We start from the raw sequence: 48,761 nt of genomic DNA on the forward strand, positions 1-48,761 counted from the left end.
TACCGCTACGGGTTTAGCCGCGGGCACTTATACGGTTACGGTTACCGATGCGAATGCTTGTACTTTAACCAGATCATTTACTATCACCCAACCACCGGCATTGGTTGTTAACCCGCTTATGCAAACCAATATTGCTTGTAATGGCGGTGCTACTGGATCTGCTTCTGTTTCAGTATCGGGAGGTACGCCTGGATATACCTATTCATGGTCTCCATCGGGAGGTACAGCAGCCACAGCAACTGGACTAGTTGCAGGTACCTATACTTGCACCGTTACGGATGCAAATAATTGCACAAAAATACAAACATTTACCATTACCCAGCCAACGGCATTACAATTGGCTTATTCAGGGGCTGCTGTGGTGAATAAGAATACCGCATTTACATATACTTTCCTAGCAACAGGAGGAACTACAAGTTATTCATACAGTAGTTCTGGTACACTTCCAACTGGGCTAACATTGTCTGCAGGAGGTGTATTGTCAGGCACGCCAACTACCGCCGGAGATTATAGTTTTACGGTTGTAGTTACCGATGCCAATGCTTGTACTAAAACGGTGAACGTAAGTATAAAAGTAGAGAATGCATTACCGGTAGATTTGATTAATTTTGGAGCAAAAGCAATAGCTACTGGTGTTGAGGTTACTTGGACCACTACGTCTGAGGCCAACTCTTCGCACTTTGAACTGTTACATGCTACAGAAACAGGAGAGTTTAAATCTCTTTCCAAAGTAGATGCACTTGGTGATTCTAAAACTGGAAAACGTTATGTTTTCTTGCATAAAAATGCCGTAAATGGGCTAAACTACTATCAGTTATTGCAAGTTGATAAAAATGGTGACACTAAAGATTATGGGGTAAAGCAAGTTAACTTCAGTCCAGCTAGAGATGAGGTGTTGTTGTTCCCTAATCCTGCGTCACATGCAATTACTGTTAAATTCCCAATAAATGTTTACAGCCAGCTACAGGTGATTGATATGTTGGGAAAAGTGGTAATGAGTAGCAAAATCACCGCTAAAGACCAAGAGCATAAGCTAAATATCGCTTTGTTACCTGCTGGTGTTTATACGGTAGTATTAACATCTGGCAACACAAAAACTGTACATAAATTCATTAAACAATAAATTGCTATTGTTTACGCTCTTAAAGCCCTTGCTTATTTATTAAGTAAGGGCTTTTTCATGCTGCCAGTTTCTCTCAATGAAACATGCCAGCTAAACGCCTCTTCCAGTAAATGCGGTGTTTGTCCGCCGCGTTCGTTAGCAGCCCGATTGAAATAGCTCTGTAATTGCTGTCTGTATTCAGGATGTACGCATTTGTTAATGATTACCTGTGCTCGTTGTCGTGGTGCCAAGCCTCTTAAATCTGCAAGCCCTTGTTCTGTTACAATAATATCCACATCGTGCTCGCAATGGTCAACATGTGACACCATAGGTACAATGCAAGAAATGTTATTGCCTTTGGCTACTGAGGTGGTTACAAAAATACTGAGGTACGAATTACGGGCAAAATCTCCCGAACCCCCTATGCCATTCATCATGTGCGTACCACTTACATGAGTAGAATTTACATTGCCATAGATGTCACATTCTAGGGCGGTATTTATGGCAATAATGCCTAATCTTCTAATAACTTCCGCCGCATTGCTAATATCCTGCGGGCGAAGCATTACCTTATCTTTATAAGTGTCGAAATTAGAGAATATCTTGTCGTAATAGGCTTGAGAAACGGTAATGGAAGAACCCGAAGCAAATAATAATTTACCCGAGTCCAGTAAGTCGAAGGTGCTGTCTTGAAGTACTTCCGAATACATGGTTAAATCTTCAAAATCGCTATGCACAAAGCCAGTTAATACGGCGTTGGCCACTTTACCAATGCCCGCCTGTAATGGGAGCAACGATTTGGTTAAATTCCCCTTAGCTACTTCCTGGTTAAAGAAACGGATCAAATGGTTGGCAATGGCTTTGGTAGAAGCATCGGGGGCTTCAATTTCTGCGGGGCTATCTGTTTTTTGGGTAATCACGATACCCGCAATTTTATCGGGGTTAATGGCAATTACCGAAGCGCCTACCTTGGTATTGGCTTTAGTGATTGGAATTTCTCTGCGATTAGGGTATTCGCCCGTCGAAAAAATATCATGAATGCCTTTAATGGATAGTGGAACCGATAGATTAAGTTCGATGATCACTTTTTCGGCCAATGCCGCAAAAGAAGCCGAATTACCAACAGAAGTGGTAGGCACAATACTGCCATCTTCTTCAATTAAACAAGCCTCTAAAATGGCAATATCTATTTTGGGGAAGTTGTTGGCCCGCAGCAAATTGGCGGTTTCTCCCAGGTGCTGGTCAATAAAAAATACCTCGCCTTTGTTAATCGCTTTGCGCATTACAGGATCAACCTGGAAAGGTAAACGTAACGAGAGTGCCCCTGCTTCTACCAGCGCCCCATCGGTTCCCTGTCCTAACGAGGCACCAGTCATTAACGTCACTTTCAAGGGGTCAGTCTTTGCTCTTTCGGCCAAAGCCATTAATACCGCTTTACTGTCGCCAGCTTTGGTAAAGCCGCTAGAGGCCACCACCATGTTGTTTTTAAACATCATCGCCGCCTCTTGTGCGGTAATGATTAGTTGTTCTAAATCTGGGTTAAGTATTCTATTCTCGTACATACGATTTGGCATGATTAACAAATGTATGGGCTACACTTTTTACCATCTGCGTCAAAAATAAAGGTAGCTTAAAGGATTGATGAAACATCTCGTCAAGCTAAAAAATGACTTTTGTCACTTATCAGCCAAGGCTTGGTAAATTTCTGCGTAAAGCAATCCGCTGCCTCCACCATAATGTTTAACGACTGTACTGTTTGCCTTCAGCTTTTCGAGGTGTAGTTTCAGCACGTCTTCCTGCGGCTGTGTAATGCCCGAGCCGATTAATATTACCTCAAAAGCTTTGGCATAGCAATTTTCCATGGCCTCATTGAGAGATAAAGCAACGGTAGCATGCCAATCTTCCATTTTGTTGATTAAGCGTGCTATGGTTGCTGCAATGGGTTCGTTGGAACAAACAATTAAAATATTGGTCATACGCTTATGATTTAGCCACAGATGCGCAGGTTTTTTCTAATCGTTATGGATTGATTTATCTGTGTATCTGTGGCTAGTTTAAATGTGGTTAAAACTTCATGGGTACTTCCATGATCAAAAATTCGGCTTCAGTACTTGCCGAGATTTCAAATTTGGCGGTATCCCAAATGCCAAAGCCATCTCTGGTATTAACATCTTGGCCATCAATTTTGATACTTCCTTTCAATACAAAAATGTAGGCGCCATTCCCTTCTTTATGGAAGGTATAGGTTTTAGAAGTATTCGCATCAAATCTAGCCATGTTAAACCAAGCATCTTGGTAAATCCATACTCCAGCATCATCGGCATTTGGCGAAAGCACCTGTACAAATTCGTTTCTGGTATCTTTGTCGATGGTAATCTGGTCGTAACGAGGTTCTACATTTCTTTTGTTAGGAAATACCCAGATCTGTAAAAACTTGGCGGGATTTTCACTATCAGGATTATATTCAGCGTGATATACGCCTGTACCTGCACTCATTACCTGTATTTCGCCAGCTTTAATGGTGGCGGTGTTGCCCAAGCTGTCTTGATGTTGTAGCTCTCCTTCTAACGGAATAGAAATAATTTCCATGTTGTCATGTGGATGTTCTCCAAATCCCATTCCACCAGTTACAAAGTCATCATTCAATACCCTTAATGCTCCAAAGTGGATGCGGTCTGGGTTGTAATATCCAGCAAAGCTGAAAGAGTGAAAGCTTTTTAGCCAGCCATGATCTGCGGCTCCGCGAGTGTTGGCTGTGTGTAATACGGTTTGTGCCATTGTTTTTTTCTCCTTTGTTGATACAAATTTACAGCACAAATTTTGGCTGGCTCTTAACATAGGGTAAGAATTGGCATGCTATTAATGAAGTATTTCATATTTTAGAGCATTAATGCACCTGTTGATGTTCAAGAAACTGCCTTTTCTCCTTCATTTACATTTGTGGCTAACTTTCGGTATAGGCTTACCCTGCGCTGCCCAATATCAGCAGCTGCTTCATCAGCCTTATAAAAATAAGGTATACATTATCGACACCCTTTACGGAAAATTGGTAGGCAATAAAGATACCAGTGATACCTTTGCTTTCTTACGTAAAATGGAAGCTTATGGACTTAAGCATCACGATAGGGAAATGGTGTTGGAGGTTGAATTGTTTAAAGCTTATTACTATTCTTATTGGACTTTTGACCATCCACATAATTTAGTGCTGAAGAAGCTAAAGGCAATAGCTGAAAAGGGAAGAAAAGAAAACTATCTGCACATAGAAGCGAGGGCACTGCGGGTAATAGGTGAGTTTTATTGGCGGCGTGTGGGCAATTACGAGCTGGCTACAGAATATTACCTGCGTTTAGATCGATTGTTGGATAAAACCAATGCTATTGATTTCCCAAATATGGCCGAATACTATTATCTCATTGGCGAGCTGTATTATTTTTTTAAGGATTACGCTACGGCAAAAGCCTATATGTACAAAACACTGTCCATTGCCGTCACGGATTTTAACTGGAAAGCGATATGGTCGGCCAACAATACCATGGGATTATGCTATCGGCAACTAGGCAAATTGGATAGTGCCGATGTATTTTTTAATAAGGCCATACAATCGAAATATTTTGGGAGTGATGATATCAGATACACGATAGCGCAAGGAAACATTGGCTACAATCATTATTTAAGAGGCAATTACGATTTGGCGGTTCCGCTGATGGAGCATGACGCCGAGAAAGCTGCAACTGAACTTGACTGGCGTTTGGCTGCGGGAGCTGCCGTTCCATTGGCGGATATCTTTATCAAACAGAGAAAATATGACATTGCCTGGCATTGGATTGAAAAGGCAGAATACTATCTGAAGAAATCTTTTGATCGTTCCTTGGAGCTAATGGACCGCTTTTACTCAGTTAAAAGCACCTGGTATTTGGCCAAAGGTAATGCTGCGTTAGCTACAAAATATCTTGATTCGGCAAGGTTGGCAAAAGCCGAGGAAGATAAAAGAGTAGATGCTTTACAGCTTTTACGTGTTCAGCAAAGAGCGCATAGCCAAAAGTTGGCGGCCGAGCGTAGTGCATTTACGGCAAAGGAGAAAGCTAAAAACAATCTGTTGGTTGCCCTTACGTTTATTGCATTTTGTTTGGTAGCTGTAAGTTTTCTGATTTACTTTTTGCAGCGCAGAAAGCGGCTCAGGATAGAAGCAGCCAAAGATGCTAAATTGAAAATGGCTAACCATGAACTGAACCAGGCCAAGCAACAATTGGAAAAGTTTGCTCAAGCCATTGCTCATAACAGCCGTATGATTGAGGATATGCAAACGGCGCAAGAAAACCAGCAGAGCCAAGCAGTAGAGCTGGTAAAGAAAAAAGCCATCATTACGGATGAGAGCTGGGATATTTTTCAGCAGGCATTTGAAAAGGTTCATCCAGGGTACATTAGAAGGTTGAAGGAAAGGGTTGCTGGAGTTACCCTTGCCGAAACCAAAATGGTAGTGTTGAGCAAACTTAGGTTGTCCAAACAAGAAATGGCCCATGCCCTGGGGGTTTCGCCTCAATCGTTAAGGGTAACTTGGCATCGTTTACGCAAAAAAACAGGTGATGATGAAATCCAGTTGGAGGATTTTGTGGATCAAATTTAGATGATGGTATTATTCCTTTGATTGGTGATAATACCAACCAAAGGACGACGAGCATTAATTCTTAATCATTTTCAGAATGGTGTTTTTCCCTTTTCCTGTAAGCTTTAGGAAATAAATCCCTTTTGGGAGATGATTGGCGATGATGGTTTTTTCCGCCTCAGTTTTATTTACAGACAAGTGCTGTAAAATTTTACCAGAAATTTCTGTTAAAATGACGCTTTGATAAGTGTTGGCCGCAAACTGTACCTTAGCTTGTGTGGTTACTGGATTTGGATAAAGCAGTACCTGATCTTCATCTAAACTAAAGTTTAATTCTTTAATGCCCAGCTCTTCGGTTTTGCCGTCATGATCTTTTTGGACCAGTTTGTAATAATTGATGCCGTTTAAAGGTGTTCGGTCATGCCACGTATAGCTGTTTTTTAGGTTGGTGGTACCTTTCCCTTTTACCGATGCAATGCTTATAAAGTTTCGGTCGTTTGTTGCCCTAAAAATTTCAAAGCCTGCATTATCTTTTTCGGAAGCCGTTCCCCAGCTCAGCACCGCTGTATGGTTTTCCTTTTTGATTTGGAATGACAAAAGTGCCACAGGTAAGGTTCCCATATTTTCAAAAGGACCCAAATCTATACTAGAACCTATTAACCGCTGATTTCCTGCCAGGTCTTTATCTGTCCCTAGACTATTATTGGTACTATTGCCGTCCGCATCTTCGTACAAGGTATTGTTTCCAGTGTTAATGGCTAATCCATTAGCTTTTAATGTGTAATCGCCGTTTACTGCGTCTGTAAAAAGATTATTGTCGGTGAACTGCCAAGGCACGCCATTAATGTTGCCGTTGGCGGTGCTGAACTCGTGCTGGATCAAGCTATATTTAATATCCTTGATGACACTGCCATTAGCGCCTTCCAAGTAGGTGTTGATTGTGAGATTGTTGTAGGTGTTATGGTAAACAATGCTATTGTAAGCCGTAAATGAGTAAACAGCGCCATTGGCAAAATAAATAAAATTAGGGCTTTCGTTGCTGGCTACGGTGCTATTTTGCAGCTTAATGCTACTTGGAGCGATTGGATTAGCGTAAGCAAAAATGGCCCCGCCAAAAGCTCCTGCACTATTTCCACTGAGGATACTATTGGTAGTTGTTATTGTACTGGAGGCATTAGTTGAGCGTGAGTGGATACCGCCACCGTGAGTGCCGCTATTTTTACTGATTGTGCTTCTGTAAATATTGAGGTTGGCAGTAGAGCCTGCTAGCAAATAAATGCCGCCTCCCCAATCGCTGGTACTATTGTAGCTGATATAGCATTGGGTTAATGTCATCTCATTGTTTGCGGTTCCGCTTTCTGAGTAAATTCCGCCGCCATTATTTCTACGTACGATAAGATTGGCCACGCCAATGGCTCCGCTACCATCTGCCAATCCACCTGTTATGGTAAAGCCGTTCAATTCGGTGTTTAAAGCCGTGTTGCCTGAAGCCGCTATGATCACGTGATAAGCATTATTGCCCTGTGGGATTGTTGTGTCATTGTTATCCAGGTCTCCGCTTAGTATCGTGCCATTAGTTTGCGTAGGTAAAATACGATCATGTTCTGTTAAGGTAATTCCATTGTCGGGATCGAAACCGCCAAATAACTTTACTCCGCTTACCATCAGAAAGGCATTGTTACGTCCTTGATCTGTGCCAAATAGTGAAGGCGCATCATGCGGACCGTACATTGGTTTGTATGTGCCCTTGCTTACCCATATTTGTTTTACAGCATTTGGTGTATTGGCATTTAAAAGTTTAGCAGCCATAAGGGCATCGGCCAGTTCTGGTGTAGCATTGGCCCAACTATTGCCCCTAAAACTGCCAGCGCCATGCTTCTTTACGTAAATAATACCATTTTCGTCGGGAACCGTTGCCGGGCTATGGGAGCTTTCAAAGGCTCCCATATCTATAAAGTCCATTCTTAAGCGGTTGTTGCCGGCTAAATCTTTATCTAGCGTTAAACTATTGTTCCCATTATCGCCATCAGCGTTTTCGTATAAAATGTTATTGCCTGCGTTTATGGCTGCACTCTTGTCCTTTAGGCTGTAATCGCCATTTGCAGCATTTGTAAAGAGGTTGTTGTGGGTATAATTTGTAGAAGTTCCATCAAGGTTGCCATTTCCCGTGTCGCTTTCTTCCTGCACTAAGCTATACTTAATGTCTTTGCTAATACTACCGCTATTGGTAGCGATATTGCTAATTGCCCCGTTTTCTAACTTATTGTTAAAAACAATACTGTTATAAGAGGTGAAAGTTTTAGCATTGCCCTTTAAAAAAATAAAATTTTGACCTTTATTATCAGCTATGGTGCTGTTCTGAAGTTTTAGATTACTGGTATTGGAGGCATCTGAATAAATTACTACCCCGTCAGCCAGGGCTGTGTTGCCATGTATTTTACTGTTGGTAACTGAAATTTGCGAGGAAGGACCTTTTGAATAAATACTCCCGTTGGAATTGGAACTGTTTTCACTGATACTGCTATTGCTGATATTAATGGTTGAAGAATTGCTTGCTGGTGGTAGAGGCATTACTGGTGGCCAAGCTTCTGAATAAATGATTCCGCCAGAGCCAGCACTATTTTTACTAATGTTACAGTTGATTACCGTAACTGTTGAGCTCAGGGCAGCTCCCGCCTGAGAAATTATCGCTCCACCAACACCAGAGGCTTGGTTTCCGTTAATGCTGCAGTTAACAAGCATAACGGTTGAACCGCCGCTCATGCTATTGGCGTAAATTCCTGCGCCATCGCTGGTGTTGTACCCAATGCTACTGGGCGACTCTCCTGATGCCAGACCACCTGTAACGGTAAAGCCATTTAATTCAATGTGACTTAAAGCGTAATTGGGAGACGAAGGTGAGCTCACTACATGGTATGCGTTATTGCCAGTTGGTCCGTTGGTATCATTATCGTCTAAATCGCCACTGAGTATGGTTCCATTTGGGGCTTCTGTAGTGGCATTGGGTATGATGCGTTGGTGGCTTAGGTTGGTAATGCCATTGTCGGGATCAAAACCTCCGTATAGTTTTACGTCATACGCTATTGTAAAGCTACGCTCTTTCGGAACTGTTACCACACCTTGATTGTATAATGGTTTATACACGCCTTTGGAAACCCAGATTTGGCTTACGATCGCTCTGTTTGCATTGGCAAATTTTAATGCATCGGCGAGTTCGCCAATGGCATTGCTCCATGAACTCCCATCTCCAATGCTTCCTTTCTTTACATAGAGGATGTTGTTATTGTCGGGAAGCGGCTCCTGATATTCATAGGCTCCCACATCAATGGCTGCACCAGACAGTCTCTTATTTCCCAATAAATCCTTATCCGTAGTTAAGCTACCTCCATTACTGGTGTAAAGTTGGTTGTTGCCTGCGCTAATGGCAGGGCTTTCTTTAAGCAGGATATAGTTCCCTGTATTCATCGGAGCTGAAGCAAAAGCGGTTGGATTAGCAAACTTGGGATTTACATTCAGGTTGTTAGTCCCGGGAAAGCCTCCCTGTATTATGCTATAACTTACCTCGGTAACCATATCTACCTGATAAGAAATTTTTATCCTTACCTGATCAATGTAAGAGATAATGGTAGGCAACAACAATCCCGAAGCTTTCGAGGTAACGGCAATGGCTACTCCAAAATCATCTGCATTTACATCGGCTGGCGTTAAGGTAAGTCCCCAAAGGTCTGTATGGGTACCATAGGTGAATGCCGTTTCCGAAGTTGGCCAGTTTACGCCGACACTGGCATGGTTGGTGCCTTCCACTTGGTTGTTTTTAAGTAGCCTGATATCTAAATCCTGTGTGTAATTAGAACTTGAATTATCGCTACAAAATTTTCTGATTTCCACCTCAACGCCCAGTATATTTGCGTTAGCGGGCAAATTAAGGCCAAATCCCTTTACCATTAAAAAATGGCTATCTCTAATGGTACCGGCAATTGATAGCGCTTCATTAGACATGGTTGCGTAACTATTATTATCGGTAAGCACATTACCGGAATTATTCCAAGCATCCGTACCCGTACTGTTATTGTTAGTGGCCGATGTAGGATTTTGAAAGCTAGGTGCTTCTACGGTGGTATTTTCCAGAATACCGCTACTGTTCCCATAAACCACTGTATTTGTTATGGTAGGCGAAGAAAGATTATGATAGACCGCTGCACTGGCGGTGCCCGCACCGTTGTTGCCCGCAACGGTGGTGTTCAGCAGTTTAGGTGCAGAGTAGGCACTGTATATGCCTGCCCCACTGGCATTGCCAGAGGTTTTGTTTCCAGTAATTAAAGTATTGATAATTGATGGTGCAGCAAAGTAATTGTAAATACCTGCGCCTGTTTGATTGGCCGTAGCCACATGTCCTGAAATGACACAATTGGTGATTTTTGGAGAAGCTCCCAGGTTATAGATACCGGCGCCCCTATCCTGGTAAATGGTTTGCCCGTTTACCAATAGGGTACTTGCTGTATTGGCATGGCCGCCTACAATGGTAAATCCATCCAACATGGCAGTGCCTACATCGCCCACTCCAAGTACCACATGATTGGTATTATCGGCGTTTGCCATAATGGTAGATGTGGTTTCGTCGTTACCACTTAAGTCACCGCTTAAGATTGTTTTATGGGCTGCTAGCTTGAGATTACGCTCGTTTAAGCTGCCTTCTGTTCCTGAAAAACTACCATATAGTTTTACATCTTTTACCAAAAGAAAAGCATTGAATCGGCCGGCGGAATTGCCGAAATTATTATCTGCGGGACTATATAACGGTTTGTATATGCCACCAGCCACCCAAATTTGCTGTATGGTCGCATTAGTTTTTGCAGCAATCAGTGCGTCGGCCAGTTCACCAATGGCATTGCTCCATGCGGTGCCATTCCCAATACTTCCTTTTTTAACATAGAGAATGCCATTGGCATCGGGTGTTTGGGCAAAGCTGAAGTAGCTTAAGAAAATAAAGAAGATGGAAAGTGTAGTTATTTTAATTTTCATGATGTTGGATTGGTTTTTCATTGATGATTTAAAAATGGCACTTTAATGCACTTCAAATCAAATTTTAGGCGTTACAGAAACGTTACAGTTTTGATAGTGATTAGCTATAACGTAGTTTGGTGAAAATATTTCTACCTGTTTGTTGATTTCTGAGGGCTGGCTACGTGAAAAAAAACCTGACTTTAGTTTTACAACATGGAGTTGTTAACTTTGATAACTTTGCCAAACCAAATGGATAACTTAGTAACATGATTAACAGGGCGACTTACCAAGCGGCGCAAATTGTTGCGACGACCATAGAAACGCATTTTGCCGAACACTTGGCAGAAGCTAGTGCTAAGGGAGAAATTGATTTGGCGCCTCAGCCTCCAGCCCGAGTAATTGAAGCGATTTTGGACGCTGCTTTTTGGAGTAGCTTGCGTAAGGAGGAGGGACATTCCCCTAAAATTTCCATTGCATTTTTACCGCCAGAGCAAGCGACAAAACCTTTATTGTTTAAACAGAACTTACCTTTAAATCCAACGGTGTTAACCAAATTGGCACCTGGTGTAGAGCGTGGGGGAATCCATATTGGTGTATGGCACGATGGTTACGATCTTTATATTTGGGGAACCACTTTAAATATCCCCAACTACTGCTTTGTGGTTGATGTTTCGGAACCAGCGCTGTTGGTGGTTAAACATCGTAGAATGGCGGGTTACGGAAAATTTACCAATGTTGCGGTACTAAAGGGAGATCAGATAAAAATTGTAAATGAAAGCGCTCCTAAAATGGGCGAATGCCCTAGTATTTTATTGTCGTTACTTGATCTCACCGCCGATAGTTATTGGAACGATTCGGCCAATATTTTAATTCAGCTCTCTGTTTCTATGCGGGCACACGGTAGGGGTGGTGCCGTGCTCATTGTACCTCAGGGCAGTGATGATTGGAAGCAATCTGTGATCCATCCCATCAGTTACTCATTGACACCTTCATTTAAGGGGCTGTCTGATTTGGTAAAGAAAGATCGAAGTGATGCCAGTGAAATATTTTGGCAAACCGCTTTAAAAAGGGAAATTGACCATCTGGCAGGGCTAACTGCCGTAGATGGCGCTACCATTGTTACAGATGAATATGAACTGTTGGCGTTTGGCGCTAAAACGGGAAGAGCAAATAGTAGCGAACATATCCATCAGATTTCATATACGGAGCCCATTAATAACGCAGAGGCGGTGGTGGTGCATCCAGCTAAAATAGGGGGCACAAGGCACTTGTCTGCAGCGCAATTTGTCTTCGACCAACGGAATGCTTTGGCTTTGGTGGCCTCACAAGATGGTCATTTCACGGTCTTTAGCTGGTCAAAATCTTTGAATATGGTGCAGGCCCAGCGGATAGATGCATTGTTGCTTTAGTTAATGCCGAATATGGCAAAAGCAATGGTGCCCAACAACATCAGAACCATTACAATGCGGTCGGCTTTTACTCTTTCGTTATAGGTAGAGGATTTAACCCTGCTTTTCTCTTTAGCTTTATAAAATGCGGCATTGGCCGAATGTACGTTTGCTATCATAACTACTCCTCCTTGTTGTAGTATGACAAACAAAGACTAGGCCATTTTGTGTGGAAAAGTGGATAACTATCGTTTTTTATTTGTCAGATTTTTTGTTTGGTGAGGTGGTGTAAGCTTCAGGCAGAAAGCGAGTTCTGCCTGAAGTTTGTTTTAGTGCTGAAGCAAATAGCTTTTAAAGCCAGCAAAGTCTGTTTTTAATTCGTCGGCTTGTTTTTGCCTGCCACTTAATTCTTCTACTGAACTTGGAATTTCGATTTTAGCTGCTAACAATGGTGGAAAAATATCTGGGAATTTACAAGCGTGTGCGGTGGATAAAAATACTGCTGGGGCTTCATCCTCAGTTTGTTGTCTGAATTTCTCTACAGCTAAGTAGGCAATTGCTGTGTGTGGACAAGCGATATAGTCGTATTTTTCGGCAATGGCTTTAATGCCTGCTAAAGTTTCTTCGTCCGTAAAACGATAAGCGCTTACTACTTCTTTTAATGCCGCAGTATCTTGCTTAAATAAATCCATAATACGTACCCAGTTGCTAGGTGCCCCTACGTCCATGGCATTGGCATAAGTTTGTACGGATGGTTTGGTTTCATAAACACCTGTTTCCAAAAAGCGGGGAACCGTGTCATTTACATTGGTAGCCGCAATAAATTGTTTTACAGGCAAGCCCATTTTGTAGGCCAATAAGCCAGCACCAATGTTACCAAAGTTTCCGCTAGGCACAGAAAATATCACCTCCTTAAACCCTTTTCTTTTCAGTTGGGCATAAGCGTTGAAATAATAGAAAGTTTGGGGGATCAACCGGGAGATGTTAATGGAATTGGCCGAAGTTAAACGGAATTTTTGGTTCAGTTCTTCATCGGCAAAGGCCTGTTTAACCAAAGCTTGGCAGTCGTCAAAAGTGCCATCAACCTCAATGGCCCTAATGTTTTGTCCAAGTGTAGTTAATTGTTGCTCTTGTATGGGGCTTACTTTCCCTTTTGGGTAAAGAATGGTTACTCGAGTATTTGGCACGCCTAAAAAGCCAAGTGCTACGGCCCCGCCCGTATCGCCCGATGTAGCCACCAAAACGTCTAGTAATTGTTCGCCATCTTTCAGGTAGTAGCCCATCACTCGGCTCATGAATCGGGCACCAAAATCTTTAAATGCTAAGGAAGGGCCATGAAAAAGCTCTAGCACAAAAGTATTGTCATCCAAAGGAACTGCTGGTGCTTCAAAGTTAGCCGCTTCTTCTACCAATGCTTTTAAATCATCGGCTGGAATTTCGTCTTTCAGCAAAGCAGAGGCTACTTCGTAAGCAATTTCGGTAAGGGCGTATTTTTCGATATTGTCGATGAAAGAGGCAGGTAGTTGAGGGATTGTCTCGGGCATGTACAGTCCTTTGTCTAAAGGCATGCTGTTAAAAACAGCCTCTTTAAAAGAAACGCGTAAGTCTTTATTGTTGGTTGAATAGAATTTCATTTTAGGGTATAAGGTTTAGGGTTATTAGGTGTAAGATTTAGGGTGCAAAGTTTAACCTTAAGCCTTGCACCTTTTACCTTACAGCTTTCTCGGTCCTTCGGTATTTACTTCAGACACGTAAGCCTGACTTTGAATATTGATTTGGTGTAAGTGCATTTGTTGTGCTTTGGTAATCAGTTTAGCGCTTTCCTCATCTTTGGTTAAGGCAAAAACCGATGGGCCAGAGCCAGAAATGCCGAAACCTACCGCACCATTTTCCATGGCTAACTTGCGCAGCACTTCAAAATCGGGGATGAGGATAGAACGTGTAGGCTCAACCAAAACATCTTTCATGCTGCGGCCAACCAAATCTAAATCGTTTAAAAATAGGCCGCTCACCAAGCCTGCAACATTTCCCCATTGGGTAACGGCATCTTTTAGCTGTACTTTTGCACGAATCATTTGTCGGGCATCCTTGGTTGGTACATCCACTTCTGGATAAACAATGGCTGCGTACATGCCTTGCGGTACGGGCAGCGAAATCACATCCAAAGGTTCGTAGCTGCGCACCAATACAAAACCGCCCATAATGGCAGGAGCTACATTGTCGGCATGGCCGTAACCACAGGCAATTTCTTCGCCTTTCATGGCAAAGGGTACCAGGTCTTTTGCAGTTAGCAAATTGCCCATGAGTTGGTTAATGGCATAAAGTCCTGCAACTGTACTGGCCGAGCTAGAGCCCAGGCCACTGCCAATTGGCATTTTTTTGTGGAGTTCTATTTCTACCCCAACATCTTCTCTACCGATATGGGCCAAATAATGCTTTACAGAAGCACTTACGGTATTTTTATCGCTATTTAGTGGAAGCTTCCCATCGTCGCCAGTAATTTTTAGTAAACGAACGCCAGGTTCTTCCACCAAGCGCATCACCACCTCATCGCCGGGAGCATTTACGGCAAAGCCCAGCACGTCAAAGCCGCATACCACATTGGCTACCGTTGCTGGGGCAAAAACTTTGATTTCTGTTCCAGGCGCTGAAGCTGGTGGGTTTGACTTTTTATCACTTTTATATTGTAAAGTGTCCATTTTTGATTTTCTATATTTTAATTGAACGTTTCGTCATTGCGAGCCTGCGAAGCAATCCTAAAGCATCTTGTACAATTGGTAAGATTGCTTCGTGCCTCGCAATGACGGTTACTTGGTGATTACGGCGTGGCTACGTTAATAATATCTGCAAATACACCAGCAGCAGTAACTTCGGCGCCGGCACCTGGGCCTTTTACCACCATTGGACGGAACTTATACCTGTCGGTCACAAAAGAAATGATATTGTCGGCACCAGAAAGGGCATAAAACGGATGGTCTTCGCCCACCATTTGCAGACTAATCTCTACTTTGCCATCTTCCAATTTACCGATATAACGAAGTACTTTTTTCTCGCTTTCAGCAGTGTTTTTCAAGTTCTCGAAATAGGCCGCATTGTTCTTTAGTTCCTCATAAAATGACTCTACCGAATCAGCTTTCAAACAGGCCTCAGGTAAGATATTGTCGATTTTAACATCTGATGCCTCTAAAGGATAACCGGCGTCTCTCGCTAAAATCAGCATTTTGCGCATAAAATCCTTACCATTCAAATCGTCGCGTGGGTCAGGTTCGGTATAGCCTAAGTCCTGTGCTTCTTTCACGATGTCGTAAAAAGCTTTATCACCTTTAAAGCTGTTGAAGATGAAAGAGATGGTTCCTGATAAAATGGCTTCAATTCTATCGATTCGATCACCACTCATCATTAGGTTTTTCAAAGTTCCTATGATAGGCAGGCCTGCACCTACGTTCGTTTCGTAGTAGAAATCTACACCGTGTTTTTTAGCGGTATCCTTAAAAAGCTTGTACTGTGCAAATTCGGCGGAATTGCCTTTTTTGTTGCAAGCCACAATGGATACGCTGCTTTCGAATACCTGTTTGTAAAAAGGAATTGGCGCCTCACTTGCCGTGTTGTCTACAAAAACGCTGTTTGCTAAATTTAGCGACTGCATTTTAGCGACAAATTCTGATAGATTGGCTTGCTCGCCTTTTTCTTCTAGAACAGCCTCCCAGTGGTCAAGATCAATGCCGTTAGCATCAAACACCATTTTTCGGGTGTTGGCAATGCCTACCACTTTTACTTGCAGGTCATTTTTTTCGGCCAAAAATTGGCTTTGGGCTTTGATTTGATGGAACAAGGTTTTTCCAATATTTCCTGTGCCTAAGCAATAAACATTTAAGGTGCGCTTTAAATCGGTATAAAAGGCATCATGTACGGCATTTAATGATTTCGCCAAGTCATCCTTACTGATGATGACCGAGATGTTATATTCCGACGAGCCCTGTGCTATGGCCCTCACATTAATACCATTACGGCCCAGTGCGTGGAATAGCCTGCCGCTCATGCCGGGCGTACGTTTCATGTTCTCGCCAACAATGGCCAATACCGCTAAATCACCTTCCACTTCAGGGTAAGCCAATTTGCCAGCCGCTAACTCTAGCTCAAATTCTTTGTTGATGATAGTTACCGCTTTGGCGGCATCAGGAGGGTTAACTGCAAAAGTAATGCTGTGTTCCGAAGAAGACTGGGTAATTAGGATCACGTTGATTTGCTCCCTTGAAAGTAGCGAGAATAAACGGCCACTAAAGCCTGCTTTGCCTACCATGCCACTACCACTTAAATTGATGATGCTGATATGGTTGATAGAGGAAATACCTTTGATCGGTAAATCTGAAGGTTTGATATTGCTACGGATGAAAGTACCGGGAAACTCGGGTTCGAAAGTGTTTTTGATCACCAACGGAATTTTCTTCGCGAAAGCGGGTACCATGGTTGGCGGATAAATCACCTTGGCGCCAAAATAACTCAATTCCATGGCTTCGATATAGCTCAATTCATCTAATGAAAAAGCTTTTTTAACGATGCGGGGATCGGCCGTCATCATGCCGTTCACATCAGTCCAAATTTCAATTTCGGCTACATTTAAAGCTGCTCCCCAAATGGCTGCGGTGTAATCAGAGCCACCACGACCTAAAGTAGTGATTTTGCCATCTTTGGTGCTGGCAATAAAGCCGGTTACGAATAGTACTTTGTCTTGATGTTGTTCGTGGAATTCTTTGATCAATGCGTCCGTTAATGCAAAATCTACTCGGGCATTGCCAAAGTTATGGTCGGTTTTAATCAGCTGAGAACCATCCACAAACCACGAATTGTCGAAATACTGGGTAGCGATGTGGCTCACCATCATGTTCGAGCACCTTTCGCCAAAGCTTACAATAAAATCCTTGGTGCGTAAGCTCAGTTCTTTTAAGCTGGCAACTGCTTGTAGGGCATCTTCCAACTCATTGAAAAGAATTTTTAACTTGGTTAGAATTGGGTTTTGCGCCGCTGCGGGCAGCAAAGCTTTAACAACTTCAAAATGTTTTTTCTCGATACCGCTAAGCTGTTCCTGATAGTTTTCGCCTTTTTCGGCCAAATCTGCCATTTCTAGAAGAAGATTGGTTACCCCGCTCATGGCCGATAATACAACTATCGGATTGGCATGCTTTCTTTCTTCTTGTACCAGCTTTAGCAGCGTTTTAATGTTCTCGGTGGTACCTACGGATGTACCGCCAAATTTGAGGACTTTCATTCGTTTATTTTATTAGTTTTCAGTGGTTAAAAAAAAAGCGCTCCCGAGTATCGGGAGCGCTTTTTGTGTTTTTTATGTTTTTTCAATTTTACACAAGATTATTGCTCCCGATAGCTTTGCTTCCGGTAATAATAATGGTGGTAATAATTGATGCGTTGAAATTCATTTTTATTTGTTGGTGTATTTTGTACACTGCAAATAAGGCCATTATTTTTTATAAATGCAAATATTTTTGATGAATTTTTTAATTTTTTTAGCCGTGTATTGTTAAGTTGGCTGTATAGCGGTGCTATTTTTGATAAATCCTTAAAATATCTACTGCTTGGCTAGTATTTTTTCAAAACATACACTATTGTGGATTCCCTCATATTGGCCATAATTGGGAATAAGGTGGTAGCCGTTTTTTTGATACAGTGCAATGGCGTCTGGCTGGCGTTTGCCTGTTTCGAGCACACATTTTAAGAATTGCATTTCATGTGCCCATTCTTCAAGCTGTTGTAAGAGCAAACTTGCGGCGCCTTTGCCGCGGTAATTTGGCCGGGTAAACATTCGCTTAACCTCCATGGTATCGGCAGTATAGGCTTTTATGGCGCCACAGGCTATGGGAGTGTCATTGTGGTAAACCACTACAACGTGGTTAATGTTGTCTATTTTATTGTACTGGGCATAAAACCCGTGCTCTTCGCCATCTATTTTGGCTAATTCGGCATCCAATAATTTAACCAGGGCAACAAAATCGGGGTTTGAAGAGGTGGTTCTTTTAACGGAAAAGGTCATGGTTGAAATCTAAAAATCAAATATAATTAAATGGTGTTTTTAGCGATAGATACTGAGATTTTTTTTCGAAAAGCACTGTCCATGCCATGATTAAACGCAGGCCCCGCCATGCGCTCATACGCCTGCAGGCCTTAGCCACAGGCCGGTATCCGCTGCTGTCGGGTTTAACAAGGGCGTGCAGTGCACAGGTTAAGGTTAGCTAAACCCGATAGGAGCGGAAATACTTTTATGCGGTGGGAAAAACCTCGTAGGTTTGATGGGAATGGAGCAAAGGAAAACCTACGAGGTTTACGGCAGGGGGATAAAAGATTGTAGTGCATAGCGGGGCTAATGCTGCGATGAAAAGCTAACGAACATTCCTTCTCAAAAATAGAATTTGATGTTTTTATAATGACGATCAGTAGAATGGTTCGTGGTATAGGCATTTCGTCATCTCGACCTTGTGGAGAGATCTTTGGATATGTTTATACAATGGTTAGTGCGGTGGTTGGTGATAACACCAACCACAGGTCTAAATACTTTTTGTTTGGCCTGCTATCCTGATCCCGAAACTTCGGGATCAGGATCTGTAAGGTGGCGCAATGCAGAAGTAGATTCCTCGTTCCTCGGCATGACAGGCAACAAACAAAAAGATCGTAGTGCATAGCGGGGCTAATGCTGCGATGAAAAGCTAACGAACATTCCTTCTCAAAAATAGAATTTGATGTTTTTATAATGACGATCAGTAGAATGGTTCGTGGTATAGGCATTTCGTCATCTCGACCTTGTGGAGAGATCTTTGGATATGTTTATACAATGGTTAGTGCGGTGGTTGGTGATAACACCAACCACAGGTCTAATAACGATCAGTAGATGATCTTATGGCTTGTACTGTCATCATCCATTACAAAATTAAACTAGCACCCTGTATTATCACCCACCATTAGAGAAGCGAAAATCCGAAGGATTTCCATCCTTATAGAGAAATATGTATGCGAAATCATGCGACTCCGTAGGAGTCGTACCCAAAGGACATAGGTCTATTTTTATAAATATTTGACCTCTTCGAGGTCTTAAACCTGAATTTATGGACAAGGTTTATACTTTTTGCTCATGGAACCCAGGTTTATTAAACCCGATTGTAATGGAAAGCCCACAGCCGAGTGAAACGAGGCGAGGACTTGTAATGAGCGGGGCAGTGGCAGCCAATTGGCGGTAATGTTGATTTTCTAATGATTGGCCTGCCATAAAAAATATTTAGGATAAAACTTCGCCAGTTTCTTAGTACTTTTGGCCGTTAAAAATAGCAACCAGATATATGGATGGGCCTTGTTTGATAGATAAAATAATGGAGGTTCATCGAAATTCAAAATAGATAAAAAAATAAATGAAAAACACCGCTTTAACCGAGAAACACGTTTCGTTGGGCGCCAAAATGGTTCCTTTTGCAGGCTACAATATGCCTGTGCAATATGAAGGTATAAACGCAGAGCATGCTACTGTACGCAATGCGGTAGGCGTTTTTGATGTAAGCCACATGGGCGAATTTATCCTTAAGGGAGAAAATGCCTTGGATTTAATTCAGCGTGTAACCAGCAACGATGCGTCGAAACTTTATGATGGCAAAATCCAATATTCATGTTTGCCTAATGAAAATGGCGGTATTGTAGATGACCTTTTGGTTTACCGAATCGATGGAAAAACCTATATGTTGGTGGTAAATGCCTCGAACATTGAAAAGGATTGGGATTGGATCCAAAAGTTTAACGATAAGGATGTGGAGATGCACAATATTTCTGACAAGACTTCTTTGTTGGCGGTGCAAGGTCCAAAAGCGGCGGATGCTTTGCAGTCGTTAACAGATATGGATTTGGCTTCGATGGAATATTATACTTTCAAAAAAGGCAAATTTGCGGGCATTGATAATGTACTGGTTTCGGCAACGGGTTATACCGGTGCTGGCGGCTTTGAGATTTATTTCGAAAACCAATATGCAGACCAAATTTGGGATGCTATTTTTAAGGCAGGTGCCGAGTTTGGCATTAAGCCAATTGGTTTGGGCGCTCGTGATACGTTACGTTTGGAAATGGGTTTCTGCTTATATGGCAATGATATTGACGATACCACTTCGCCAATTGAAGCTGGTTTAGGTTGGGTAACCAAGTTCACCAAAGAGTTTACCAATTCGGCTGCTTTGCTTGCACAAAAGGAAGCGGGCGTAAGCCGTAAGTTGGTTGGGTTTGAAATGATTGACAGGGGTATCCCCCGTCATGATTACCTGATTGTTGATGCCAATGGAAACCAGATTGGCAAAGTAACTTCAGGTACGCAATCGCCGTCTTTGCAGAAAGCCATTGGTATGGCCTATGTAGCGAAGGATTTCGCCAAAGAAGGTACTGAAATCTTTATCGACATTAGAAATAATCGGGTAAAAGCTCAGGTAGTTAAGTTCCCTTTTCTTAAGAAATAGGTTGTAGGTTTTAAGTTGTAAGTTCTGGGCTTACAACTTAAAACGTATAACTTAAAACGTATAACTTAAAAGATGCCCAAAATTGAAGTTTGTTTAACGCCTGCCCTGCTCGATTTATATCCAATCGAAAACAGTATTGTTGTAGTGATTGATGTTTTGAGAGCTACTTCTTCTATTACTTACGGGATCGAAAATGGTGCTGAAGCCATTATCCCGGTAATGAATGTGGAGGATTGCTTGGCCTACGCTGATCAGGGCTATTTGCTGGCTGCTGAGCGCAATGGAGAAGTGGTGGCAGGTTACGATTTTGGCAATTCGCCTTTTTCGTACACCGCCGAAAAAGTAGCGGGAAAAACCATTGTGCTTACCACCACCAACGGCACAAAGGCCATGCATTTGGCGCAAGAAAGAGCATATCAGGTTATTGTAGGCTCTTTTTTAAATCTTTCGGCCGTTTGCGAATATCTGAAAAAACAGCATAAAGATGTGTTGTTGCTGTGTGCGGGTTGGAAAGATAATTTCAATTTAGAGGATACCCTGTTTGCCGGAGCTGTTGTAGAACAACTTCAGAAGGATTTTGTAGTTGGCGACGATTCTAGCGTGGCTGCCTTGGATATGTACCAATTGGCCAAAGGCGATTTGCGTGGGTATCTTCAAAAATCTTCTCATAATCATCGTTTAATCAAGCTGAATATCGAAGAAGATGTTCGCTTTTGCCTAAAGATTGACGTTTGTAAGGCCATTCCTTTGCTGCAGGGCGAAATGCTGGTTGCCCTGGCTTAGTTTCTTTTTGTTTACGGTTGATTTTCTTGTTTCCCCCCGGAAACAGCAGTTTTACCGATCCTTAATGGGCCGGGTTTAATGAATTAAAATCCTATTTGGGGATTTCTGGTTTGTGCAAGGAGCTGTTGAAAGCTTTCACTGTCTCTAATGGTTTTCAACGTTTCTTCGTGTGCCAGCCAGTAAATTGTTTCTGCTTTTCTGGTATCAAAAGTATTGATCTCGCCCATTCCCTTGGGTTCAATCATCAAGTTGCAAAATCTCGATTTCCTTTCCATGTCGTGGTTGATAGACATGATGGCCGCTCTTTGCATTAATCGGGTGATGCCCACAATTTTATCAACCGGCCTTAAGTGGTTGCAGGTTGATCCAATGATATAGTCACTATGGTTTAAAAGTGGTTCTACGGGGAAATTGTTCAGCACGCCACCGTCTACATGCATTTGGTCGTGGATCATGATGGGTTTAAATACACCAGGGATACAGCACGAAGCGTGGATGGCCCTTACCAGAGGCCCTTTGGAGAAATAGGCAACATTGCCTTCGCTAAAATTGGTGGTACAAATGGTAAGGGGAGTTTTTAAATCTTCGATATGTGCGGGAAGATGCTCTTTGAAAATATCGGCTGTTCTTTCAATGTTGATTAAGCCCAAGGAACCCAATGCTGGTCTTACAAACTTAATTAAGCGGGTTTTCATGAAGATGTTGAATGCTTCTTCGGGGTCTATGCCGGCCGCATAAAAGGCACCGGCAATGGAACCTGCGCTGGTGCCCACAATATGGTCAAATTTAATTCCTGTTTTTTTCAGGGCACTGAGCACGCCCAAATGGGCAATGCCTCTTATTCCGCCTCCACTTAATACAATCCCGATTTTCATATGTGGTGTTAATGTGATAATTTGTTGATGTGATAATTGAATAAGGTGTTCATCTGCTAATTAGGTCATCATCGCATTAGCTAATCATGATTTGCTTGGTTTTGGTTTATATTTTGATTTGGCCAAGATGGTTTGTGCATCTGTGTCGGCCATCAATTGCTGTAAGGTTACCTTTGGATTTTCTTTCATGTATTTCCTTACAATTTGCCAGCCGGTCCATATGCCCAACTTGGGAGCCGATTGGCTGTTTTCCCCTAAGCCGGGGGTAAATGGTCCTTCACTTAGGTACACCTGTATTTTAGGATAATCTGTTTCGTAAAGCAGGTTGCTTTCCAGGTAAAAAGCCCAAAGTTCTGTTTCAAAGCTTTTACACCAATCCAACTGTTTTTGGGTGTAGCCAATTTTAATGCTGTCGGGCATGTTATTGGGCATAACTTGGTCCATAAAATATAATATTTTGCCATTGTAAATCATTTTTGCCAACAAGCTGCGATCTTCATCTCTCTCCTTAAATAGATTTTCTCGCACATAATATTCACTTACCCGGGGAACGATATATTCAGGGGTAAATCGTTTGGAGATATACAATGGGATGCTTTTTACCAATGCGCCATAAAACTTGCTGTCCTTACCTAAAAACATATCGAGGCCTATGCCAACATAATCATCGCCGATGGGTGTTTGATAGGCAAATCCAGATAGGAAACCTATGAAACGAGGGATAGGCGCTTTGGGGTAATAATATTTAATGTATTTAAAGGCCTGGGTTAAATCGGCTTCGGCTTTGTTGAGGTTGGGGAACACACTGTCTACTTCCTTGTTCAGGTGGGTATAGGCTTTGTCCTCGTAAATGCCTTTAAGCACTTCCAAACTGGTAAAGCTATCGTTGCCTACCATTTTAAAGATAAAATCCTCGTAAAAAGGGCCGTATTTTTTGTGCAAAAGGCTATCGGTTAATTTAATGTCCTTTCCTTTGTGTTGGTAAAGATCCTTGTCGAATCTTTCTATTTTGATAGACAGGTCAATTTTACTTACATCGGGTTTATTGCTTTGCGTGCACGAAAAAAATAGGGCAGTGCATAAAAAAAATAGATAACTTTGGCGAGGTTTCAATGCTGGTGTCATTGCTAACAAATATAAAAACTACAAACAGGAAACCATCATCATTTACAAAATCATGATGGACCGCGAACAATTTAAACATAAATCGTTACTCATGAAAAGAATAATTTTAGCCATGTTCCTTATGGTTGCCACTACGCAGGTTTTTGCACAGGTGAGATTGGGATTAACCGCACATCCAAACTTCGGTTTCCTTAAAATAGAAAACGGAAAAGGTAGCGGGGTAAGTACAGGTTTTAGCTACGGTTTAATGAGCGATTTTGAATTTGCCGAAAACTACAGTTTTGCCACCGGCTTAACGGTAACTACCATTAACGGTAAGGGAACTGCGTTAAACTATCAACCTTACCATGGAATTGCCGCTACTAATGCCGAATATGATGTAAAGTTTAAGATGCAATACCTCGAGGTTCCGCTATCTGTAAAGCTGAAAACTGACGAGCAGAATGACATTAGATGGTACGGCCAATTCGGTTTAACTGCCGATATCAGGATTGGTGCGAGACAGGACGTGAAAAGCAATAACAACACGGCATTGGCCGATGATGTGAAAGCGGCTGACTTTACCAAGTTTTTAAGAGCGGGCATGATTATTGGAGGTGGTATGGAGTACCGCATGAGTGGGAAAACCAGTTTAATGGGCGGTTTAACCTATAACAATGGCTTAACCAATATTGCCAAAGATGGTGCAAGTATCCGCAACCATTACGTTGGACTAAATATTGGTGTGTTCTTTTAAGGGCTACTAAAAAACATTCAAACAGGCCTAAACGGCTTGTTTTTTATCTTTATAGAACACGCAGACGATGAAAATAGCACTGGCTCAACTCAACTACCATATTGGGAATTTCGAAAAAAACACGGAAAAAATCATTGCGAATATCGCAGCAGCAAAGGCCAGGGGTGCCGATGTGGTGGTGTTTGCCGAACTGGCCATTAGCGGTTATCCGCCCCGCGATTTTCTGGAATATGAGGATTTTATCTCGCTTTGCGAAAAAGCGGCGCAAGAAATAGCCCTGCACTGCAAAGACATTGCCTGTATTGTTGGCATACCCATTAAAAACCCTGTAATTGAAGGTAAGGATTTGTTTAATGCGGCTTATTTTATTGCTGATGGAACCGTAAAACAGGTGGTTAAAAAATCGCTGTTGCCTACTTACGATGTGTTTGATGAATATCGTTATTTTGAGCCCAATACCGTATTTGAGTGTGTACAGTTTAAGGGCAAAAAAATTGCCCTCACCATTTGCGAAGACCTTTGGAACATTAACGACAATCCTTTGTATGTGTCATGTCCGATGGATGAATTGATCAAACAGCAGCCCGATCTGATGATCAACATCGCGGCCTCTCCTTTTGATTATGGTCACGATGAAGATCGTATCAAAATTTTGGCCGACAATGCCAAAAAATACCAATTGCCCTTGTTTTACGTGAACCAAGTAGGGGCGCAAACGGAAATTATTTTTGACGGCGGCTCGCTGGTTTTTGATCAGGAAGGTGTACTAAAGGCCGAAATGAAATATTTTGAGGAAGATTTGCAGCTATTTGATTTGGACGAGGTAAAGCATGTTAAGCGCAAATATCCAGCTGCGGAGCGTGCTTTGGACATTGAACAAATACATGATGCACTGATTTTGGGCATTAGGGATTATTTTGCCAAATCTGGGTTTAAGCGGGCTGTTTTGGGACTTTCAGGTGGCATTGATTCGGCGGTGGTTTGCGCTTTGGCCTGCAGGGCACTGGGAGCCGAAAACGTGATGGCGGTATTGATGCCTTCCAAATACTCTACCGATCACTCCGTTAAGGATGCCTTGGATTTGGTAAACAACATTGGCTGTAAGCACGAAATTATCCCTATTAAAGAGGCCGCCGATGCTTTCGATAGCATGTTGGCCAAACCTTTTGAAGGTTTGCCCTTTAACTTGGCCGAAGAAAATATCCAGGCCCGGTGCCGGGGTATTGTGGTAATGGCCATGTCTAACAAGTTTGGTTATATTTTGCTCAATACTTCTAATAAAAGTGAATGTGCGGTAGGCTACGGAACTTTGTACGGTGATATGTGCGGGGCCATTAGCGTCATTGGCGATGTGTACAAAACACAGGTGTTTAACCTGGCCAGACATATCAACAAGGACCAGGAAGTTATTCCGGTGAATACGATTGTTAAACCACCTTCGGCGGAGTTGCGCCCAGACCAAAAGGATTCGGATTCGTTGCCAGAATATGATGTTTTGGATCAAATTCTTTACCAGCATATTGAACTTAAAAAAGGTTCGAGAGAAATTATTGCACAGGGTTTTGAGGAAGCTTTGGTGAAACGTATTTTGCGCATGGTGAACCTTGCCGAGTTTAAGCGCTACCAAACACCGCCAATTTTAAGGGTGTCACCAAAAGCTTTTGGCATGGGCCGCCGTATGCCAATTGTAGGTAAGTATATGGATTAACTTGTTTTTTACGGTAACTATTATGGTTATGGCTGGCCCTGAAATGATTCAGGGCGATGCGTTAAGCAATGCTCCGTCATGCTGACCACGAAGTAGCTGCGAAGCAAATTTATTTCAGTAATAGTTTTGGACTTAATTATGAGGTAATTAGGTTTCGGCTTCTAAAAATAAATTGGATGTCTGATGCTAGCCTTTAAGGAGACTTACGAAGTTTCTAAACGGCGAAGCCTCAATATTGGCTTGAAAAAAACATACTAAAGTTAAGCTTCGTAGGCCTGTCTTTGCACTTGGGCTTTTCTAACTAATCTATTGATTGTTCAGGGCTGGTGATTTGCTTTTCTTCTTTTTTGGCCAATAAGGTTTGTAATAGAAGCAGCCCAATGCCGGTCATGATGGAAACATCGGCCATGTTAAAAATACCGGTTTTAAAGAGTACAAAATCCATGTGTAGGAAATCGGTAACGGAGCCATATACAATTCTGTCGTAGATATTGCCAATGCCCCCGCCAATTAAAAAACATACACCTATTTGCATTAATTGAGGTAGGTTGCGGTTACTATAAAGAAACCACAGGCCGTAGGCCAACACTAAAATAGGTAGTATTGTTAGCAAGGTTATGCGTACAAAATTGGGGAGGTTGCTGCCCGCACTTAGGAAAGCGCCCGTGTTTTCTACTTTGGTTAACGTAAAACGATCTTTAATAATGCTAATTTGCTCGTAAGGTTGGATGTTTTTTCGGGCAATTACTTTCGAAACCTGATCGCAACCTAGGTTAAGTGCTACAATTACTAAAAGCAAAGCAAATTTTATAGATTTCTTTTGGTTGATCATTTCTTAATTGGATAGGGACGGCCACGGGTACACAAAATGATTTTAATTTTTATCGGTGCATTTTGTGGCCATCATTTATTTCAAAAACCATTTTTTCAATAGGATAAATCCTGCCGCTAATAACGCCAAAAAAGTGCTAACTATTGCCACCACATCGCCATGTTTTACATAGAAAGTGATGTGGTCGTTCAGGTTGATATCTGCTTTTAATGCGGTACGGGTCCACCATTTGGATTGCTTTATGACATCGCCACGTTGGTTGATGAAGCCAGATATACCTGTATTGGCAGATCGTACCACGTATCTTCTGGTTTCGATGGAGCGTAGTTTGGCGTATAGGAGGTGTTGATCTTTGCCAGAGGTGTTGCCCCACCAGCCGTCGTTGGTAATGATGGCAATGAACTGGGCACCTTGCTTAACTGAGCCCGAAATCCAATCACCCCAAATGGACTCGTAGCAAATCACCGGCGCTACCCCAATACCACTATAGGCATAAAAAACGCCTGGTTCTTCTTGCCAGCCCCAGCCTGAAACACTGCCGCCCAGCTTGCTGAAAACTGGGCCCAAAAATGAAAATATTTTGGGGAAAGGCATTTTTTCAACGCCAGGAACTAATTTAGATTTGTGATAGAAGGCAACGTTGGCAGAGTTTTCTACCTGCATGGCCGCATTATAGTTGTCGTAATAGCCGCCATTGGGGTTCACTTTTGCAGAAAGCGTTTTTTTATCGTTGTAAAACCTCACACTTTCGATACCTGTAATGAGGGTCCCGTTTTTGTATTTCGACAGAAATTGTTGTGCGATTAAAAAATCGGAATTGGACCTGATGCGGTCTTCATCAGCATAATTTGGGATGGCGGTTTCGGGCCATATAAAGTACTCGGTATTGGTTTGTCCAACCGAATCGGACAGGTGTGTTAATATGTCAAGCTGTTCAACGGCTGATATGGCACCAAATTTCTGGTAGGGATCTATATTGGGCTGTACGGTAACCACATTTACAGGAACACTTTTCTCTTCGTAATTTTTGTATCGGTAAAGGGAATATCCGATAGGAAAAATGAGGAGCATGGCCCAAATTCCTGCCAAATGATAGTGCTTTTGGTTTTTGATTTTCTGGTAGGCTTCAAAGGCTAAAATGTTGCTCAGTAAAATCCATAGCGAACCCCCATAAACGCCTGTAAATTCATACCATTGTACAATTTGGTGCATGCCTGCAAAGCCATTTCCTAAAGTCATCCATGGAAAAGCCAGGTCCCAGGTTTGGTGCAGGTATTCCATGCTGATGTAGAAAGTGATTAGGCCGGCATAGGCGAGGGTTTTGTTGGTGTAGGTACTCAATCGATAATACATCCAAAGGGCAAAAGTCATAAGCAATGCGCCCAATCCGTAGGGAATTAATGATACCAAAAGTGAAATAATGGTGCCTATAAATCCGGTGTTTACGGCATTAATGGAGTTAAATACCCAGTAAATGGAAGCGGTGTTCCAAATTACAAAGCATAGTCCTGCGGTGAGGAATATTTTTTTGCCTTTTTTATTTTCGGAGTTTGCTTTGATGTGGTTGATAGCCATCAACAAAGGGACTAGTCCAACAAAAAGTAATGGTGCCAACCAGTTGTGTGGCGGCCAGGCCAACCACATCATGAAAGCGCTCAGTAACGCGAGCAGTGTTGTTTTTTTTGTCATTTTTGGTTTTCGTCATTGCGAGGCACGAAGCAATCTTAAAGCGGCTTGCCTTACATTAGTTGTAGGATTGCTTCGTGCCTCGCAATGACGTTAAAGTTGCCTACATACTATCTAAAATAGCCGCTTTTTTGTGTTCGTACTCCTCACGGGTAATCAGCTGCTTGTCGTATAAAGTTTTTAGCTTGATCAGCTTTTGCTCAATTTCGTCTTCTTTGCTGGTTTCAATCACTGGGGTTTCTGGAATTACAATCGCTTCTTCAATAGGCAACTCAATGACTGGCGTAGCGGCTGGAGTAGGGATGTTGAATGAAGATGCCGAAGCTCTGTTTTCTTCCAGTTTTTGCTGCCTTAACATTTCTTTATACTCTTCCAGTTGTTGGTTTGCCGCTTGGTGTAGCTTGCGTACCTGTGTTTTAGGAATGAAATCAGTCACAATGTTTTCACCTGATTGTGGTACACAAATGAACTTAGAACCTAACAAGCCTTCCTTGAAAGAAACTTCTTTAACGTTTTTCCAAGAAATATCCTTAAAGTTCATGGTTAGGCCCAGGTTGCTTGGCGAACAATAAAAAATTCTTTTGTTGCTAATGGCAATACAATCAGGTAGAAGGTTTACGGCAGGTTTTTTCTGTACAGCTAGGTACAAAATTTCTTCGCCATTGGTTAATAAATCGTTTAGCTTACCTGCTACTTTTTCAACGGCCTTTGGGTCTTGCTCGTCGGCCAAAAATCTATCTATGTTAATCATTATCTTCTTTTGTCGAATATTTGTTTTTATGTTTTTCCGTCATGCTGAATTCGTTTTACTTCGTAGCTTTCCGTTTTGCTTCAGGCCAGCGCCGTTTATGCAAGTTAATTTAGCCGATGCTGAACTAAATTCAGCATGACGACCGTGTTTGGCATGACGGCCGTGTTAGCTAATCGTTTAACTCTCTGTATTTGCCTTTACTCTCTGTTCCGTCATGCTGAATTTATTTCAGCATCAGTTTTGCAAAATTTAACTTGGCGGAGGCTAATTCATTTTACTTCGTAGCTTTCCGCTTTGCTTCAGGCCAGCGCCGTTTATGCAAGTTAATTTAGCCGATGCTGAACTAAATTCAGCATGACGGCCGTGTTAGCTAGTCGTTTAGCTCTCTGTATTTGCCTTTACTCTTTGTTCCGTCATGCTGAATTTATTTCAGCATCAGTTTTGCAAAATTTAACTTGACCGAGGCTAATTCATTTTACTTCGTAGCTTTCCGCTTTGCTTCAGGTCAGCGCCGTTTTTGCAAGTTAATTTAGCCGATGCTGAACTAAATTCAGCATGACGACCGTGTTTGGCATGACGGCCGTGTTAGCTAGTCGTTTAGCTCTCTGTATTTGCCTTTACTCTTTGTTCCGTCATGCTGAATTTATTTCAGCATCAGTTTTGCAAAATTTAACTTGACCGAGGCTAATTCATTTTACTTCGTAGCTTTCCGCTTTGCTTCAGGTCAGCGCCGTTTATGCAAGTTAATTTAGCCGATGCTGAACTAAATTCAGCATGACGACCGTGTTTGGCATGACGGCCGTGTTAGCTAGTCGTTTAGCTCTCTGTATTTGCCTTTACTCTTTGTTCCGTCATGCTGAATTTATTTCAGCATCAGTTTTGTAATAACTTTATTTAGGTTTCTTCTTCTAATTTGTAGAATAAATCTTCCCAATCGGGATTAAAATTATTAATTAGATTTATTTTCCATTGTCTTTTCCAGTTTTTAAGTTGCTTTTCTTTAGCTATAGCTTCTTCGATAAGCATGAAATTTTCATAGTAAACTAATTTATAGCAGTTATATTTTGCTGTAAATGAACTAGGGTAATACTTCTCTTTATGTTCTACTATCCTCGAAAATAAATCGGAAGTTACGCCAATGTAAAGTACGTCATTATCATAATTAGTTAAAATATAAACACTTCCTCCACGTACCATGTTTTTTTTCTGTCTTCATACTAAATTCATTTTACTTCGTAGCTTTCCGCTTTGCTTCAGGTCAGCGCCGTTTTTGCAAGTTAATTTAGCCGATGCTGAACTAAATTCAGCATGACGACCGTGTTTGGCATGACGGCCGTGTTAGCTAATCGTTTAACTCTCTGTATTTGCCTTTACTCTCTGTTCCGTCATGCTGAATTTATTTCAGCATCAGTTTTGTAAAATTTAATCTAGCCGATGCTGAACTAAATTCAGCATGACGACCGTGTTTAGCATGACGACCGTGCTAGCTAACTGTCTAACTTTGCGTATTTGTCTTTATTCTTTGTTCTTTTATCCTTGCTCTCATTCCCACCCACACAAATTACAAATTCTCCTTTTAAAATATTGTTTTCAAAATGTGATTTTACTTCTAATACCGTACCACGCACATTTTCTTCATATACTTTGCTAAGCTCCCTGCTTACCGAAACAGGTCTATCTCCTCCAAAAAACTCTGCAAATTCAGTTAATGTTTTCAGTAATCGGTGCGGACTTTCGTAAAAAATCATGGTTCTTTCTTCCAGAGCCAATTGCTTTAACCTGGTTTGTCTTCCCTTTTTAACAGGTAAAAATCCTTCGAAAACAAATTGGTCATTAGGTAGGCCCGAGTTTACCAGGGCAGGCACGAAAGCGGTGGCACCTGGCAAACAAGTTACTTCTATTTCGCTCTTTAAAGCTTCGCGAACCAAAAAAAATCCCGGATCAGAAATGGCGGGTGTTCCGGCGTCAGAAATTAAAGCAATGTTTTGCCCTTCCTTTAAAAACTTGATGATTTCGGCAGTGGCTTTATGCTCGTTATGTTGGTGATGGGCAAATACCCGTTTATCAACGCCAAAATGTTTTAACAAAGGGGCACTGGTACGCGTATCTTCGGCCAAAATCAAATCTACTTCTTTTAAAATACGTATGGCCCTAAAAGTCATATCCTCTAGGTTGCCAATGGGTGTAGGTACGATGTAAAGCTTTCCTTCCATGTTGCCAGTTTCGGGTTACGGGTTGCGATACTGAGTTAGCATTATAAAAACATACAACTCATAACAGATAACACGTAACTCTTATTATCTTTGTGAAAAATTAAAATAATGCTGCAAGTTAACTATATCCGCGAAAATAGAGAGAAAGTTTTAGAGCGATTAGGCGTTCGTCATTTTAAACAGGTTGAGCTGGTTGATCAAATCATCTCCGTTGACGAGGAGCGTCGTTCCACTCAAGTTTCGTTAGATAACCTGTTGGCCGAGGCAAATACCGCTGCAAAACAAATTGGCGAATTGATGCGCAGTGGCAAAAAAGAAGAAGCAGAAGCGATTAAAGCAAATACGGCATCTCATAAGGAGAACATTAAAGTTTTGACTGAAAAGCTCAACGAAGTAGAGGAAAAACAACAATCTCTAATCGTACAACTTCCTAATTTGCCATACCATTTGGTAAAAGCAGGAAGCAGTGCCGATGATAACGAAGTGGTTTTAACGCATGGTGAGCCATCGGCTTTGCCAGAAGGTGCATTGCCACACTGGGAGCTGGCCGCTAAATACGATATCATTGATTTTGAATTGGGAACTAAGATTACTGGTGCTGGTTTCCCTGTTTATAAAGGAAAAGGGGCAAGGTTACAACGTGCGTTGATCAATTTCTTTTTGGACCATGCCACCGCCGCTGGCTACAAAGAAATGCAGGTGCCTCATTTGGTGAACGCAGCTTCGGGTTTTGGTACTGGGCAGCTGCCGGATAAGGAGGGACAGATGTACCATGTGGGTGTGGACGATTTGTACTTGATTCCTACGGCAGAGGTACCCGTGACCAATTTGTACCGTGATGTGATTTTGAAGGAAGAAGATCTACCCATTAAAAATACGGGTTATACTCCTTGTTTCCGTAGGGAAGCGGGTTCTTACGGTGCCCACGTACGTGGCTTAAACCGTTTGCACCAATTTGATAAGGTTGAGGTGGTGCAAATTACGCACCCGGATAAATCTTATGAAACGTTGGAAGATATGAGCCAATATGTACAATCATTATTGCAGCAACTGGGCTTGCACTATCGTGTATTGCGTTTGTGTGGTGGCGATATGGGCTTTACTTCGGCCATGACCTACGACATGGAGGTTTGGAGTGCGGCGCAGCAACGCTGGCTAGAGGTATCGTCGGTTTCGAACTTTGAAACCTACCAAAGTAACCGCCTAAAATTGAGGTTTAAAGGAAAAGAAGGGAAAACCCAGTTGGCACACACCTTAAATGGAAGTGCTTTGGCTCTGCCTCGTATTGTGGCCTCAATTCTGGAGAACTACCAAACCCCTGAGGGAATTGTTATGCCGGAGGTTTTGAGAAAATACACCGGTTTCGATATCATCGATTAATCTATTTTAAGGTAGAGGATCATTTCTACCTTTAACAAATCTTTTAATGAAATTAGCCCCATCATTTTTTTGAGGGGCTTAATTTTGTAGTCCCTTAGCGAAAGCTCATGTGCGCTGCTGCAACGGTAAATTTCCTTCGTTTTAGAATAGTTGAACTGTAGTGTGTCCAATCGTTTTTCGCCAGCAATACAGATACTAGCAATGGCTTCCGAAGTGCCACTATTTTCATTGTAGCTTTTCAGGAAGTTGATCTGATGGATCACAATGCTGATGTAGGGAAATGCCCGGTAGTTCATCATTTTCCTGTAGTCGCGGTCCATTAAGTTACTGCCCGAACTAAATGCGACTACTTCTGCATCTATCCTTGCGTTTTTTAAGGTGATCGTGCTTTTGTTTTTCTCTACATTGATGCTGCTGTTAGGTTTGAGAGTCTTCTCGTAGGTAAAGGTGAATTTATTCACGTTAGAGCTGCCTTTAATCAAAATACTGCTCTCTGGTAAAAGTTGGAGCTGGTATTCTTGCGCATCTGTCAATTTTATGATAAGCAGCAAAAGAATGCTGAGTAAGTGATGGGGAAATGTGCTCATGATTTTAGAATATTGTAACCATTAAATTGTCCTCCCCCTTACCCCCTCAAAGAGGGGGACACATGGGCTTAACTAGGCGATTTGCATATCCCCCTTTGGAGGGGGTAGGGGGAGGAAATAAATATCAGTCTAACATCTTACGAAAAAAGCCGCCCCTAAACCTAAAGAGCGGCTCAAACCATAACTATTCAACTATTAACTAAAATCCTACACTAGCTTCAAACATCATCCCTTTAAACTTACCCCCTGATAATAGGTTGGAAGTAGGGAAGTCGTTGTATTTTTGGTTAACGTATTCAGCTTTAACCACCATGTTTTTGGTTACGAACCAGCCTGCACTGGCTTGTACCCGGTTAATTTTTACTTCTTGCGTTGCGGTGCCAAATAGCATGTCGGCGGTAACGGTATTGTAGCGCATACCTACAAAGAAGTTCTCGTTTTTCGCAAAGCGATAAATGCCTTCTACAGCCAATTGGTTAACATCCCTTTTATTGGTTTCGTTGATGGCTTTTCCTTTGGCAAATTCAAGGGTTCCAAACAGCTCCAAACCTTGGTATTTAATAAAAGGATTGATCATAAAGGCAGTTACCTGGCGGCTAAAGCCTGGGCGTAAATTGCCAGACCAAGCGGCATCTTTTGCGTTGGACCCTGCAGCTTCCATCACTAAATAATACCTAGAGCCACCTCTGTCGCCAGTGTATAGGGTATTGGCCGCCGCACCATTATTGTGGTAAACAGAACCTGTTAAGCGTATCCTTAAATCGTTGTTCAATTGTTTGTCGTAGCCCAGTTTCCCAATGAAAGATGGGTTACGGGTGGGTGCGTCAGAAATTTCGCCTTTAATTTCCCCATTGTGAATAGCTGCTACAGCCAAAAAGCCATCTTTTTGAAAGTCAATTTCGGCACCGATCTCGGTAGTAAAGCCATCCAAAATGTAGTTGCCGATAAACGGATTGTATAAAGAGTGTCCGTTGTCTGTCCTGCGGAAGTGGGCATCGCCATAGTTATCTTCATAGTGGCCAATTTTCACGGTAACATATTTAAAAACATGGTCCAGCAATTCTGAATTCACAGGCGAAGCATCAATTTGTACGAAGCCGCCCTTTACCCAGGTTTCTTGATGGTGCCTGGCTGATAGGTAAGAGATCAAATTCAATCTAATCCCTTTGGCCAGTTGTGCATCAATATTGAGGTTGGCGGTGGCCAGGTTAAAGCCGCTGCGCAGGTTGTACAATTTAGTGGTTGATGTAGAACTGTTGCTATGTTTTAAGGCCTGAAACTGCTGTGTAAAGCCCGCACCAATCCTCACTTTTACATCATCAAAGGGAACGGTATCGGTTTTTGGGGTTTCAAACATATTGATGCCTGATTTATCGTAAGGCCTCATGTTGGCAATTTTGCTCTGCTGCGCAAATGCAGTTCCGGCTACTGTAACAAAAACTGCAGCAAGTAAAAGTCTTTTCATCTTGATTTTATTTAGAGATTGTAATGATTAGTTGTTTCTGAAAGCGGCATTAAACTCGATGGTGATCTCGTCGCCTGTTTTAATGGTGCCCAACAAAGCCCGGGGCGGCGTTACACCAAAAGTGGTCATCTTAAAAGTTGTGGTTCCCTTAAATACAATGCCGTTGGCCGTAAGCGTAGCACTTACCGGGAAACTGATGGTTTTTTGGGTGCCCGCAATGGTTAAATTGCCTTTGGCCATAAAATCGGCTTTGCCTGCGCTGGTTTTTAAGTTGCTGATGTCAATTAACGTAAACGTGATTTTTGGGAATTTTTCGGCATTTAGTGCCTTGTACATGTTCTTATCCATGCCGCTTTCGTAATAATTCCCGTTTTCCTTGATACTCCGCATTGATTTAACCACCAATTGTAGCTCTAATGCGGCAATATCCTTTAGGGCAAGGGCATTGGTCGAATACGTAATGTCGCCAGTAATTTGCTCGGTCTTGCAGCGCCAGTCGTGCAATGATGAGGTGCCCTTAACGAGGATGGAACTTTCTTTTAAATTCAGTTTTGCGGTTTGCGCTTTACCCACCAAGGCAAAAAGCGGAAGGATGGCCAGAACAATCCAGAAGGTTTTAGAAGTCTTCATAGCATTCAAGTTTTAATACTATAAAGGTCTGGCTAAATGGGAGCCCGGTACGTGATTTGGCTCATTTCGTAAAGTGATGTGCCTTAGATATCGGGATGATTAAACGCACAAAAAAAGCCAGAACGTAAATTCTGGCTTTTAATGAATGTTATGCGCTATCTTACAAGATAAGAATCAGTAATAAAATAATGATGATGATTGCACCAACAGATAAGTAAACACCGCCACCCATGGCTTTGGCTTTTTTCTTCATCTCTCTAAGCTCTTTGCGCAGCTCCTTACGTTCCTCTCTGCTAAGCTTCGATTTGTCCATGGCTTTAATTTCATCCACTCTGGACATGATCCGGTTCAGTTCTAGCCGCTGCTCCGCAGTTAGCTCGGTTTTAGGCTTATCTTTTGCAGCAAGGGCTACGTTCAGGTTAAATGTTAATGCCATCAATAACATTAATGGATAGATAATTTTTTTCATGCGATTTAGTTTCTAGTTACAATGCTATAAACAACTCATGTTTAAAAATGTTCTATCACAAATCCTAAACTAAAATTAAAGGATAATAATCAGCAATAGCAAGATAATGATGATAGCACCTAAAGACAGCGTGATGTTCTGGCTTAGGAAATCTGAACGTTTTTTCAACTCTTTTACTTCTTTTCTCAATGCCTTTCTTTCCGCTTTGGTTAAGGTTGATTTATCGATAGCCTTAATTTCCGCTACACGTTTGGTAATGTACTCCAGCTCGGCTTTCTGTTCAATGGTTAATTCCGTTTTAGGTTTATCATCGTTTGTAGGAGCGGCATTAACGGTAGTGGTTAGCGTAACAAGAACTAGGAACAAGTAAATCAGTTTTTTCATGTATGTGTTAGTTATGGATAAAAAAAGAACCTATCAACCATTACGATGATAGGTTCACAAAATTATTAAAAATAAATTATTTAATCTCGAAAACGGTGTTTACGGTAAAGCTCAATTTGATTTTTTTAAAGTCAATTTCTGGAGCAGCACCTGCATCCATGGCCATTTCGGCTTTCATGGCGTAGTTTCTGTACTGAGGAACCATCATACCTCCATTGTCGCCTACATCCTGAATGTCTAGCACATTGCCCAATTTATCCCCCAAAGCCTCTACCATGTAGGCAGCTTTTTCTTTGGCAGCCAACAAAGCTTTCACTTTTAGCTCTTTTTTCAAGCTTTCTATTTTGCTGTAATCGTAGCTTTCTACATAGGTGTTAGTGATTCCTTTGGCGTCAACACCTTCTAAAATCAGGTTGAATTTATTCAAATCGCCAACTTTTAAACGGTATTGTTTGCTGGCCAAAAAGTCGGGGTTTTTTCTTTTTTCAGTTTGATAGTTCCAGCTGCTCAAGTTGTTGATGGTTAAATTCTCTTTAGCAATTCCCGCTTTTTGTACGGCATTAAAAAGTTGTGTTTCCAAAGTGGTAATGTCTACTTTTTTCTTGCTGTTGCCATCTTTCAAATATTCTTTTAAAGAGATATTGATGTAGATAATATCAGGCGTAACTTCCGTTTCGGCAGTTCCGGTAACCGTAATTTTTCGTCTTAAATCAGCTTGTTGGGCTAAGGCGTTAAAAGTAGACAGTGTAGTGAAAGCTAATAAAGCTATTGCAAATAATCGTTTCATAATTTCAAATTTTTGTGTGTTTATAAGTCAGATGTAAATGTTGTATCAAATCCATAAACAATTTTCGTGCTTTGAGCCAAAATTGAGCCAAAGTTCAAAAAATGAGGGAATTATTTTTTATTTTTTTTGAAAAGCAGTTTCATGGCTAATAGGAAAAGCCAGTCCCGCTTTCCGCTTTATTCGCTACGCTCATGCTCGCTTCAATCGGGTTTAGATGGCACTGTGCGGTTAAAAAATGGTCAAATCTTCAAAAAAAGCAGTACTGTTGGCTATGTGTATATGGTATAGCTTTCCTTAAATAACTAGCTGTGCTTCTGAAAGTTAACCACATCGTAAACAATCATTATTTACTCAGTTTTTTAATTGGCGTTAGTTCCAATTTCTTAAACTCTACTTCGCTGCCTTCAGCCTGTATGGCAATTTGTCCTTGGGTTGCGGTACAGTTATAGCCATCGTTCACCAAAACGCCATTTACCCAAACCCTAACCTTGTCGTTTAGGCACTCAATTCGCATGGTGTTCCATTGGCCCAAAGGTTTTTCTGAGCCATCCGTTAAATTTTTAATTCTTCTTTCTTTCCCTGCGCTAATGCCCCAGTTTTCTTTTGGCCCACGCCGCTCTTCCATGTTGGGCACGGTAATATCTTCCTCGATGCACCAAAAATCACCCGCATCCTGGTGTTGCATTTGCACTTCCAATGATTTTGGGAACATCTTGTATAATGCTCTTGGGGCAGAAGCATGCACTAAAACACCGCAATTTCCAGGTTTTCCAGCAAATCGATATTCTACATCTAATCGGTAATTGGAGAAAATAGCATCGGTAATCAAATGCCCTTTTGGATTGCCCATACTTACTAACTTCCTGTCGCGAACAATGAATGACGCGGGGGTGTCTGGGTTTTTGTCCTTTGCGGGAACATCGGCATGCCAGCCTTTTAAATCTTTGCCGTTGAATAAGTTCATGCTTTTTTGAGCAAAGGCAATGGAGTTGAAACCAATTAACAATAGGAGGATGGGGAGGAGGTTTTTGCTGAACATATGATTTGGGAATTTGACTATTTCTTATTGATAACATCTTGCTGAGCCTGTTGCCATAATTTATATTTCTTCTGTTGCTCTGCCGTTAAAATTCTATTTATCTCTAAGTTAATATTTGTCTGAATTTTTTGTCTTGCTTTGATATAATCTTCTTTAGTTTTAATGGTTTCATCTTCCAACAAAGCAATAGCTATTTTTTGAATTTTTGAATGAATTTTAACGAATTCTTTCTTTTGAGAATCCGAAAGGTTTAGATTGGTGTCGAATAATTTAATAAAATTATTGACATTAGATACCATTGTAAAATCAATTGAGTTTTTAGAAGGGGTATCTTGAGACTTCATCTTAAAAGAAATCAATAGGAATAATGCTGATATTAAAATTCTCATACTTAATTTGGTCTTTTATCAAATGTAAGCAAATGCTTTAATTATTTTTATCATTCATTTTTTGTAAAGGCTTGAGTTGACGCCGTCATCTCCACGACTGTAAGAGAAGGGATTTAGCGACATATTTAAAGCTATGTTATATCACCGCTCGTGGTTGATTAACCAATCTTATTATTCTAGATAATGTCAGACTTGTTTAATTACTGTTCATAATTACGTCGTTTCGACTTGGGAAAATTGTAAATCAGCAGAGCTAAATCTTTGGATGATTTCGTTATTGCGAGGCACGAAGCAATCCTACAAAAATCGCATTAAGATGCTTCGTGCCTCGCCATGACGAAAGGACTAAAAGCGGATTTTGAAAAACAAAAAAAGTCCCGCATGTGCGGGACTTTTAAGTATTATTTCGGTAAGCTTGATATGACAAGTTCAATCCTTAGTCCTCTACGGTTTCGTTGTTAATCCCAATTTCGTCTTTTACTTCTTCTTTAAAATAGGTTTTTTGAAAGATCAAAATGGTGATGACACCCACAGAAATGGCTGCATCGGCAAGGTTAAATACTGGTCTAAAAAACTCGAAAGGTTCGCCACCCCAAACTGGAAACCAAGTAGGGAAAGTGCCTTTCAAAATCGGGAAGTACAGCATATCAACCACACGACCATGGAACAAAGTTTCGTAGCCGTAAATCAGGCCATAAAAAACGGAGTCGATGATGTTTCCCAAAGCCCCTGCAAAAATCAAGGCCACATTCAGGATCAAACCACGATGGTATTTGCGTTGGATGAGGTAATGAAGTCCGTAGCCAATACCACCCACTGCAATAATCCTGAATAGTGAAAGCGCCAGTTTTCCAAACTCACCACCAAATTCCAAGCCAAAGGCCATGCCATTGTTTTCGGTAAAATGGATAATGAACCAATCGCCCAACACTTTGTACTCTTGTCCTAGGTACATATTGGTTTTTATCCAGGTTTTAGAAACCTGATCAACCAAAAGCACGATAAATATTAAAAGTAAGGGTTTTGTATAGCCTTTCATTAACCTTGTTTCAATTTAGCTTCCATGCTCAGTGTGGCGTGTGGTACGGCACGTAAACGTTCCTTTTGGATCAGTTTACCTGTTTCCCTGCAAATGCCATAAGTTTTGTTCTCAATGCGCACCAATGCTGCCTCCAAGTTGTCAATAAACTTGCGTTGACGAGCTGCCAACTGGTTGATCTGCTCTTTCTCTAAAGTGGCAGAACCATCTTCCAAGGTTTTATAGGCGCCAGAAGTGTCTTCTGTGCCATTAGAATTCGGATTGCTTAATGATGAGGTTAACGATTGTAACTCTTCCCTTGAGCTTTTCAATTTTTCTAAAATCAGCTCTTTAAATTCCTGTAATTCGCTATCAGAATAACGTGTTTTCTCAGTTTTTTCCATATGGTTATATTTTGGCAATCAAAATTTCAAGTTCAACATCTTCAATTACAATTTTGTTTCCGTTAAGCGGTTTTTCCGACAGTAATATATCGTCGGCTAAAATTTCGGTGCAAATGTAATGCTTGTTTTGCAACACCGCAGGCGTAATCAGGTTATCCTGTTGTAAACTTACGGTTATCCTGTCGGTTACTTCAAAATCCATTTCCTTGCGCAGGTTTTGCACTCTGTTTACCAGTTCTCGCGACAAACCTTCTTGTTTAAGCTCGGTAGTAATGTTAACATCCAATGCTACCGTTAAACTGCCCATGTTTGTCACCTGCCATCCCGGAATATCTTCTGCAATAATCTCTACATCGCTCAATAGTATCGAGTATTGAGTGTTGTGTATCGAGTATGCGCCTTCTTTTTCAAATTTGGCAAGTTCTTCTTGGCTCATGTTGTTGATGACTTCGGTCACCATTTTCATATCCTTGCCTACTTTTGCGCCCAATGCCTTAAAGTTTGGTTTTACCTTTTTCTTGATGAAACCTGCGGCGTCGGTAATATAGGAAATTTCTTTAATATTGGTTTCCGACAAGATCAGGTCTTTCACCAGTTCTACCTTATCCTTAAAATGATCATCCAGCACAGGGATCAGTACCTTGGCTAAGGGCTGGCGTACATTGATGCCCATTTTCTTGCGCAGTGATAGCACCATCGACGAAATGTTTTGCGCCAACTCCATGCGTTCGTTCAAAGCATTGTCTACCAATGATAAATCAGCCTCTGGTAAAATGGTTAAATGCACTGATTCTGATTTTGCGGCAGCCGGTAAAATTTCCGTTAGGTTTTGGTACAACCAATCAGAAAAGAACGGCGCAATTGGCGACATCAGCTGTGCGATATTCACCAAACAGGTGTATAAGGTTTCGTAAGCGGCTTTTTTGTCATCGGTCATTTCGCCTTTCCAGAAACGGCGGCGAGATAAACGGATGTACCAGTTGCTTAAATGCTCATCAACAAAATTTTGGATAGCTCTTGCGGCCTTGGTAGGCTCGTAAGTGTTGTAGGCTTCATCAACTTCAACAATTAAGTTCTGCAATAAAGATAAAATCCAACGATCTAACTCACTGCGTTGTGCCACAGGAGTTTGATTGTTCAAATCAATCTCGAACTTATCAATGTTGGCATATAGGGCAAAGAAAGAATAGGTGTTGTACAAGGTTCCAAAGAACTTGCGGCGTACTTCATCTAATCCTTCCAGGTTAAATTTTAAATTGTCCCAAGGGGATGCGTTGGAGATCATGTACCAACGGGTAGCATCGGCACTATAGGTATCAATGGTGCTAAATGGATCCACAGCATTGCCTAAACGTTTAGACATTTTGTTGCCGTTTTTATCCAGTACCAATCCGTTTGATACCACATTTTTAAAGGCGATACCTGGGTTGTTTACCCGCTCATTGATGGCTTTGATTTCATCGCTGCTTTCGCTCAACATTACCGCAATGGCATGCAAAGTAAAGAACCAACCACGCGTTTGGTCAACACCTTCTGCAATGAAATCGGCAGGGTAGGCATTCTCAAATTCTTCTTTGTTTTCGAAAGGGAAGTGCCATTGGGCATAAGGCATGGCACCGCTATCAAACCAAACGTCAATCAGGTCGGTTTCGCGGGTCATCTTCTCACCTTTTGAGGAAACTAAAAATACATCATCTACATAAGGACGGTGCATGTCTTTGAGCTCGAACCCAGCAGGCATTAAACCTGCTTCAATTGCCTTCGCAATTTCGTTGTTCAATTCCTCTACAGAGCCAATACATTTCTCTTCCAAACCATCGGCAGTACGCCAAATAGGGAGTGGCGTTCCCCAATAACGAGAACGAGAAAGGTTCCAGTCTACCAGGTTTTCTAACCAGTTGCCAAAACGTCCAGTTCCAGTAGCTTCAGGTTTCCAGTTGATGGTTTTGTTCAGCTCAGCCATCTTTTCTTTAACGGCTGTGGTTTTGATAAACCAGCTATCTAACGGATAATAAAGCACTGGTTTGTCAGTTCTCCAGCAGTGTGGATAGCTGTGTACATATTTTTCTACCTTAAAGGCTTTGTTTTCTTCCTTTAAACGGATGGCAATTTCTACATCCACTGATTTTTCTGGTGCCTGGCCCTCAGTGTAGTATTCGTTCTTTACGTATTTGCCACCAAACTCACCTAATGAAGCTACAAATTTACCTTGCAAATCTACCAAAGGCACGGCATTACCTTTGTCGTCTAAAATCAATAAAGGAGGAACTTCGGGACTAGCTTGTTTAGCTACACGAGCATCATCGGCACCAAAGGTAGGGGCGGTGTGAACAATACCTGTACCATCTTCTGTAGTTACAAAATCGCCACTAATTACCCGGAAAGCATTTTCCGCATTTTGGTAAGGTAGGGCTAAAGGTAAAAGTTGTTCGTATTTAATGTTCACCAAATCGGCACCAACAAACTCGGCTAGTATTTGATAAGGGATTTTTTTGTCTTCGGCTTGGTAGTTGGCAAAGGCTTCTTCATCTTCCGCTAGGAAAAATTTACCACCAAATTGTTTGCCCACTAAGGGTTTTGCCAAAATCACTTTGATGGGCTCAAAGGTGTACTGGTTAAATGTTTTTACCAATACATAGTCAATTTTTGGCCCAACGGTTAAAGCCGTGTTGCTTGGCAAGGTCCAAGGCGTAGTGGTCCACGCTAAGAAATGGATTTCCCCAAAACCTTGTAAAAACGAAGGCAGGGTTTCTGCAACGGCTTTAAACTGCGCTACAATGGTGGTGTCGCTTACATCGCGGTAGGTGCCTGGTTGGTTCAGCTCATGTGAACTTAAACCTGTGCCTGCTGCTGGCGAGTAAGGTTGGATGGTGTAACCTTTGTATAGAAATCCCTTGTTGTAAAGCTGTTTTAAAATCCACCACAGGGTTTCGATATATTCGTTTTTGTAGGTGATGTAAGGGTTTTGCAAATCAACCCAGTAGCCCATTTTTTCGGTAAGGTCATTCCAAACATCGGTGTAGCGCATGACCTCTTCTTTACAAGCGGCATTGTATTCGTCTACAGAAATTTTCTTTCCGATATCTTCTTTAACGATACCTAATTTTTTCTCTACGGCAAGCTCTATCGGAAGGCCGTGGGTGTCCCAACCGCCTTTGCGTTTTACCTGATATCCTTTTAGGGTTTTGTAACGGCAGAAAATATCCTTAATGGCACGGGCCATCACGTGGTGAATGCCAGGCATGCCATTTGCCGAAGGAGGTCCTTCGTAAAAAGTAAAAGGTTTGTTTTTTGGTCTACTGTCTATGCTTTTCTCAAAGATGTTTTCCGCTTTCCAAAATTCCAGTATTTCTTTACCTATTTTCGCTAGTTCTAATTGTTTAAATTCCCTATACATCAATCAAGTATCTCAAAAATTAAAGGTTGCAAAGTTAAGATTTTAGAATGAATAATGGTAGTTTTGGAGCTGAAATAGTTTTATGGATAAATTTCTGAAAAGAGGGCTTTTTTGTATGCTAGGGGCGGTATTGCTCATGCCTTTGGCGCTGTTGTTAAAGAATAGCAACGAAAATATAACACTAGGAGTACTTTTTTTAAGCATGGTTTTAGAACTTATTGGGCTCATCTTTGTTGTGTTAAGCATACTGCAACAAAGAAGGGTAAGAAACCGATAAGTTATGATTAGAAATCTGAAACTAACTAAAGCTATTGTAGCAATAGCTTTGGGAATAGCGGCGCTCATTGTGGCCAAAATTATGGAAACCTACAAAGCAAGCGGAAGCCAAGTGGTATTGGCTATTTCAGGAGTGCTATTTATTGCAGGGGCATTGATTTTTATCTATCCGATATTGTTTGCCACCAAAGCAGATAAAGATGGTAAACATGTAGAGCTTAAGCCTGCTGCAAAGGAACCGATTACTGAAGAGATTGCCTCTTAAATCTGTTTTCTTATTTATCTCAACACTATTTGCGGCGTATTACAGTTGGTATGCTAAAAGTGCGTGGTAGGGGTTGCCTTCCAAATCTAATAATAAACCTGCAAGGTTTAATAATAGACCTGCAAGGTTTTAAAAAACCTTACAGGTCTTAACTTTTTTCTTCTGTTCCTAAACCTAGGTTTTTAAAACCTTACAGGTTTCTTAAAGTATTAATTAAAAGAAATCTATTTCTTCATCAAAATACCTGTTTTCTTGATGGAAATAAACAAATTGTTCGATTCCACCAAACCAATCGAAAATAGTGTTTCGTTCTAGTTTTGTGCTTTTGGTGGTGCTAATCATAGAATTAAAAGATGAATATTCCCATTCACTTGCTTCTTTGCAAAATCCATGATGGATAGGGTTTTGGTGGATATAATTGACTACTCTAGTAAAATATGAATCATTCGTAATTTCTTTCCTTTTGGTATAATCAATGAAAAGAGCACCTCTTCTCGAATGCTGTTTATTAAAAGCCTTAGCATAGCCATTCAGAAAGTTACTCAGCTTTTGCATGATGAATTTATGAAAATCTATTTTATCTTCTGGTTTGGTAATCAATGAGCGAAGTGTATACTCGTCTCTAACTTGTACCAACAGATGAAAATGGTTGGGCATTAAGCAATAGGCGAGCGTCTTAAATACTGTTGAAAGGTGTTGGTCGTATTTGTTTAAGAAGAATAGATAATTCTCATGAGACTTAAATAAGTTTTCGGTACCTACAGCATGATTGTAGATGTGGTAAAAAGCATTTGGTAGAAAATTTTCACGGGTAGACATGATTGTTATTCTTAACCTGCAAGGTTTTGAAAAACCCTACAGGTCCGAAAATAGATAATTTCTAATGGTCGTCCAAATTCTCCAGGTTCTTTGCAACCTCTGCTTCAGACAGTTTTTTGCGTTTTTTGTTCTTGTCTAGCCACAGCATTAAAGCGGGCAATAAAGTTAGATTAAAGGCCAAAGCCACAATTAAGGTAATCGATAATAAGAAACCCAATATTACTGTACCACCAAAAGTGGACGCCGTAAAAATCCCAAAGCCAAAGAATAGGATTAAGGCAATGTGTGTCATACTTACGCCCGTTTCGGTAATGGTATCAGTAATGACCTTACTTACGCTATAATTGGTAAGGTTAAGCTCTTGTTGGTACCTGGTCAGGAAATAAATGGTTTGGTCAGAAGCCAGTCCAAAGGCAATGGTAAAAATCAAGATGGTTGAAGGCTTTAATGGAATGCCAAAAAATCCCATCAGTCCAGCGGTAATAATTAACGGAACTACATTCGGTAGCAGTGAAATGAACATGATGCCCAAACTCTTGAACTGCGCCAAACGCAACAATGAAATCAGCACAATGGCCAAGCCAATGCTTTCAAACAAGTGTTCTAAAAGGTAGTCGGTTCCCTTGGAGAAAATAATGCTGGAGCCGGTTAAGGTTACGTTAAAACGTTTTGGCGATAGGATGGAATCTATTCTAGGTTTCAGTTCATCAAGCAATTGGTCTAAACGTTTAGAGCCCACGTCGGCCATCTGGAAACTCACTCGTGCCGTTTGTTTCCCCTTGTCCACAAAATTGGTGAGCATATTCCCATTTCCTTTACCAGAATTTGCGGCATAGATTAAAATGAAATTCTTCTCAAAATCGGATGGCAAACGATAAAAAGAAGTATCTCCATTGTAAAACACCTGTGTCGCATATTTTAATCCAGTATTTAAAGAGATGGAACGGGAAAATTCAGGATAGGCCGCAATCATTTGCTCAACCCTGTCGATCTTGTTGAGCGATGAAAGACTTAAAATGCCGTTCTTGCGTTTCGTGTCAACACTAATTTCCAATGGCAAGATCCCCTCAAAGTTCTTTTCGAAAAACTTGAGGTCGGTTAATATCTTGGAGCTTTTTGGCAAATCATCTACCACATAGCCATTCACATTGATGCGATAAACACCAATTAAGGAAACTACCGTTAGGATGATGGTTGCGATATAAATCGAAGCACTTTTATGTTGCACCAGTTTGTCCGTTTTGGCTAAAAGCTTATCCAAGAAATTTGGTTCGTGCATTCCCTGTGTTTTGCTTTTTGGAGCGGGCAAGTAGCTGAAAATAGCCGGAATCAAACACAGGCTCATCAACCAGGTGAACATTACATTTAACGCCGCTACACTTCCAAATTGCATCAGTAGTTCACTTCCTGTAAAATAGAGTACGCCAAAGCCAATAGCAGCGGTAATGTTCGCAATTAAAGTGGTTACCGAAATTCTTTCTACGGTAAGGCTCCACGCTTTTTGCTTATCGCCATGCTTTTTAAGTTCGTTGTGGTATTTGTTTAATAGCAAGATGCTGTTCGGAATGCCGATAATGACAATCAGAGGAGGGATTAATCCCGTTAAAATGGTGATTTCATAACCAAATAATACCAAGGTCCCCACGCTCCAAATTACCCCCATAATCACCACCAGCACTGGAAAAAATACCGCAGAGAAACTGCGGAAAAAAATGACCAATATCAAGGCCGAAACCAGAATGGATAAACCAAGGAAAAGTACAAATTCATTGGAGATCAGCTTGCTGGTGGCGGTTCTGATATAAGGTAGTCCCGATAAATGCACTTCTATGTTTTCGCTTTTGCCAAAGGCCAAGGCCTTTTCTTCAATCTCTTTAAGGATGGGATTTCTAGCGGCCGAGTTAAGTATTTTCTGGTCGAAGGTAACGGCCATTAAGGTAGCGTTAGTTTCAGTATGGTATAGAAGGCCCTTGTAAAAAGGTAATTGGTCCAATTTGCTTTTCAGCGAATCCATTTCCGCATTGGTTGCAATGATTTTGCCCGGAAGTGGTTTTACGGTAAACTTTTGGTTCACGGTGTCCTTTTCCAGCTCAAAAAACTTGCCGATGGAAAGTACGCCTTTAATGCCCTTTAATTGTTGTAGTTCGTTAGAGAGTTTCGCCCATTTGTTGTAGGTGTCCTTTTGGAAGATTTTATCGTCTTTAATGCCAATAACCACAATACTACCATCTTCTCCGAACTGTTTTTTAAAAGCATTGTATTTGATGAAAACCGAATCGGTTAGTGGCAGAATTTTACTTCCTGCATAGGAAAGCTTAATATTTTTGGCCTGCCATCCCATAAAAATGGTAATGGCAATAAACACAAGGATAAGGAGAACGCGATTTTTTAAAATAGCATTAGATAGTTTTACCCACATATAGATTTATAAAAAAATGTAAAGAACGTATAAAAATGATGGATTACAAAATAACCAGGCTATTTATACAGGGTCTTGTTTATACAAACAGAGATTTTACCATAAATGTTGTTTAAAAAATGGCGTAACTTTAAAATCCATAAACTTCCATTTGATGAATAGGTTTTTGAAGAGTTTTAAGTTTGCGGCGAAAGGATTGTCCTACACCGTAGCGACTCAGCCCAATTTCATATTCCACCTTGTAGCGGCATTGCTGGCGGTTACCGCAGGTTGGTGCTTTGATGTCACAAGAGGAGAGTGGCTGGCTATTATAATTTGCATTGGCTTGGTAATGGTAACCGAATTGCTTAATACGGCCATGGAGGTTTTGGTAGATTGGATCTCGCCAGAATTTAACGTAAAAGCTGGCTTGGTTAAAGACATTGCTGCCGGCGCAGTTTTAATGGCCGCATTGGTTGCTTTAGTTGTTGCATTGATTATTTTCGCCCCTAAATTATTTTAGATGCTGCATAAAACCCGAGGCATAGTGTTGAGAGTAACTACTTACAGCGAAAGTAGCGTGGTCGTGCAAATGTTTACTGAAAAATTCGGGATTCAATCGTACTTGATCAATGGCGTGAAAAAGCCAAAAGCCAAAATCCCAATGAACATATTGCAACCCCTTCATCTGTTGGAGATGGTGGTTTATTATAAACAAAATACGCAAATCCAAAGAATTTCAGAAGCTAGGCCTGCACCTATTTTCAAAAGTATCCCCTATGGGGTGATTAAAAATACCATTGTACAATTTTTAAATGAGGTGTTGTATAAAAGCATCCGGCAACAACATGTGGATGAACAGTTATTCGAATATCTTTATCATGCCATTAGCTGGTTTGATGAAACTGATGAGCTTAGCGTAAATTTCCATTTGTCATTTTTAATGAAACTGACCCGATTTTTGGGGTTTGCCCCCCAGCCGCAAGCTAGAACTGATCAGAAATATTTCGATTTGCAGGAGGGAAGCTTTACTTCGATAGTGCCAGTACATCCTTACTTTATAAGCGATGCGGATGGAATTTCTTTAATGCAGCTGTTAAACACGCCTTTTGAAAAAATTAATGAAATCAAATTTTCAAATTCGTATAGGCGCTTAATTTTAGATAAAATATTGATTTACTATCAATTGCATACGGCTTCTTTTGGGCAGGTAAAGTCGCATCAGATCTTGGAAGAAATTCTTTCTTAAAAAAAATAAAAAAAGAATTGCAATGAAATAATATAACGCTATATTTGCAGTCCCAAACGGGAATTGGAGGATTAGCTCAGCTGGTTCAGAGCACCTGCCTTACAAGCAGGGGGTCACTGGTTCGAACCCAGTATCCTCCACCAAAAGTTTACAGGATGGTAAACGATTTCAACTAAAAGCCCGGAGGATTAGCTCAGCTGGTTCAGAGCACCTGCCTTACAAGCAGGGGGTCACTGGTTCGAACCCAGTATCCTCCACATTAAGCCTTATCAGTTATTCTGGTGAGGCTTTTTTGTTTTAGGGGCTTTTAAATAAACCTCTGTAGGATTAGCTCGGCAGGTTCAGAGCATCCCGATTTACTATCGGGAGAGTCACTGGTTCGAACCCAGTATCCTCCACATTAAGCCTTATCAGTTATTCTGGTGAGGCTTTTTTGTTTTAGGGGCTTTTAAATAAACCTCTGTAGGATTAGCTCGGCAGGTTCAGAGCATCCCGATTTACTATCGG

General features: G+C 41.4%; 40 protein-coding genes and 3 tRNA genes. 14 read left to right on the top strand and 29 right to left on the bottom strand.

Annotation, left to right across the window (positions count from 1 at the left end; genetic code table 11):
- The coding region (locus DUT71_RS13085) for a T9SS type A sorting domain-containing protein (protein WP_113662990.1) at nt 1-1,123 on the top strand (1,123 nt) is incomplete at its 5' end.
- A 32-nt stretch (nt 1,124-1,155) separates the two neighbouring features.
- Here DUT71_RS13085 and DUT71_RS13090 read toward each other — a convergent pair.
- The 3 genes from DUT71_RS13090 to DUT71_RS13100 form a co-directional block, all read right to left on the bottom strand.
- Nucleotides 1,156-2,664 (bottom strand): succinate CoA transferase, encoded by a 1,509-nt coding sequence (locus DUT71_RS13090; protein ID WP_113662991.1) that lies wholly within the window; start codon nt 2,662-2,664, stop codon nt 1,156-1,158.
- A gap of 114 nt (nt 2,665-2,778) precedes the next feature.
- The gene (locus tag DUT71_RS13095; RefSeq protein WP_113662992.1) at nt 2,779-3,078 is read right to left on the bottom strand and encodes a hypothetical protein; all 300 of its coding nucleotides are present in this window, start codon (nt 3,076-3,078) and stop codon (nt 2,779-2,781) included.
- An 88-nt stretch (nt 3,079-3,166) separates the two neighbouring features.
- Complete coding sequence (locus DUT71_RS13100) at nt 3,167-3,880, bottom strand: pirin family protein (protein WP_113662993.1); 714 nt, start codon at nt 3,878-3,880, stop codon at nt 3,167-3,169.
- Between the two features lie 124 nt (nt 3,881-4,004).
- On the opposite strand from DUT71_RS13100, the gene DUT71_RS13105 reads away from it, so the two are divergent.
- Nucleotides 4,005-5,726 (top strand): tetratricopeptide repeat protein, encoded by a 1,722-nt coding sequence (locus DUT71_RS13105; RefSeq protein ID WP_113662994.1) that lies wholly within the window; start codon nt 4,005-4,007, stop codon nt 5,724-5,726.
- A 54-nt stretch (nt 5,727-5,780) separates the two neighbouring features.
- Here DUT71_RS13105 and DUT71_RS13110 read toward each other — a convergent pair whose 3' ends face one another.
- Nucleotides 5,781-10,727 (bottom strand): choice-of-anchor Q domain-containing protein, encoded by a 4,947-nt coding sequence (locus DUT71_RS13110; RefSeq protein WP_162796043.1) that lies wholly within the window; start codon nt 10,725-10,727, stop codon nt 5,781-5,783.
- 248 nt (nt 10,728-10,975) lie between these two features.
- Here DUT71_RS13110 and DUT71_RS13115 point away from each other — a divergent pair, with 248 nt between their 5' ends.
- The gene (locus DUT71_RS13115; RefSeq protein WP_113662996.1) at nt 10,976-12,118 is read left to right on the top strand and encodes a putative sensor domain DACNV-containing protein; all 1,143 of its coding nucleotides are present in this window, start codon (nt 10,976-10,978) and stop codon (nt 12,116-12,118) included.
- On the opposite strand, the gene DUT71_RS20225 is transcribed toward DUT71_RS13115, so the two are convergent.
- The 5 genes from DUT71_RS20225 to DUT71_RS13135 all read right to left on the bottom strand — a co-directional run bounded on the left by DUT71_RS20225 (nt 12,115) and on the right by DUT71_RS13135 (nt 18,140).
- Nucleotides 12,115-12,276, bottom strand: a complete 162-nt coding sequence (locus DUT71_RS20225) for a hypothetical protein (protein ID WP_162796044.1) — start codon at nt 12,274-12,276, stop codon at nt 12,115-12,117. The genes DUT71_RS13115 and DUT71_RS20225 overlap by 4 nt on opposite strands.
- A gap of 150 nt (nt 12,277-12,426) precedes the next feature.
- Nucleotides 12,427-13,731, bottom strand: a complete 1,305-nt coding sequence (thrC, locus tag DUT71_RS13120) for a threonine synthase (RefSeq protein ID WP_113662997.1) — start codon at nt 13,729-13,731, stop codon at nt 12,427-12,429.
- Between the two features lie 78 nt (nt 13,732-13,809).
- The gene (locus DUT71_RS13125; protein WP_113662998.1) at nt 13,810-14,796 is read right to left on the bottom strand and encodes a homoserine kinase; all 987 of its coding nucleotides are present in this window, start codon (nt 14,794-14,796) and stop codon (nt 13,810-13,812) included.
- Nucleotides 14,797-14,915: 119 nt separating this feature from the next.
- On the bottom strand, nt 14,916-17,363 hold the full coding sequence (gene thrA / locus DUT71_RS13130) for a bifunctional aspartate kinase/homoserine dehydrogenase I (protein WP_113662999.1): 2,448 nt from the start codon (nt 17,361-17,363) through the stop codon (nt 14,916-14,918).
- Nucleotides 17,364-17,678: 315 nt separating this feature from the next.
- A complete protein-coding gene (locus DUT71_RS13135) occupies nt 17,679-18,140 on the bottom strand; it encodes a GNAT family N-acetyltransferase (RefSeq protein WP_113663000.1) in 462 nt (153 codons plus the stop codon).
- A gap of 1,366 nt (nt 18,141-19,506) precedes the next feature.
- Between DUT71_RS13135 and gcvT the strand changes: the two genes are divergently transcribed.
- Nucleotides 19,507-20,589, top strand: coding sequence for a glycine cleavage system aminomethyltransferase GcvT (gene gcvT / locus DUT71_RS13140; RefSeq protein ID WP_113663001.1), 1,083 nt, complete (start codon nt 19,507-19,509; stop codon nt 20,587-20,589).
- Between the two features lie 72 nt (nt 20,590-20,661).
- On the top strand, nt 20,662-21,372 hold the full coding sequence (locus DUT71_RS13145) for a 2-phosphosulfolactate phosphatase (RefSeq protein WP_113663002.1): 711 nt from the start codon (nt 20,662-20,664) through the stop codon (nt 21,370-21,372).
- Nucleotides 21,373-21,455: 83 nt separating this feature from the next.
- Here DUT71_RS13145 and DUT71_RS13150 read toward each other — a convergent pair whose 3' ends face one another.
- Nucleotides 21,456-22,247, bottom strand: a complete 792-nt coding sequence (locus DUT71_RS13150) for a patatin-like phospholipase family protein (protein WP_113663003.1) — start codon at nt 22,245-22,247, stop codon at nt 21,456-21,458.
- 84 nt (nt 22,248-22,331) lie between these two features.
- A complete protein-coding gene (gene gldB / locus DUT71_RS13155) occupies nt 22,332-23,372 on the bottom strand; it encodes a gliding motility lipoprotein GldB (protein ID WP_113663004.1) in 1,041 nt (346 codons plus the stop codon).
- Between the two features lie 91 nt (nt 23,373-23,463).
- Between gldB and DUT71_RS13160 the strand changes: the two genes are divergently transcribed.
- Both DUT71_RS13160 and DUT71_RS13165 read left to right on the top strand, forming a co-directional pair.
- Nucleotides 23,464-24,108, top strand: a complete 645-nt coding sequence (locus DUT71_RS13160) for a porin family protein (protein ID WP_113663083.1) — start codon at nt 23,464-23,466, stop codon at nt 24,106-24,108.
- A gap of 67 nt (nt 24,109-24,175) precedes the next feature.
- The gene (locus DUT71_RS13165; RefSeq protein ID WP_113663005.1) at nt 24,176-25,816 is read left to right on the top strand and encodes an NAD+ synthase; all 1,641 of its coding nucleotides are present in this window, start codon (nt 24,176-24,178) and stop codon (nt 25,814-25,816) included.
- Nucleotides 25,817-26,117: 301 nt separating this feature from the next.
- Here DUT71_RS13165 and lspA read toward each other — a convergent pair whose 3' ends face one another.
- From lspA to rsmI, 5 genes are all read right to left on the bottom strand, one after another.
- A complete protein-coding gene (gene lspA / locus DUT71_RS13170) occupies nt 26,118-26,648 on the bottom strand; it encodes a signal peptidase II (protein WP_113663006.1) in 531 nt (176 codons plus the stop codon).
- Nucleotides 26,649-26,723: 75 nt separating this feature from the next.
- Entirely contained in the window at nt 26,724-28,337 is a 1,614-nt protein-coding gene (gene lnt / locus DUT71_RS13175) for an apolipoprotein N-acyltransferase (protein WP_113663007.1), read from the bottom strand.
- A gap of 100 nt (nt 28,338-28,437) precedes the next feature.
- Complete coding sequence (locus DUT71_RS13180; RefSeq protein WP_113663008.1) at nt 28,438-29,085, bottom strand: PH domain-containing protein; 648 nt, start codon at nt 29,083-29,085, stop codon at nt 28,438-28,440.
- An 894-nt stretch (nt 29,086-29,979) separates the two neighbouring features.
- Nucleotides 29,980-30,282 carry a GIY-YIG nuclease family protein gene (locus DUT71_RS13185; RefSeq protein WP_113663009.1) on the bottom strand — a complete coding sequence of 101 codons (303 nt, stop codon included), beginning with the start codon at nt 30,280-30,282 and terminating at the stop codon, nt 29,980-29,982.
- Nucleotides 30,283-30,572: 290 nt separating this feature from the next.
- Complete coding sequence (rsmI, locus tag DUT71_RS13190; protein ID WP_113663010.1) at nt 30,573-31,298, bottom strand: 16S rRNA (cytidine(1402)-2'-O)-methyltransferase; 726 nt, start codon at nt 31,296-31,298, stop codon at nt 30,573-30,575.
- 108 nt (nt 31,299-31,406) lie between these two features.
- Here rsmI and serS point away from each other — a divergent pair, with 108 nt between their 5' ends.
- Nucleotides 31,407-32,678, top strand: coding sequence for a serine--tRNA ligase (serS, locus tag DUT71_RS13195; protein ID WP_113663011.1), 1,272 nt, complete (start codon nt 31,407-31,409; stop codon nt 32,676-32,678).
- On the opposite strand, the gene DUT71_RS13200 is transcribed toward serS, so the two are convergent.
- From DUT71_RS13200 to ileS, 11 genes are all read right to left on the bottom strand, one after another.
- A complete protein-coding gene (locus DUT71_RS13200) occupies nt 32,675-33,265 on the bottom strand; it encodes a hypothetical protein (RefSeq protein WP_162796045.1) in 591 nt (196 codons plus the stop codon). The genes serS and DUT71_RS13200 overlap by 4 nt on opposite strands.
- Nucleotides 33,266-33,464: 199 nt before the next feature.
- A complete protein-coding gene (locus tag DUT71_RS13205; RefSeq protein WP_113663013.1) occupies nt 33,465-34,730 on the bottom strand; it encodes a hypothetical protein in 1,266 nt (421 codons plus the stop codon).
- A gap of 27 nt (nt 34,731-34,757) precedes the next feature.
- Nucleotides 34,758-35,360, bottom strand: a complete 603-nt coding sequence (locus DUT71_RS13210) for a YceI family protein (protein WP_113663014.1) — start codon at nt 35,358-35,360, stop codon at nt 34,758-34,760.
- Between the two features lie 160 nt (nt 35,361-35,520).
- On the bottom strand, nt 35,521-35,829 hold the full coding sequence (locus DUT71_RS13215; protein WP_113663015.1) for a hypothetical protein: 309 nt from the start codon (nt 35,827-35,829) through the stop codon (nt 35,521-35,523).
- Nucleotides 35,830-35,904: 75 nt separating this feature from the next.
- On the bottom strand, nt 35,905-36,213 hold the full coding sequence (locus DUT71_RS13220; RefSeq protein ID WP_113663016.1) for a hypothetical protein: 309 nt from the start codon (nt 36,211-36,213) through the stop codon (nt 35,905-35,907).
- A gap of 76 nt (nt 36,214-36,289) precedes the next feature.
- Complete coding sequence (locus DUT71_RS13225; RefSeq protein WP_113663017.1) at nt 36,290-37,000, bottom strand: SIMPL domain-containing protein; 711 nt, start codon at nt 36,998-37,000, stop codon at nt 36,290-36,292.
- A gap of 343 nt (nt 37,001-37,343) precedes the next feature.
- Nucleotides 37,344-37,964 carry a 3-keto-disaccharide hydrolase gene (locus tag DUT71_RS13230; RefSeq protein ID WP_205313936.1) on the bottom strand — a complete coding sequence of 207 codons (621 nt, stop codon included), beginning with the start codon at nt 37,962-37,964 and terminating at the stop codon, nt 37,344-37,346.
- Between the two features lie 92 nt (nt 37,965-38,056).
- Nucleotides 38,057-38,428, bottom strand: a complete 372-nt coding sequence (locus DUT71_RS13235) for a hypothetical protein (protein WP_113663019.1) — start codon at nt 38,426-38,428, stop codon at nt 38,057-38,059.
- 436 nt (nt 38,429-38,864) lie between these two features.
- On the bottom strand, nt 38,865-39,467 hold the full coding sequence (locus DUT71_RS13240; RefSeq protein ID WP_113663020.1) for a lipoprotein signal peptidase: 603 nt from the start codon (nt 39,465-39,467) through the stop codon (nt 38,865-38,867).
- A complete protein-coding gene (locus DUT71_RS13245) occupies nt 39,467-39,850 on the bottom strand; it encodes a TraR/DksA family transcriptional regulator (RefSeq protein ID WP_113663021.1) in 384 nt (127 codons plus the stop codon). Before DUT71_RS13245 ends, DUT71_RS13240 begins: the two co-directional genes overlap by 1 nt.
- Nucleotides 39,851-39,854: 4 nt before the next feature.
- Nucleotides 39,855-43,247, bottom strand: a complete 3,393-nt coding sequence (gene ileS / locus DUT71_RS13250; protein ID WP_113663022.1) for an isoleucine--tRNA ligase — start codon at nt 43,245-43,247, stop codon at nt 39,855-39,857.
- Nucleotides 43,248-43,527: 280 nt separating this feature from the next.
- Between ileS and DUT71_RS13260 the strand changes: the two genes are divergently transcribed.
- A complete protein-coding gene (locus DUT71_RS13260) occupies nt 43,528-43,788 on the top strand; it encodes an isoleucyl-tRNA synthetase (RefSeq protein WP_113663024.1) in 261 nt (86 codons plus the stop codon).
- 213 nt (nt 43,789-44,001) lie between these two features.
- Here the strand turns inward: DUT71_RS13260 and DUT71_RS13265 are convergent, their stop codons facing one another.
- On the bottom strand, nt 44,002-44,607 hold the full coding sequence (locus DUT71_RS13265) for a hypothetical protein (protein WP_113663025.1): 606 nt from the start codon (nt 44,605-44,607) through the stop codon (nt 44,002-44,004).
- A 61-nt stretch (nt 44,608-44,668) separates the two neighbouring features.
- Nucleotides 44,669-47,026: an efflux RND transporter permease subunit gene (locus DUT71_RS13270; protein ID WP_240186927.1), complete on the bottom strand. Its 2,358-nt coding sequence runs from the start codon at nt 47,024-47,026 to the stop codon at nt 44,669-44,671.
- 154 nt (nt 47,027-47,180) lie between these two features.
- On the opposite strand from DUT71_RS13270, the gene DUT71_RS13275 reads away from it, so the two are divergent.
- The 5 genes from DUT71_RS13275 to DUT71_RS13295 all read left to right on the top strand — a co-directional run bounded on the left by DUT71_RS13275 (nt 47,181) and on the right by DUT71_RS13295 (nt 48,652).
- On the top strand, nt 47,181-47,528 hold the full coding sequence (locus DUT71_RS13275) for a diacylglycerol kinase family protein (protein ID WP_113663026.1): 348 nt from the start codon (nt 47,181-47,183) through the stop codon (nt 47,526-47,528).
- Complete coding sequence (gene recO / locus DUT71_RS13280) at nt 47,529-48,254, top strand: DNA repair protein RecO (protein WP_113663027.1); 726 nt, start codon at nt 47,529-47,531, stop codon at nt 48,252-48,254.
- A gap of 65 nt (nt 48,255-48,319) precedes the next feature.
- Nucleotides 48,320-48,397 (top strand) — tRNA-Val (locus tag DUT71_RS13285).
- 39 nt (nt 48,398-48,436) lie between these two features.
- Nucleotides 48,437-48,511, top strand: a tRNA-Val gene (locus DUT71_RS13290).
- A 64-nt stretch (nt 48,512-48,575) separates the two neighbouring features.
- Nucleotides 48,576-48,652 (top strand) — tRNA-Val (locus DUT71_RS13295).
- The last annotated feature ends 109 nt before the right edge of the window (nt 48,653-48,761 follow it).

It is taken from the genome of Pedobacter nanyangensis (assembly GCF_003313505.1).
GTDB classification, from domain to species: domain Bacteria; phylum Bacteroidota; class Bacteroidia; order Sphingobacteriales; family Sphingobacteriaceae; genus Pedobacter; species Pedobacter nanyangensis.

Coding starts and splice junctions, on each gene's coding strand:
- DUT71_RS13165 (WP_113663005.1), top strand. CDS start 24,176: ATGAAAATAGCACTGGCTCAACTCAACTACCATATTGGGAATTTCGAA.
- DUT71_RS13245 (WP_113663021.1), bottom strand. CDS start 39,850: ATGGAAAAAACTGAGAAAACACGTTATTCTGATAGCGAATTACAGGAA.
- ileS (WP_113663022.1), bottom strand. CDS start 43,247: ATGTATAGGGAATTTAAACAATTAGAACTAGCGAAAATAGGTAAAGAA.
- recO (WP_113663027.1), top strand. CDS start 47,529: ATGCTGCATAAAACCCGAGGCATAGTGTTGAGAGTAACTACTTACAGC.
- gcvT (WP_113663001.1), top strand. CDS start 19,507: ATGAAAAACACCGCTTTAACCGAGAAACACGTTTCGTTGGGCGCCAAA.
- lnt (WP_113663007.1), bottom strand. CDS start 28,337: ATGACAAAAAAAACAACACTGCTCGCGTTACTGAGCGCTTTCATGATG.
- DUT71_RS13215 (WP_113663015.1), bottom strand. CDS start 35,829: ATGAAAAAAATTATCTATCCATTAATGTTATTGATGGCATTAACATTT.
- DUT71_RS13145 (WP_113663002.1), top strand. CDS start 20,662: ATGCCCAAAATTGAAGTTTGTTTAACGCCTGCCCTGCTCGATTTATAT.
- DUT71_RS13125 (WP_113662998.1), bottom strand. CDS start 14,796: ATGGACACTTTACAATATAAAAGTGATAAAAAGTCAAACCCACCAGCT.
- DUT71_RS13240 (WP_113663020.1), bottom strand. CDS start 39,467: ATGAAAGGCTATACAAAACCCTTACTTTTAATATTTATCGTGCTTTTG.
- DUT71_RS13200 (WP_162796045.1), bottom strand. CDS start 33,265: ATGAGCACATTTCCCCATCACTTACTCAGCATTCTTTTGCTGCTTATC.
- serS (WP_113663011.1), top strand. CDS start 31,407: ATGCTGCAAGTTAACTATATCCGCGAAAATAGAGAGAAAGTTTTAGAG.
- DUT71_RS13160 (WP_113663083.1), top strand. CDS start 23,464: ATGAAAAGAATAATTTTAGCCATGTTCCTTATGGTTGCCACTACGCAG.
- DUT71_RS13220 (WP_113663016.1), bottom strand. CDS start 36,213: ATGAAAAAACTGATTTACTTGTTCCTAGTTCTTGTTACGCTAACCACT.
- DUT71_RS13110 (WP_162796043.1), bottom strand. CDS start 10,727: ATGAAAATTAAAATAACTACACTTTCCATCTTCTTTATTTTCTTAAGC.
- DUT71_RS13180 (WP_113663008.1), bottom strand. CDS start 29,085: ATGATTAACATAGATAGATTTTTGGCCGACGAGCAAGACCCAAAGGCC.
- DUT71_RS13135 (WP_113663000.1), bottom strand. CDS start 18,140: ATGACCTTTTCCGTTAAAAGAACCACCTCTTCAAACCCCGATTTTGTT.
- DUT71_RS13090 (WP_113662991.1), bottom strand. CDS start 2,664: ATGTACGAGAATAGAATACTTAACCCAGATTTAGAACAACTAATCATT.
- DUT71_RS13185 (WP_113663009.1), bottom strand. CDS start 30,282: ATGGTACGTGGAGGAAGTGTTTATATTTTAACTAATTATGATAATGAC.
- DUT71_RS13235 (WP_113663019.1), bottom strand. CDS start 38,428: ATGAGAATTTTAATATCAGCATTATTCCTATTGATTTCTTTTAAGATG.
- DUT71_RS20225 (WP_162796044.1), bottom strand. CDS start 12,276: ATGATAGCAAACGTACATTCGGCCAATGCCGCATTTTATAAAGCTAAA.
- thrA (WP_113662999.1), bottom strand. CDS start 17,363: ATGAAAGTCCTCAAATTTGGCGGTACATCCGTAGGTACCACCGAGAAC.
- DUT71_RS13115 (WP_113662996.1), top strand. CDS start 10,976: ATGATTAACAGGGCGACTTACCAAGCGGCGCAAATTGTTGCGACGACC.
- DUT71_RS13105 (WP_113662994.1), top strand. CDS start 4,005: ATGTTCAAGAAACTGCCTTTTCTCCTTCATTTACATTTGTGGCTAACT.
- DUT71_RS13210 (WP_113663014.1), bottom strand. CDS start 35,360: ATGAAGACTTCTAAAACCTTCTGGATTGTTCTGGCCATCCTTCCGCTT.
- DUT71_RS13265 (WP_113663025.1), bottom strand. CDS start 44,607: ATGTCTACCCGTGAAAATTTTCTACCAAATGCTTTTTACCACATCTAC.
- rsmI (WP_113663010.1), bottom strand. CDS start 31,298: ATGGAAGGAAAGCTTTACATCGTACCTACACCCATTGGCAACCTAGAG.
- DUT71_RS13095 (WP_113662992.1), bottom strand. CDS start 3,078: ATGACCAATATTTTAATTGTTTGTTCCAACGAACCCATTGCAGCAACC.
- gldB (WP_113663004.1), bottom strand. CDS start 23,372: ATGACACCAGCATTGAAACCTCGCCAAAGTTATCTATTTTTTTTATGC.
- DUT71_RS13100 (WP_113662993.1), bottom strand. CDS start 3,880: ATGGCACAAACCGTATTACACACAGCCAACACTCGCGGAGCCGCAGAT.
- DUT71_RS13150 (WP_113663003.1), bottom strand. CDS start 22,247: ATGAAAATCGGGATTGTATTAAGTGGAGGCGGAATAAGAGGCATTGCC.
- DUT71_RS13270 (WP_240186927.1), bottom strand. CDS start 47,026: ATGTGGGTAAAACTATCTAATGCTATTTTAAAAAATCGCGTTCTCCTT.
- lspA (WP_113663006.1), bottom strand. CDS start 26,648: ATGATCAACCAAAAGAAATCTATAAAATTTGCTTTGCTTTTAGTAATT.
- DUT71_RS13225 (WP_113663017.1), bottom strand. CDS start 37,000: ATGAAACGATTATTTGCAATAGCTTTATTAGCTTTCACTACACTGTCT.
- DUT71_RS13260 (WP_113663024.1), top strand. CDS start 43,528: ATGATTAGAAATCTGAAACTAACTAAAGCTATTGTAGCAATAGCTTTG.
- DUT71_RS13230 (WP_205313936.1), bottom strand. CDS start 37,964: ATGAACTTATTCAACGGCAAAGATTTAAAAGGCTGGCATGCCGATGTT.
- thrC (WP_113662997.1), bottom strand. CDS start 13,731: ATGAAATTCTATTCAACCAACAATAAAGACTTACGCGTTTCTTTTAAA.
- DUT71_RS13275 (WP_113663026.1), top strand. CDS start 47,181: ATGAATAGGTTTTTGAAGAGTTTTAAGTTTGCGGCGAAAGGATTGTCC.
- DUT71_RS13205 (WP_113663013.1), bottom strand. CDS start 34,730: ATGAAAAGACTTTTACTTGCTGCAGTTTTTGTTACAGTAGCCGGAACT.